This is a genomic window from Enterocloster sp. 210928-DFI.2.20 (assembly GCF_020554465.1).
GTDB classification, from domain to species: Bacteria; Bacillota; Clostridia; order Lachnospirales; family Lachnospiraceae; genus Enterocloster; species Enterocloster bolteae.
The window spans coordinates 1-57671 of record NZ_JAJCHK010000008.1; the positions used below are offsets into that span (position 1 = coordinate 1).

General features: G+C 51.4%; 47 protein-coding genes (1 of these 47 running past the window's edge). 11 read left to right on the top strand and 36 right to left on the bottom strand.

The window, feature by feature from the left end; genetic code table 11:
- Positions 1 to 84: 84 nt before the first annotated feature.
- Positions 85 to 1332, bottom strand: a complete 1248-nt coding sequence (locus tag LI015_RS09440) for an ABC transporter substrate-binding protein (protein ID WP_002569892.1) — start codon at positions 1330 to 1332, stop codon at positions 85 to 87.
- Between the two features lie 309 nt (positions 1333 to 1641).
- Here LI015_RS09440 and LI015_RS09445 point away from each other — a divergent pair, with 309 nt between their 5' ends.
- From LI015_RS09445 to LI015_RS09470, 6 genes are all read left to right on the top strand, one after another.
- On the top strand, positions 1642 to 2670 hold the full coding sequence (locus tag LI015_RS09445) for a LacI family DNA-binding transcriptional regulator (protein WP_002569893.1): 1029 nt from the start codon (positions 1642 to 1644) through the stop codon (positions 2668 to 2670).
- 193 nt (positions 2671 to 2863) lie between these two features.
- On the top strand, positions 2864 to 3994 hold the full coding sequence (locus tag LI015_RS09450; RefSeq protein WP_002569894.1) for an extracellular solute-binding protein: 1131 nt from the start codon (positions 2864 to 2866) through the stop codon (positions 3992 to 3994).
- Positions 3995 to 4173: 179 nt separating this feature from the next.
- Entirely contained in the window at positions 4174 to 5274 is a 1101-nt protein-coding gene (locus tag LI015_RS09455; RefSeq protein WP_227124693.1) for an ABC transporter ATP-binding protein, read from the top strand.
- Positions 5271 to 6935 carry an ABC transporter permease gene (locus LI015_RS09460; protein WP_117626513.1) on the top strand — a complete coding sequence of 555 codons (1665 nt, stop codon included), beginning with the start codon at positions 5271 to 5273 and terminating at the stop codon, positions 6933 to 6935. The genes LI015_RS09455 and LI015_RS09460 overlap by 4 nt, the downstream gene beginning before the upstream one ends.
- A gap of 75 nt (positions 6936 to 7010) precedes the next feature.
- Positions 7011 to 8738 carry a sensor histidine kinase gene (locus LI015_RS09465; RefSeq protein WP_002569897.1) on the top strand — a complete coding sequence of 576 codons (1728 nt, stop codon included), beginning with the start codon at positions 7011 to 7013 and terminating at the stop codon, positions 8736 to 8738.
- Positions 8731 to 9531 carry a response regulator transcription factor gene (locus LI015_RS09470; RefSeq protein WP_002569898.1) on the top strand — a complete coding sequence of 267 codons (801 nt, stop codon included), beginning with the start codon at positions 8731 to 8733 and terminating at the stop codon, positions 9529 to 9531. Before LI015_RS09465 ends, LI015_RS09470 begins: the two co-directional genes overlap by 8 nt.
- On the opposite strand, the gene LI015_RS09475 is transcribed toward LI015_RS09470, so the two are convergent.
- The 3 genes from LI015_RS09475 to LI015_RS09485 form a co-directional block, all read right to left on the bottom strand.
- Entirely contained in the window at positions 9521 to 10291 is a 771-nt protein-coding gene (locus LI015_RS09475) for a suppressor of fused domain protein (protein WP_227124695.1), read from the bottom strand. The genes LI015_RS09470 and LI015_RS09475 overlap by 11 nt on opposite strands.
- A 10-nt stretch (positions 10292 to 10301) precedes the next feature.
- Entirely contained in the window at positions 10302 to 11447 is a 1146-nt protein-coding gene (locus LI015_RS09480; protein ID WP_227124697.1) for a GGDEF domain-containing protein, read from the bottom strand.
- Between the two features lie 83 nt (positions 11448 to 11530).
- Positions 11531 to 12364, bottom strand: a complete 834-nt coding sequence (locus LI015_RS09485) for a MerR family transcriptional regulator (protein ID WP_002569901.1) — start codon at positions 12362 to 12364, stop codon at positions 11531 to 11533.
- 116 nt (positions 12365 to 12480) lie between these two features.
- Here LI015_RS09485 and LI015_RS09490 point away from each other — a divergent pair, with 116 nt between their 5' ends.
- The gene (locus LI015_RS09490; RefSeq protein ID WP_002569902.1) at positions 12481 to 13809 is read left to right on the top strand and encodes an MATE family efflux transporter; all 1329 of its coding nucleotides are present in this window, start codon (positions 12481 to 12483) and stop codon (positions 13807 to 13809) included.
- A 159-nt stretch (positions 13810 to 13968) separates the two neighbouring features.
- Here the strand turns inward: LI015_RS09490 and LI015_RS09495 are convergent, their stop codons facing one another.
- From LI015_RS09495 to LI015_RS09560, 14 genes are all read right to left on the bottom strand, one after another.
- Positions 13969 to 14748: a response regulator transcription factor gene (locus LI015_RS09495; protein ID WP_002569903.1), complete on the bottom strand. Its 780-nt coding sequence runs from the start codon at positions 14746 to 14748 to the stop codon at positions 13969 to 13971.
- The gene (locus LI015_RS09500; RefSeq protein WP_195633865.1) at positions 14733 to 16445 is read right to left on the bottom strand and encodes a sensor histidine kinase; all 1713 of its coding nucleotides are present in this window, start codon (positions 16443 to 16445) and stop codon (positions 14733 to 14735) included. Before LI015_RS09500 ends, LI015_RS09495 begins: the two co-directional genes overlap by 16 nt.
- Positions 16442 to 17605 (bottom strand): extracellular solute-binding protein, encoded by a 1164-nt coding sequence (locus LI015_RS09505; RefSeq protein ID WP_118019427.1) that lies wholly within the window; start codon positions 17603 to 17605, stop codon positions 16442 to 16444. Before LI015_RS09505 ends, LI015_RS09500 begins: the two co-directional genes overlap by 4 nt.
- Before the next feature lie 34 nt (positions 17606 to 17639).
- Complete coding sequence (locus tag LI015_RS09510) at positions 17640 to 18716, bottom strand: ABC transporter ATP-binding protein (RefSeq protein ID WP_227124699.1); 1077 nt, start codon at positions 18714 to 18716, stop codon at positions 17640 to 17642.
- Between the two features lie 123 nt (positions 18717 to 18839).
- Positions 18840 to 20549, bottom strand: a complete 1710-nt coding sequence (locus LI015_RS09515; RefSeq protein ID WP_002569907.1) for an ABC transporter permease — start codon at positions 20547 to 20549, stop codon at positions 18840 to 18842.
- Between the two features lie 195 nt (positions 20550 to 20744).
- The gene (locus LI015_RS09520) at positions 20745 to 21947 is read right to left on the bottom strand and encodes an ABC transporter substrate-binding protein (RefSeq protein ID WP_227124701.1); all 1203 of its coding nucleotides are present in this window, start codon (positions 21945 to 21947) and stop codon (positions 20745 to 20747) included.
- 139 nt (positions 21948 to 22086) lie between these two features.
- Positions 22087 to 25923 carry an ATP-binding protein gene (locus LI015_RS09525; RefSeq protein ID WP_227124703.1) on the bottom strand — a complete coding sequence of 1279 codons (3837 nt, stop codon included), beginning with the start codon at positions 25921 to 25923 and terminating at the stop codon, positions 22087 to 22089.
- Positions 25924 to 26069: 146 nt separating this feature from the next.
- Positions 26070 to 27290: a sensor histidine kinase gene (locus LI015_RS09530; RefSeq protein ID WP_002569910.1), complete on the bottom strand. Its 1221-nt coding sequence runs from the start codon at positions 27288 to 27290 to the stop codon at positions 26070 to 26072.
- The gene (locus LI015_RS09535) at positions 27290 to 27976 is read right to left on the bottom strand and encodes a response regulator transcription factor (protein WP_002569911.1); all 687 of its coding nucleotides are present in this window, start codon (positions 27974 to 27976) and stop codon (positions 27290 to 27292) included. Before LI015_RS09535 ends, LI015_RS09530 begins: the two co-directional genes overlap by 1 nt.
- 124 nt (positions 27977 to 28100) lie before the next feature.
- Positions 28101 to 29144, bottom strand: coding sequence for an ABC transporter permease (locus LI015_RS09540; protein WP_002571942.1), 1044 nt, complete (start codon positions 29142 to 29144; stop codon positions 28101 to 28103).
- Entirely contained in the window at positions 29083 to 30096 is a 1014-nt protein-coding gene (locus LI015_RS09545) for an ABC transporter ATP-binding protein (protein WP_002571941.1), read from the bottom strand. Before LI015_RS09545 ends, LI015_RS09540 begins: the two co-directional genes overlap by 62 nt.
- 36 nt (positions 30097 to 30132) lie before the next feature.
- Entirely contained in the window at positions 30133 to 31341 is a 1209-nt protein-coding gene (locus tag LI015_RS09550; protein ID WP_002569914.1) for a COG1470 family protein, read from the bottom strand.
- Between the two features lie 254 nt (positions 31342 to 31595).
- On the bottom strand, positions 31596 to 32975 hold the full coding sequence (locus LI015_RS09555; RefSeq protein WP_227124707.1) for an 8-oxoguanine deaminase: 1380 nt from the start codon (positions 32973 to 32975) through the stop codon (positions 31596 to 31598).
- 291 nt (positions 32976 to 33266) lie between these two features.
- A complete protein-coding gene (locus tag LI015_RS09560) occupies positions 33267 to 33821 on the bottom strand; it encodes a TetR/AcrR family transcriptional regulator (RefSeq protein WP_002569916.1) in 555 nt (184 codons plus the stop codon).
- Positions 33822 to 33947: 126 nt separating this feature from the next.
- Between LI015_RS09560 and LI015_RS09565 the strand changes: the two genes are divergently transcribed.
- From LI015_RS09565 to arr, 3 genes are all read left to right on the top strand, one after another.
- Positions 33948 to 34319: a hypothetical protein gene (locus LI015_RS09565; RefSeq protein ID WP_227124709.1), complete on the top strand. Its 372-nt coding sequence runs from the start codon at positions 33948 to 33950 to the stop codon at positions 34317 to 34319.
- Positions 34320 to 34422: 103 nt separating this feature from the next.
- On the top strand, positions 34423 to 34656 hold the full coding sequence (locus LI015_RS09570) for a hypothetical protein (RefSeq protein WP_227124711.1): 234 nt from the start codon (positions 34423 to 34425) through the stop codon (positions 34654 to 34656).
- 731 nt (positions 34657 to 35387) lie between these two features.
- Positions 35388 to 35801: an NAD(+)--rifampin ADP-ribosyltransferase gene (arr, locus tag LI015_RS09575; RefSeq protein WP_117626533.1), complete on the top strand. Its 414-nt coding sequence runs from the start codon at positions 35388 to 35390 to the stop codon at positions 35799 to 35801.
- Between the two features lie 117 nt (positions 35802 to 35918).
- On the opposite strand, the gene LI015_RS09580 is transcribed toward arr, so the two are convergent.
- From LI015_RS09580 to LI015_RS09590, 3 genes are read right to left on the bottom strand one after another with little or no spacing between them, the layout of a single operon-like run.
- Positions 35919 to 37208, bottom strand: a complete 1290-nt coding sequence (locus LI015_RS09580) for a TRAP transporter large permease (protein WP_002569920.1) — start codon at positions 37206 to 37208, stop codon at positions 35919 to 35921.
- Positions 37208 to 37690 (bottom strand): TRAP transporter small permease, encoded by a 483-nt coding sequence (locus LI015_RS09585; protein ID WP_002569921.1) that lies wholly within the window; start codon positions 37688 to 37690, stop codon positions 37208 to 37210. Before LI015_RS09585 ends, LI015_RS09580 begins: the two co-directional genes overlap by 1 nt.
- Before the next feature lie 40 nt (positions 37691 to 37730).
- Entirely contained in the window at positions 37731 to 38792 is a 1062-nt protein-coding gene (locus tag LI015_RS09590; protein WP_002571933.1) for a C4-dicarboxylate TRAP transporter substrate-binding protein, read from the bottom strand.
- Positions 38793 to 39069: 277 nt separating this feature from the next.
- Here LI015_RS09590 and LI015_RS09595 point away from each other — a divergent pair, with 277 nt between their 5' ends.
- Positions 39070 to 40080: a LacI family DNA-binding transcriptional regulator gene (locus tag LI015_RS09595; RefSeq protein ID WP_119205266.1), complete on the top strand. Its 1011-nt coding sequence runs from the start codon at positions 39070 to 39072 to the stop codon at positions 40078 to 40080.
- On the opposite strand, the gene LI015_RS09600 is transcribed toward LI015_RS09595, so the two are convergent.
- From LI015_RS09600 to LI015_RS09670, 15 genes are all read right to left on the bottom strand, one after another.
- Positions 40077 to 41162: a class I mannose-6-phosphate isomerase gene (locus LI015_RS09600; RefSeq protein WP_002571932.1), complete on the bottom strand. Its 1086-nt coding sequence runs from the start codon at positions 41160 to 41162 to the stop codon at positions 40077 to 40079. The genes LI015_RS09595 and LI015_RS09600 overlap by 4 nt on opposite strands.
- A 31-nt stretch (positions 41163 to 41193) precedes the next feature.
- The gene (locus LI015_RS09605) at positions 41194 to 42213 is read right to left on the bottom strand and encodes a TRAP transporter substrate-binding protein (RefSeq protein ID WP_264468439.1); all 1020 of its coding nucleotides are present in this window, start codon (positions 42211 to 42213) and stop codon (positions 41194 to 41196) included.
- A gap of 62 nt (positions 42214 to 42275) precedes the next feature.
- The gene (locus LI015_RS09610; protein ID WP_002578196.1) at positions 42276 to 43505 is read right to left on the bottom strand and encodes a response regulator; all 1230 of its coding nucleotides are present in this window, start codon (positions 43503 to 43505) and stop codon (positions 42276 to 42278) included.
- A gap of 12 nt (positions 43506 to 43517) precedes the next feature.
- Entirely contained in the window at positions 43518 to 44921 is a 1404-nt protein-coding gene (locus LI015_RS09615; RefSeq protein WP_007038374.1) for a sensor histidine kinase, read from the bottom strand.
- 141 nt (positions 44922 to 45062) lie between these two features.
- A complete protein-coding gene (locus LI015_RS09620) occupies positions 45063 to 46682 on the bottom strand; it encodes a hypothetical protein (RefSeq protein WP_227124715.1) in 1620 nt (539 codons plus the stop codon).
- A 140-nt stretch (positions 46683 to 46822) separates the two neighbouring features.
- Positions 46823 to 47236 carry a DUF3788 domain-containing protein gene (locus tag LI015_RS09625; RefSeq protein ID WP_002578194.1) on the bottom strand — a complete coding sequence of 138 codons (414 nt, stop codon included), beginning with the start codon at positions 47234 to 47236 and terminating at the stop codon, positions 46823 to 46825.
- A 289-nt stretch (positions 47237 to 47525) separates the two neighbouring features.
- Positions 47526 to 49157 (bottom strand): serine hydrolase, encoded by a 1632-nt coding sequence (locus LI015_RS09630; protein ID WP_227124718.1) that lies wholly within the window; start codon positions 49155 to 49157, stop codon positions 47526 to 47528.
- A 271-nt stretch (positions 49158 to 49428) separates the two neighbouring features.
- Complete coding sequence (locus tag LI015_RS09635) at positions 49429 to 49608, bottom strand: hypothetical protein (RefSeq protein WP_002569931.1); 180 nt, start codon at positions 49606 to 49608, stop codon at positions 49429 to 49431.
- 113 nt (positions 49609 to 49721) lie between these two features.
- The gene (locus tag LI015_RS09640; protein WP_227124720.1) at positions 49722 to 50756 is read right to left on the bottom strand and encodes an NUDIX domain-containing protein; all 1035 of its coding nucleotides are present in this window, start codon (positions 50754 to 50756) and stop codon (positions 49722 to 49724) included.
- 121 nt (positions 50757 to 50877) lie between these two features.
- Positions 50878 to 52332 (bottom strand): IMP dehydrogenase, encoded by a 1455-nt coding sequence (guaB, locus tag LI015_RS09645; protein ID WP_117626496.1) that lies wholly within the window; start codon positions 52330 to 52332, stop codon positions 50878 to 50880.
- A gap of 227 nt (positions 52333 to 52559) precedes the next feature.
- On the bottom strand, positions 52560 to 53954 hold the full coding sequence (locus LI015_RS09650; protein WP_227124722.1) for an FAD-binding oxidoreductase: 1395 nt from the start codon (positions 53952 to 53954) through the stop codon (positions 52560 to 52562).
- The gene (locus LI015_RS09655; RefSeq protein WP_195633456.1) at positions 53954 to 55144 is read right to left on the bottom strand and encodes an electron transfer flavoprotein subunit alpha; all 1191 of its coding nucleotides are present in this window, start codon (positions 55142 to 55144) and stop codon (positions 53954 to 53956) included. The genes LI015_RS09650 and LI015_RS09655 overlap by 1 nt, the downstream gene beginning before the upstream one ends.
- Before the next feature lie 27 nt (positions 55145 to 55171).
- On the bottom strand, positions 55172 to 55960 hold the full coding sequence (locus tag LI015_RS09660) for an electron transfer flavoprotein subunit beta/FixA family protein (RefSeq protein WP_002569936.1): 789 nt from the start codon (positions 55958 to 55960) through the stop codon (positions 55172 to 55174).
- Positions 55961 to 56055: 95 nt separating this feature from the next.
- The gene (locus LI015_RS09665) at positions 56056 to 56967 is read right to left on the bottom strand and encodes a dihydrodipicolinate synthase family protein (RefSeq protein WP_002569937.1); all 912 of its coding nucleotides are present in this window, start codon (positions 56965 to 56967) and stop codon (positions 56056 to 56058) included.
- A 216-nt stretch (positions 56968 to 57183) separates the two neighbouring features.
- Positions 57184 to 57671 carry the 3' portion of an ABC transporter ATP-binding protein gene (locus LI015_RS09670; RefSeq protein WP_002569938.1) on the bottom strand. It continues 223 nt past the right edge of the window, so only the last 488 of its 711 coding nucleotides appear in the window; the start codon falls outside the window, past its right edge — the gene reads right to left on this strand; it ends in the stop codon at positions 57184 to 57186.

A 57671-nucleotide genomic window follows, 5' to 3' on the forward strand; every position in this document is an offset into this window, starting at 1 on the left:
TCAATGCCAGAGTTTTGCTGGCATGATCACTCAAGATTCCGAGAGATCATAATACTCACCACGTTTTCTCTGTTCACACCGTATTTACTCAATGACTTTTTCCGAGGTGATTTCCGAAATAATTTCCGCCTTGCCTTTTACAACCTTTACAAGCAGTCCGCCTCGTCCGCAGTCACCGTTTGTCCGGCAGTCATATTTCGTAATGGCTCCCTGATAATCGCCAATGGTATTCATAGCTTCCCTGACCGCTTCTCTGTCCGTGGAACCGGCCAACGTGATGGCTTCGCAGATTACGGATATATGGTCGTATATCTGGGCTGCCGCCTTTCCGCAGTCATCGCCGTAAAGCTCCTTATACTTTTCAGCCAGCGCAGCACCCTTTGGATTCGGTGTATTCGGTACCCATGCGCTTGCGCAATATACATTGTCATTTAATTCCCCGGCCAGCTGGATGGTCACAGGGTCTGCAAATCCGTTGGAGCCCAGTATAGGAGCTTCTATTCCAAGGGAGCGGATCTGCTGAATCAAAATAGCGGCTTCCGTCTGGAACGCGGCCCCGATGATTGCATCAGCGCCTGATGCCTGTACCTGTGCGATATGGGAAGAAAAGTCCTTTGTCCCTGTCGTAAAGGGTACGGTTACCACCGGTTCTATACCGTAGGATTTAAGGGCCTCTGTGAACAGTCTTGCCTGATCCGCAGAAGAAGTCTCTGTGTCATGCATAACCGCATAACTCTTAATTCCCAGCTCTTCCACCGAATATTTAATCAGGGCAGCGCAAAGCGTATCGTCGCAGGCTCTTAACTGGAACAAATACGGATTATCATTATTACACATGTTCTTCAAAGTGGGGGAAGACCCCTGAGCCGTGGTCAGTATCTTAAATTCCAGTGCGCTGGGCGACTGTGCCATACCGTCATTGGAACTGTCCGGACCCACAATAGCCACAATACTGTCATCCGAAGCCAGCTTACGGTAAGCGTTTACAGCACCCACATCCGTTCCCAAAGCATCCTCAATCACAATTTCAATGGGACGCCCCAGAACGCCTCCCTGAGTGTTGATTTCCTCGGTTATGATTTTTGCCGCATTGGAGGCATATTCTCCTTCCAGCGAACGATCCCCCGTGAGAACTGTTGTCAGGCCAATACGGATGGGGTCACCGGAAGCGGATGGCTCCTGGCTCTCTTGGGCCTGTTCCGTATCGGAAGCTTCTGATTTTACAGCAGCCGTTTCAGTTTCTGCCGCCGCAGATGATTCTGTCTTAGTGCCGCATCCGGCCACTATCCCCGCCATTAACACGGCCAATGTTACTGCTAACATTTTCTTCATAAAAATACCTCCATATTCTGATGTTCTTCCCCTGGTTCACATCGCGCTTCGTGTAATCGTTTACACGACTAATAATAATATATTTTATCGTATATGTCAATTTATTTATATTGAAAGTTATATTTTTATGCATTTTATACATTATTTATCCTATTTTTTATGCATAATAACATTTTGTGTAATTGATTACACATTTGGCATATTTTTCATTGCGTTTCTCTGCCACATCAAGTATAATAAGAAAAGAGGATCCCCCCCGGCCCGTCCGGGTATCTTCCATTACAGCAGCATAGTTTGAAGGAGTTTCTTATGGCAAAAATTACCATCCGGGATATAGCAAAACAATCCGGAGTATCCACCGCCACTGTCTCACGGGTATTGAACAACAGCCCCAAAGTGTCGCCGGAAGTACGCAGCACCATATTAAGGGTTATCGAAGAACTGGGTTACCATCCCAGTCAGGCTGCCCGCGAATTAAAAAATAAAAGCTCAAAGACCATCGCCCTGGTGATTGCAGATGGTACAAACGAATATTACTTCCAGATTGCCCAAGCCATCATACATGCAATCCAGGAGGAGGGCTATACTCTTTTCATCTGCAACTCATTTAATAACAGTGAGATTGAACGCAATTATCTGATGATGCTCTCAGAACGCAAAATTGACGGACTTGTCCTAAACAGCTGCGGTGGCAACAATGAACTGATTGTAAGCTTAAGCCAGAAAATACCCACTGTCCTGATACACCGTCGGATTGATCATCCCGGATTTGTCGGGGATTTTGCCAATGCAGACTTCGGCATCAGCACTTACGAGATGACCATGGAGCTGATACGAAACCGTCATACAAAAATAGGCATCATATGCGGCCCCACCCAGTTCAGCTCTGCCGCTGAACGGCTTCAGCAGTTTAAGCGCGCCATGGCCTCCATACACATTACGGTGGACAGGGATTATCGTTACTTTCTGGAAGGCCCCCATGACTCTGCCTTTGGATATGAAGCCTTGGAACAATTTTTAAGGCTCCCCCACCCGCCTACTGCCTTGGTGGCTGCCCATAATGAAACCTGCATCGGTGCCCTGAGATACTGCCGCGATCACAACATCCCCATTCCTGAGACCCTGTCCATTGTGGCTCCATGTAATGTAAACCTGTGCGACCTGTTCTATGTCCAGCCGACCTATGCCCTGCCTGACACCTGGGCTTTAGGGTTCAGAATTGGCCAGATGCTTCTGGAACGGATTCAAAGTGAAAACCAACTTCTCAACAGGGAGGCCATCTATATTCCAAGAATCATACAGGGCAATAGTGTATCCTGTCCGGGAGACCCCCGGTAAATCAGCTGACAGCGAATTAATTAAAACCATATTGTAACAGACGGATTGAAATTTCTGAATTTTCACTCCGTCTGTTGTTTATTTTCCACCTTTTTGTGGGATTGTCGGATTTACTTTTCCAGCCCAAATGCTAAAATTAAGTTATGAAAAATGTGGTGCAGCAAAAAAATATGTTTAAGGGAGGAATGTTCATATGAGAAAATTTCAAAAAGCAACCGCAGTCATCATGGCAGCAGCCCTGGCAGCCACCGGCTGCAGCTCCGGCGGGGCAAAGACCAGCGACACCCAGCAGCCTTCCGGCACAGAGGCAGCCAAGACAGAGGCGGCTGGTGACGCTGCTAAGACAGAGGCAGCCAAGGACGCTGCTTCCGGTGATGAGGAGCCGGTTCTGGTAGTCTACACGGCCAGAAGCGAGGCCCTCAACAATGCCGTGATTCCTGAGTTTGAAAAGGATACGGGAATCAAGGTGGAGGTGGTAGTGGCAGGTACCGGAGAGCTGTTAAAGAGGGCCCAGTCTGAAAAGGATAACCCCCTGGGCGATATATTCTGGGTGGCTGACCAGACCATGCTCTCCGCCTCCAAGGATCTGTTTATGGAATATGTATCGCCTGAGGATGAAAACATGCTGGATGCGTTCCGCAACACCACCGGTTATTTCACTCCTGCATTTGCGGACCCGACGGTCATGATTGTCAATAAGGACTTAAAGGGCGACATGAAGATTGAAGGCTTTGAGGATTTATTAAACCCTGAGTTAAAGGGCAAGATTGCATTCGGGGATCCTGTAAACTCCAGCTCCGCGTTCCAGTCCCTGTTAGCCATGCTCTACGGCATGGGAAAGGACGGAGACCCGTTATCTGACGAGGCATGGGCCTATGTAGACCAGTTCATCGCAAACCTGGACGGCAAGATGGCCAACAGCTCCAGCCAGGTATACAAGGGCGTTGCCGAAGGCGAGTATGTGGTGGGCCTGACCTGGGAAGACCCGGCTGCCAACTATGTGAAGGAAGGCGCTGCGGTTGAGGTGGTATTCCCCAAAGAAGGGGCCATATTCCCCGGCGAGTCCGTACAGATTTTAAAGGACTGCAAGCATCCTGAAAATGCAAAGAAATTTGTGGACTATATGCTCTCCGAGAAGATTCAGAACGCAGTGGGCTCCAACCTGACTGTAAGGCCTCTCAGAAAGGATGCCAAGCTGGCTGACTACATGACGCCCCAGTCTGAAATCAAACTGTTTGATAACTACGACGAGGGCTGGGTTGCTGAGCACAAAACGGAAATTACCAACCTCTTCAGCGAGCATATGGAGACATCCATGGACTAACCCTTTGCCCGCTCATCTGACAAAACACACAGCACCGGCATAACCATGCCCCCAAAGGACTGCCCATTACGCTGACCACATGATTCCATCACCGCCCATCACCTCTTGGGGGTCTGAAACGGTCAGCTGAGGCAGTCCTTTTTATCTGAAAAACCAAAAAACAAGGAGGGTTACAAACCATGAGTGTAGCTATCAGCATAGAAAATGTAATCAAACGGTTCGGAAAGGACACCATTATTAACGGCCTGTCCTTAGACGTAAGGCCCGGTGAATTCTTCACCCTCTTAGGGCCTTCCGGATGCGGCAAAACCACCCTGCTGCGCATGATTATAGGATTCAATTCCATTGAGGGCGGCGAAATCAAGATTGACGGCAAGGTCATCAACAACATCCCCACCAACAAGAGAAATATGGGCATGGTATTCCAGAACTACGCCATTTTCCCCCACATGTCGGTCCGGGACAATGTGGCCTTCGGCCTTAAGAACCGCAAGGTACCCCAGGACCAGATTGAGTCCCAGGTGGACGAAATCCTTAAAGTAGTAAAGATTGACCACCTGAAAAAGCGGATGCCCTCCAAGCTGTCCGGCGGCCAGCAGCAGCGTGTGGCCCTGGCCAGAGCCATTGTCATCCACCCGGAGGTGCTGCTTATGGACGAACCCCTGTCCAACCTGGACGCCAAGCTGAGGGTGGAGATGAGAAACGCCATCAAGCGGATCCAGCAGCAGGTGGGCATCACCACCATATATGTGACCCATGACCAGGAGGAGGCCCTGGCTGTATCGGACCGCATCGCAGTCATGAACGGCGGCGTCATCCAGCAGATTGACACCCCCAAGAACGTGTACCAGCGGCCCTCCAATATCTTTGTTTCCACCTTCATCGGACTGTCCAACATCATGGACGGGCGCATTGAGGCAAGGGACGGGCAGACAATGCTTCACATCGGGGATTACAGCGTGCCCATGGAGAACCTTTCCCGCAGCGCGCAGGACGGCCAGGCCGTGAAGGTATCCATCCGTCCTGAAGAATTCATCATCAGCCGGGAGGACAGCGGCGGCATACCTGCGGTTGTGCGAAGCAGCGTGTTCCTCGGCATCACCACCCACTACTTTGTGGAAACAGCGGACGGCAGGGAGATGGAGGTCATACAGAACTCCGATATCTGGGATATCATCCCGGACCACACCCCCATCCGCCTGGGCGTACAGCCCCATAAAATCAACGTGTTCACTGAGGACGGCAGTCAAAGCCTTATTGTCAGGAGGGACCATTCATGAGATATGCAGGAGAGAAAAAATTAAATATATGGGTTGCAATGGCACTGGGAATCCTGGCCCTGTTCCTTCTCTTCGTGGTCTACCCCCTGGTGCTGGTGCTCTATAAAAGCGTTCTTTCTGAGGACGGAAACTTAAGCTTTGCCTATTTTACTAAATTCTTCGCAAGAAAATACTACTGGAGCACCCTGGTAAACAGCTTTAAGGTCACCATTGTATCCACCGTGGTGGCTGCCGTTCTGGGGCTGGCCATGGCCTACGTGCTGCGGAGCGTACAGATCAAAGGAAGTAAATACCTGAACATCCTGATTGTCATTTCCTACCTGTCCCCGCCTTTCATAGGGGCCTATGCATGGATTCAGCTGTTGGGGCGCAACGGTTTCTTCACCAAGATACTCAACAGCCTCTTTCACATAAAGCTGGGCGGCATCTATGGGTTTGCGGGCATTGTGCTGGTATTCTCCCTCCAGTCCTTCCCCCTGGTGTACATGTACATATCCGGCGCCCTGAAAAACCTGGACAATTCCCTGAACGAGGCAGCCGAAAGCCTTGGCTGCACCGCATTCCAGAGAGTGATGCAGATCATCGTCCCCCTGGTAATGCCCACCATGCTGGCCAGCTCCCTGCTGGTGTTCATGCGCGTGTTCTCTGACTTTGGTACTCCCATGCTCATCGGCGAGGGCTATAAGACCTTTCCGGTGCTGATTTACAGCCAGTTCATGGGTGAGGTCAGCACGGACGACCATTTTGCCGCCGCGCTCTGCGTCATTGTCATCGGCATAACCCTGGTTCTCTTCTTCCTCCAGCGCTATCTGGGCAGACGCTTCACCTACTCCATGACCGCCTTAAAGCCCATGGTGGCGGAAAAATGCACCGGCACACGCAACATCCTGTCCCATCTGTTTGTGTACGCAGTGGTGCTCATCGCCATCCTGCCCCAGATTACAGTCATCGTCACCTCCTTCCTGGCAACAGGCGGAGGAACCGTATACACAGGAGGCTTTTCCCTGGAAAACTACAGGAACACCCTGTTCTCCAAGAACAATAACACAGCTATTTTCAACACCTACCTGTTCGGAATATGCGCCATTGCCATTGTGGTGGTGTTTGGTATCCTCATATCCTACCTGACAGTCAGGAAGAGGTCCTTCCTCACCGGCATACTGGACACGGTGACCATGTTCCCCTACATCATCCCCGGTTCTGTCCTGGGCATCTCCTTCCTGTATGCCTTTAACAGCAAGCCCCTGCTGCTCAGCGGCACTGCCATTATTATCATCATATCCCTGTCCATACGGCGGATGCCCTATACCATCCGCTCCAGCACCGCAATCATCGGTCAGATCAGTCCCAGCGTGGAGGAAGCCGCCATCAGTCTGGGGTGCACCGAGACGAAATCCTTTGTGAAGGTCACGGTGCCCATGATGATGTCCGGGGTGCTCTCCGGGGCCATTATGAGCTGGATCACCTTAATCAGCGAGCTCAGTTCCTCCATCATCCTGTATACCAGCAAGACCCAGACCCTGACCGTAGCCATTTACGCCGAGGTCATCCGCAGCAACTTCGGCAATGCCGCAGCCTACTCCACCATCCTGACCCTGACAAGCATCCTGTCCCTGCTGGTATTTTTCAAGGTCACAGGCAGCAACGACATCAGCATTTAGTCTCTATCTATGATATAATAGGAGGTACAGTGTCCTGAGGGCACTGTACTTCACTACTTCCGGGAGGTACCCGCCATGGCAGGCAACCAGTACAGGGATTACATCAAGCGTTCTTTCCTTAAATATGCATGCTCCATCATCTCACTGCTCTTTGTGCTGATGGGGCTGTTCCTGTTCATCAATGTCCAGTGGATCAGCGTGGGAAGCAACCGGAAGAACAACGCCCTTCTGGCATCCGCCCTGGACAGCCAGGTGTCATCCTATAAGGAAGGTTTGGAACACTTTTCCACAGATTACCGCTTTTTGGATGCCCTGAAACCGGGAAATGCGGATGCCGCCACCCAGGTCAACCGGCTGCTCTACGGTTTTACCACATCCCAGCCCATACGAAGCACCTTTGCCCTTACAGATACAGAGGGACACATGGTAAGCTCCAGCCTATTTGAGGGAAACCGCGAAATATTCCTGAACAGCGCCGTCTATAAGAGCCTGGTGGAAAAAATGCAGGAAGCCCCTGACCTGACCCATACCATGCCCAGCCGCCTGAATTTTGCCCACGGACAGGAAGGGGACCTGCTCATGGCCCGCCCCGTCGCAGACGCAGACGGAATCTGCGGATACCTGTTTTTCGATTTGATGGATGAACAGATTTACGAGGCTGTGCGGGAATGTCCGTTAGACGACGTGGTCATCACAGACAGGTATGACAACCTGGTTTTTGCAGTGGGAAGGCAGAATGCGGACCCCATGGAAAAATATCCTGCCGGCAAATACAGGATGGACTGGCAGAAGGGCAATATTGTAAAGGTCAACAACAAGCATTACCACATACACAAGGAAGTCCTTCCTGAGAGCTCCCTGATTCTGTACACACTGGTATCCATGGAATTCCAGCGCAGCCTTGTGACCTACGGCATTCTGTTTCTGGGGCTGGCCGGAATACTTATGGTCATCATGATTCCGCCCCTGACCCTGCGCATAACCAAAAAGAACCTGCAGGCCATTGACGAGCTCCAGGCCTCGGTGGAGGAAATGGGGCGGGGAAATATGGATTACCGCCTGAAAAGCCAGGTATTTGACGAATTCCGGATGCTCAACGACGCGTTCCGCAACATGGTGATTCAGCGCGAGGAGCTGATGCTTCACAACAGCGAGCTGGCGGAGCGCAAACGCACCATGGAAATCAAGCAGCTGGAGGAACAGTTTAACCCCCATTTTATCTTCAATGTATTGGAGACTCTCCGGTATGAGATTGCCATTGACTCCCAGAAGGCTTCGGAGATGGTCATGGCCTTTGCCAACCTGATGCGCTACAGCGTATATTACGGGAGCACCATTGTGCCCCTGCAGACCGACATCGAATACATCAACGACTATCTCCTGCTTCAGAAAATGCGCTATAACCGCAGGCTCAATTACCATATCGACATCCCGGAGGAACTGATGGACTTAATGATTCCAAAGCTGCTCCTGCAGCCTGTGGTGGAGAATTCCCTGGTCCACGGAATGAAGGATAAACACTGTGTATCCGTCACCATCACGGCCCGTAAAAAGGACAGCACACTGGTGCTGAGCGTGGAGGACAACGGCAGCGGCATCAGCCCGGAAAAGCTGAAGGAGCTGCGGGAGGCCCTGGATCAGGAGGATATTTACAGAGAACATATCGGATTATATAATTCCCACCGGGTGGTGCGGCTTCTCTACGGCCCTTCCTACGGCCTGACCATTGAGAGTTCCCCCGGAAACGGAACGCGGGTAAGCGTCACCCTTCCCGCGGATATGGAGGAGGATACATATGTATAAGGTCCTGATTGTGGAGGACGAAGACATCATACGCAAAGGCCTGCTGTTCATGGTAAACTGGCAGGAGGCGGACTGCGTGGTGGTGGGAGAGGCAGTGGACGGACTGGAGGGACTGGAAAAAATCAGGGAAACAAACCCGGATATTGTGGTGGTGGACATCAACATGCCTGTAAAGGACGGTCTTTCCATGCTGGAGGACAGCATAGAGGAGTACGGCTATGACGCCGTCATTGTGTCCGGCTACAGCGATTTTGAATACGCCAGGAAGGCTATCCGCCTGGGAGTCACGGAATATCTTTTAAAGCCAGTGAATTTTAACGAACTCTATGACGCTCTCAGAAAGATTAAAGACAAGCAGCAGGCAGCGGCCAGGCTCAGGCATGAGCTGAAGCAGCTGGACATGGAAAAGCGTAAGTTAGGCATACTGGATGAACCGGAAACAGGGGACAGTCCCGAAGGGAACCGCCATGTGGAGTACATGATGGACTGCATCCGAAACCACTACAGTTCCCACCTTTCTCTTACGGATATCAGCGAGCAGTGCGGCATGTCCTGCACCTACTTAAACTCCAAGTTTAAAAGCTTTACAGGTTATACCTTCAACGACTATCTGAACCGCTACCGGATGCAGAAGGCCGTGGACCTGCTGAAGGAAAATAAATACAAGGTCTACGAAATCGCAGACCTTGTGGGCTTCTCGGACTATAAATATTTCATCAAAGTATTTAAAAAATATGTAGGATGCTCTCCGGTCAAGTTCATGGAAAGCGGAGGAGCCGGGCCTACTCCTTAAAATCCGCGCAGAGATTGGGCCGGTGGATATCCAGCACCATGGGCAGGTTCCCTTCGGAAAACCGCTTGTCCAGCGCCTCCATGCCATACTCCAGCTTATACTCAATCTCTTCCCTGTATGCAGGTATAACCATGTAGAAGTTTACCTTCCTGCCGTCCTTTGCCTCCATGCTGCCCATATCGCCGCCGATCTGTACCAGGACCACGCCGCCCATTCCGGTATCCGGCGCCAGAGGCTCATAATCAGGACCATTGGGAATGGTGTGCCCCCATCCCAGCCAGGTGCTGTACTCATGGGGGAAACGGGCCAGATACTTAATCAGTCCGATGGGCCAGTATTCCTCCTGCGCAATGTCGCTGTTGATCTGGCCTGCCTCACCCGGATTCCACTCCTTTGGAAGGAACATATACAGTTCCCCGTACCTGAGGTCCTCCCTGTCCTGGATTTCCTCCGGCAGAGTCATGGGCATATCGCTCATGCCCGTGGTATACATTACATAGTAGGGATGGGTTTCATCGGGCCGCATAATGTTCACATCAATGTGGACCAAATCCGATAAAAGCTCATGGAACACAAATTCCTCCCGGTTGGGAAACAGTCCCTGAAAATGGGCATTTATCTCCTCTGCGTATACGCCATAAGCCTCCGGCGGCCTCCAGCCCTCATTCTCCTTATCCTCATAGCGGTAAATAGGCGAACCGCCCTTTGACACCTCATCTGCTTTTGGTCCCTTCTTAAACAGCTTGTCCAACAGTCCCATCTGTATCCTCCTATGCGTTTTTATTCTTATAGTACTGCTGCTTTCTCATGTACATGTTCTTGTCCGCCCTGCGGCACGTGCTGTAGAGATCCGCGTCCGCCTTGGGGTCATAGATGGAATATCCCCAGGAAAAGGTAAATTCCGGCATGGATGCCTCCCTGTTAAACATGTCCCCGAACCGTCTCATGAAATCCTGTATCTTATCCCGGTCCGCATCCGGCATCACCACCACAAACTCGTCGCCCCCAATGCGGTACATCACTGCCTCCCTGGTCCGCATATTGAGATATGCCTTTGAAACGCAGGTAATGTAGACATCTCCGGCATCATGCCCCAGGGTATCGTTTACATGCTTAAGGCCATTTAAATCCAGAAGGATGAATCCTGTTCCCTCCTGGGCCTTCCCGGCAATGCGGTTTCCTATATCCAGCTGATATGCGTTCCGGTTTTTAAGCTGGGTCAGGTAATCCGTATTTGACATATCCCGGTAAAAGGGATTGGATATGCGCCTGAACAACAGTCTGGAGGCGAGACAGGCCCCAAGGCTGAACAGCAGGATAAACAGCGGAAGCAGGAGACGCAGGCTCCGGTAGGTATCATACTGATGGCCTGCCTCGAACTCGATTCCCACCACTCCCAGCACCTGTTCCCCATCATATATGGGCATGTAGGTGATAAATATTTTTCCCCATTCCGTGTCCTTAATCCGGTCCGGAAGCACCTTCTGTCCGTCCAGTGCCCGTTGCATGTCCGGGTAAATCTCATGCTCAATCAGGTCCCCCGGATAGCGGAAGTCCGGCTCCGATTGATCCAGGCAGTCGATAAGATACACGAACTCGCCGTCCTCATTCATCTTTGCGGTATAGAGATACCGGACACCGGAAATCTCCCTGATCCTCTGGAAAGCTTCATGGGCCTGCTTATAGACATCTCCCTCCATATCTTCCCTGGTCCGTACCTGATCAAAGGTGCTCTTATCCAGACGTTTCTCCACATATCCGTATATGGCCTCTGCCTGGTCCCTCAGACTGATCAGGGTATCATTGTATGTAATTCTGTACTGAAACCAAAAAATGGAGAATGTCAACAGGGCCACTACAATTGCAGTGAATAGGGATACCTGTATGTCCACTCTCCTCCATATGCTGGGCTTCATTTTGATTTTCTCCTTGGTCATGGCTGCATTCCATCCATCTGGTATTATTTTACATTATACTATCTGGTGCATCCTTTGTCTATTTAAGGATTTATTACTTTACTCTCCACCGGCACCATAACCTTTACTATATACTGTTCGTACTCCTTCACCGTCAGCTCATCCAGCATCAAATCCTCATACCACATCTGGCCCAGCCGGATCCCCCGCTCCCCCGCAAAGGCGCTGATGAGGCGGTAGGGCTTTTCCATGTCCCACAAATGCCCCCTGCTGTACAGCTCCACATAGACTCCCTCCGGCCGGCTCTGAACCCGGCGGGAGGCAGTTTTCTTATCCAGCCTGGTATACACCTTCACATAGCGGTCATATATGCCCCGGTCCATGTCCTCTCCCAGGTAAATGGATCCCACCGCGCCCACTGTGTCATGGTACTTTTCCTGCATTCTCACATGCTCCGCAATCTCCACCGCAGCCTTCCGCTCCGACCCCGCGCTGATGTCCGACACAAGCAGGTATTCCCTGTCCCTCTCCACCAGCCTTGGCTCATCCAGAGCAGCCTTCATGGCCAGCTGCACCGACTCCTCCTCATGAAGGATGAAGCGCTTCATATTCTTAAGACGCCGTATCTCCTCGTCAATCTGGCGCTTCTTCCCGTCCATCATGGACATGAAACGCTCCGGGGAACGGTTTTCCATATACTCCTTGATTTCCCCCAGGGACATCCCCAACTTCTGCAGGGCACGAATCACCTCGAACATGTCCATCTGCCATACAAAATAATACCTGTATCCGTTCTCCTCCTTTAGGGCCGGTGAAAACAGGCCTATTTCGTCGTAGTGGAACAGCGTATGTTTCCTGACCCCCAGTATCCTGGCAAATTCTCCGGTGGTAAAGTATAGTTCCGACTGTTTTTCCATTTTCGCAAATCTCCTCTTGACTATCGGGTTACCCTATAGCATATGATAATACCTGCGGCTGAAATAATCAATATCCAACAGTACTTATTTTATTGAATCAAAACAGGAGTGTTAATATGAGTCATTCATTATCAAAAAAATTTACCTTCGGGTCCCTGCTGCTGTTTGCGCTGCCCACCACTATCATGATGGTGGTAATGTCCCTGTACACCATTGTAGACGGGGTTTTCGTATCCCGGTTCGTCAGCACCAACGCCCTTTCATCGGTCAATATCGTCTACCCCGTGATCAACATCGTACTTGGCATCTCCGTCATGCTGTCCACGGGAAGCAATGCCATTGTGGCAAAAAAAATGGGGGAAGGCCGGCCTGACAGCGCCAGGGAAACCTTCACCACCATTATCCTGCTGAATATCATAATCGGGCTGGTCTTTGCCGTCCTTGGGAACCTGGCGGCCGTACCCCTTTCCCGTATGCTGGGAGCCAGCGACCTGCTTCTTAAGGACTGCGTCACCTACCTGCGCTGGCAGCTGGCGTTTGCTCCCTCCCTCATGCTTCAGATTCAGTTTCAGATGTTTTTTGTGACAGAGGGAAAGCCCGGCATCGGATTGTTCCTCACCCTGCTGGCAGGCATTGCCAACGCAGTGCTGGACTATGTGCTGATTGTACCCATGGGAATGGGTATTGCCGGTGCAGCCATCGCCACGGTAACCGGGTACTCCATCCCGGCCCTTATCGGCCTCATTTACTTTGCCGCTGCCAGAAAGAGCCTATGGTTCGTACGGCCCCGCATTGTAAAAAAGGAGCTGGGAGAAACCTGTCTCAACGGTTCTTCCGAGATGGTGACCAACCTTTCCTCCGGCGTCATCACCTTCCTGTTCAATCTGCTGATGATGCACTTTGCAGGCGAGGACGGGGTGGCCGCCATCACCATCATCCAGTATTCCCAGTTTCTGCTAAATGCACTGTTCATGGGATTTTCCCAGGGCGTGTCCCCTGTTATCAGCTTTAACTACGGAAGCCAGAACCATCAGCAGCTCAGACAGGTATTTAAAACCTCTCTCATTTTCACGGCAGCTTCCTCCCTGGCCGTTTTCCTCATGGCCCAGCTGGGCGGCAGCCTGGTGGTAGAGATTTTCGCACGCAGGGGCACGCCTGTCTATGAACTGGCAAGGCACGGATTCATGATATTTGCATGCAGCTTTCTTTTTTCCGGCTTCACCATCTTTGCCTCCGCCCTGTTCACAGCCCTGTCCGACGGACGTATATCCGCCATCATCTCCTTCGTGCGCACCTTTGGCCTGATTATCACCAGCCTGCTGGTGCTGCCCTTTATCATCGGGATGGACGGTGTGTGGCTGGCCATTCCCATTGCAGAGTTCGGCGGAATCCTGCTGTGTCTTTATTTTTTACGCAAGTACAGGACCAAATATCACTATGCCTGATTGTTTAACTGCCCCTTAAAAAGGGGGATGGCCCGGCGCTTTGATACAAAGCAGTCCGGGCCGGCGTCATTTCTGACATATCCAGCATAAACCATGGAGCCGCTCTAAGGTCAAGGCAATTTCATCCATGGAGATAATTGTAAGGTTTCTTACGAATTCTCACGACACCCCTTTGATAAACTTGGTGGGAGATTTGGAGGTATACTTTTTGAACACGGAGCAGAAATGCTTGTAGTCCGTAAATCCGGTGGCCTCTGATATCTCACTGATTCTGTACTGTCTGGTGCCCAGCATCACAATGGCCTGCTGTACCCTGTATTTATTGAGAAAGTCCAGGAAGGTCTGTCCCGTGACCTCCTTGAATTTCCTGCTCAGATAGCTGGCGCTGACTCCCAGGTCATCGGAGATGGATTCTATGCTCAGCTTCCTGGCAAAATCCTCCCGTATGGCTGTTATGGCCCTGGATACATACTGGTTCTCCGACAAATCCAGCTGCATGTAGTACTCCAGGTTTAAGTTGCCCCCCTCTATCTCCGCCTGCTCCATCACATGCTCCACCTGGCGGCTGCTCACGATTTCCTCCCCCAGCCGTTCCATGATGCCTGCCAGGGCCTCCTCGTCCACAGGCTTTAACAGGTACTCGCAGACCCTGGCCTCGATGGCACGCCTGGCATACTCAAAATCCGCGTAGCTGGTCAGGAGAATGCTCTTAAACCTTACCTGCTCCGAGGCTTTCTTTATCATCTCTATGCCGTCCATAAAGGGCATGCAGATATCCGTTATGACCACATCCGGCCTGTGCTCCAAAATCTTCTCATATCCGTCCTGGCCGTCGGCAGCCTCCGCCACTACCACGCAGTCCATGGACAGCCAGTCCGTGGTATAGACCAGCCCCTTTCGTATCATCTCTTCATCTTCCGCAATCAACACACGCAACATCCGTCTGATTCCTCTCTTTTCACCGGCAGGGTCACCACCAGGGTGGTGCCGTGTCCCTCCGCGCTTCTGATCTCCACCCCGTAGGGGCGACCGTACAGGATGTCAATTCTTCTGTGAATGTTATACAGTCCCGAATGCCTTCTGGGATTTTCCTTCTGCTCCAGCAGGGCTGTCAGCTCGCTTAGGGTTCCCTGAGGGATTCCCACCCCGTCGTCACGGCATATCATGATCAGCTTTCCCTCATGGATATAGGCTTTCAGCTCCACAGTCAGGTTGAGCTGCTTTCCAAACCCGTATTTCACCGCATTCTCTATCATGGGCTGGAGCACCAGCTTGGGAATCCGCAGGTCCATGGCTTCCGGCTCCACGTCAATCCTGCATCGGAACCGTTCCCCGAACCTGCGTTTTAATATGGTCAGATAGGATTCCAGGTGCTCCAGGTCCTCCTTTAGCGTCACCTCTGCCTTGCTGCCGTCCAGACTGTAGCGCAGAAGGTTTGACAGGCTGAAGACCATCCGCTCCGCTGTTGCCGGCTCCAGCTTGCACATGTACCGGATGTTCTCCAGGGTATTGTACAGGAAATGGGGATTGAACTGGGATTCCAGCTGCTTGTTCTGGGCCATGGACACCAGCTCCGCCATCTTTTTGTTGTTCTCCATCTGGATTCTCAGGCTCTGTATGGTCTCGTTATAGGCGTCGGCAATGATTTTGAACTCATTGTCGCTCTGTATCCGTATGACGCCTTCCAGATCCCCGTCCCTGGCATTCTCCATCACATCCAGGATTTTATAGAAATCCTCTGTCTTTTTCTCCGTCACCTTCCTGGAGTTGAGAAGCATCCACAGGGTCATGAGCACCAGGGCCGTGATGACCAGGCCGCTGCCCAGGCCCAGGGAAATGACGATGTTCTGGATATCGGAGATGGAATACACGGTAAACCCGCCCCTGGGAACCTGCTGCCTGGATACCAGGTACATCTGTTTCTCATGGTTTAAATACCGGCCCGACTCCCTGAGGACCTTCATGACCTGGTTGCTGCTGTTTAAGAAGCTGTAATTACTGCTGACATAAGCCCAGCCAAAGGGATCGGCGATAATGGTCTGTATATCCGGCTTGTCCACAAGGGCCTTAAACTGGCTGCTGGGAATGGAACACAGGATATATCCCAGTTTCCGGTTCCCGTCCATCACGCTCCGGCCTATGGCAATCGTACTGTCGCCGCTCTTCCATCCTTCTGCCAGCCTGAGAGCCGTCTTATGAGGCTCCCGGTCCATATCGTCAAATATCCCCCAGGACACATCCTCCGGCACATCCAGGAACTGGGGGAGGTCACTCCGGCTGGACAGAAGAATGTTCCTGCTGCTGTCCATGACAAACAAATCCCCCTCCAGTCCCAGACTGTTAGTGATGCCGTAAAATATCCCAAACAGCTCAGCCTTCCCGTCCGGCTCGCGGATGTTGTCAAAGCAGCCGGGCTGCGAAGCCATTTCCTCCACGCCCTCCTCATAGCGGGCCAGCACATTGTCCAGCAATCCTGCCACATACCGGTTGTGCTCAATATTGCCGCTCCTTTTCCCGTGGAGCAGCACGGTCATGAAAAGCATGCCGCATACCATGGTAAATATGACCGCAGGGACAATGGCGTAGGCGATAAACATGCGCTCCAGCTCGTGGCGGAAATACCGTTCCTTCTTCACTGGCTTCCCACCTCCCCGGACATGCCCCCATCCTCCTCAAGCACTCTGCTGTAAATAGAGGCAAAATGCTCCAGCCACATCCCTTTTCTGGAATTCACCTCGTCCTCCCTGCTGTATATGATGTGGATGTCCTCCTTATCCGGCAGATAGGAAGGTTCCTCCACATCCATTCTCACAGAACGGCGGTCCAGCCTCATGGAGATAACGGTCTGTGCGTCCCTGCCCGTGACAAAGTCCACAAACTCCCTGGCCTCCTTCATATGGCGGCTGCCCTTTACGATGCAGACGCTGTCCGGCGTGGAGATAACCCCTTCCTTCATATACACCAGCTTTACCGGTCCCCTGTCCGCCACATAGTGGGCGGCCGCCTCCTCAAAGGTCAGGCCCACGGCGTATTTTCCCTGGGCCACTCCCTGATACACCTCCCCGGAACCGCCTAACAGAATGCCGTCCAGGTTCCGGCAGAAGTCCTCCACGTAATCCCAGCCCTGCTCCGGCTCCCCGTCCCCCATCGCATAGAGCATATTGATAAGATGCTCATAGGCCGAGGACGACGTGGCAGGATCGCACATGGCGATTCTGCCTTTCAGCTCCGGCTGTAACAAATCCTCATAGCCCTCCACCTTCACATCCCCAATCAGGTTTGTATTTACCATGATTACACTGGGAATATCCGTGAACCGGCTCATATTGCCTTCCCTGTTCTTAAACTCATCCCGCACCATATCCTCATTGCAGCTTATGTACGCCTCAAACAGCTCCCTCTTGGGACTGGTGGTGGACAGGGAACCTCCCCAGAATATATCGCAGGGAGGATCGCTCCCCTCCTCCGCCATCTTAAGCAGCTCCCCTGTGCCTCCGGTCTGGACATAGACCCGTATTCCGGTCCGCCCCTCAAATTCCGCCACAATGGGGTTGATGAACTCAAGGGGATGGGGGCAGTAAATCACCAGCTCCTCATCCCCTGCATGGTCCCTGCCAGCCCCATGCTCCGTGCCTGCCCCAGAGTCCGTGCCAGCCCCATGCTCCGTGCTTGCTGCACGATCCGCACCTGCCCTATGGCCCGCAGCCGCAGAAGTCCCGCTGCCTGCGCAGCCGGCCAGGCAGAGGGACATTCCTATCACTGCAATATATATGCTCCAACTCTTTTTCATACGCATCCGATTCCTCATACTGCCTATTGTACCAATGCGTCTACAGGATGTAAACCCCCTTGGGATCGAAATCCAGGTATGCCTTCTCCCCTACCTCGTATATCCTGCGGTTTACAGGATTGTAATCCGTAATCTGAATCTCCATGTTCCCCACCATGACCTGATAATACTGATAGGATCCCATAAAGGTGGACAGGGTGACAGTGCCTTCCAAAAGCCCCTGCTCCGCCAGGGTGGCTCCCTCAGGCCGGATAACCAGCACCGCGTCATCCCCCGGCCCTGCCTTTGCGAAATTGTTCACCGTAAGCTCCTGACCCACCACGTCGATGACCGCTTTTTCACCGCTTGCGGACCTGACCCTGGCCTCCAGGAAATTAGCTTCCCCGATAAAGTCCGCCACGAACCTGGAGTTGGGATGGTAGTAAATCTCCCTGGGGGGCCCAATCTGCTCCACCTTTCCCTTGCTCATGATAATGATTTTATCGGAAATACTCATGGCCTCGGACTGGTCATGGGTCACGTAGATGGCCGTAATGCCTACCTTCTGCTGGATTTTGCGGATTTCCGTCCTCATGGTGACCCTCAGCTTGGCGTCCAGATTGCTTAATGGTTCGTCAAAGAGCAGTACGCTGGGCTCAATGACAAGGGCCCTGGCCAGGGCCACACGCTGCTGCTGGCCGCCGGAAAGCTGGTTGGTCATACGTGACTCCATGCCCTCCATCTCCACCAGCTTAAGGATGTTCATGACTCTCTCATGAATCTCCTCCTTGGGGAGCTTGCGTATCTTAAGGCCATAGGCCACATTGTCAAATACATTGTAATGGGGCAGAAGGGCATAGCTCTGGAACACCATGGCCGTATCCCTCTTATTGGGTGTCAGGGCATTGATAGCCTCATCCCCCAGGTAGATATCCCCCTCATCCGGGCTCTCAAATCCCGCAATCATGCGCAGGGTAGTGGTCTTGCCGCACCCGGAAGGCCCCAGGAGTGTCACGAAGCTTCCGGGCTCGATATCCAGGGTGGTATCCTGCACCGCATAGAATTCCTTTCCTGTCTTTGGATCTGTATATATTTTGGAAATGTGTTCCAGACGAACACCCTTTTTCTGTTTCTCCATATCAACTTTCCTCCTTGCTATGAGCACTTGGCGTCTGTCTTTTAGACGCTTACGTGCGATGCATGCCACTGGCGCTTTGCGGGCGTCCTTTGGCCGCTTAGCGCAGCGTCCCGCTATGAGCGCTTAATTCTCCTGCTTTATCTTCCTGCTGACTCCAAAGAACTTCATCAGTGTATTCATGATAAGCACCGCGCCGTAGGTTATGATAATCAGAACGGTTGCATAGGCGCATGCCACGCCGTAATTTCCCTTCTCGGCCTGCTCATTGATCTGGCAGGTGATGAGCAGGAAATCAGGCGTTACCAGAAGAATGATGGCGGAAATTGCCGTGATGCTCCGCACAAAGGCAGTCACCAGTCCGCTGAAAAAGGAATCCTTAATCAGGGGAAGGGTTACGGTCATAAACACCTTGGCAGAGTTAGCGCCCATATCGTAGGCTGATTCCTCGATGGACTTGTCTATCTGGCGCAGGGCTGAGATACCGCTCCTGGTGCCGGTGGGAAGGCTTCGCACAATGAATACGATAATCAGGATCAGGCCGGTGCCGTAAAGGCCGCTCATGACGCCGGTCCTGAACAGACCGTTGGCATAACCCCTGATATATCCGATACCCAGCACGGTGCCGGGAACCGCCATGGCCAGCATGGATACAAATTCGATGAACCCTTTGGCCTTAAACCGTTTCTTTACCACCAGGTAAGAGATGACCATGGACAGGAAAGCTGTCAGGGGAGCCGCAATCAGGGACAGGACAAAGGAGTCCTTAAAGGCCTTAAGTCCGCTGGTCTTAAACATATATTGGAACCATTTAAGGCTCAGGCTGTAATCCCTGCCCCAGAGGGTGAACAGCGCGCCAAAGGGCACCATAATGTACATCAGCATGACAAAGGCTGACACGGCGCCGCAGAAAAAGGTCAGGGGAACCGTAACGCTCTTATCCTCTATGAGCATCCTCATACGGGAAGCTTTTCCCGTAAGGGTGGCTGCGGTTTTCTTCTCAAGGTAATACTTCTGGATCAGGAACAGGACCACGGTCAGGGATAAAAGCACCACGGACATGGCAGCGGCTCCGGTGGAGTCATAGGCCCCTGTTACCTGCAGGTAAATGGTGGTAGCCAATGTGTCGTAGGAACCTCCAATCAGCATGGGGTTGGCAAAATCCGCCACAGACTCGATAAAGGTTACCAGGAATGCATTGCCCAGTCCGGGAAGGAGAAGGGGGAATGTGACGCTGGTAAACACCTTCCACCGGGAGGCTCCCATGTCCCTGGTTGCCTCCTCCAGGGAGGGGTCGATATTCTTAAGGAGTCCCTTAAGCATCAGATAGCATACAGGGAAAAAGGTCAGTGTCTGCACAATGGCGATTCCCTTAAGCCCATATACATTGGAATCATAGATTCCCAAAAGGGAGCGGGTGATGATGCCGCTTCGTCCGAACAGCATAATCATGGACAGAGACAGCACAAAAGGAGGAGAAACAACGGGAAGCATGGAAACCATGGCAAACAGCTTCTCAAGCACCTTTGTCTTAAGCTTTACATACACCTCCACATAGGCAAACAGCAGGCCGATGGCAGTGGATGCGATTCCCGTAATCATGCCTAACACCAGGGTGTTTTTGAAAGCCTTCTGGAACCGCTCCAGGCTCAGCACCCTCCCGAATACCTCCAGGGTAATCTTACCTTCCGAATAAAAGCTGTCTACCAGCAGCATCAGAAGGGGGTACAGGATAAACAATGCCAGGAATACCAGCAGTACCACAATCATACTCACCAGTATGGGGTCTGAAAAAAATTTCTTGCGCTCCAGCTCAGCGCTCTGTTTTCTGGCCACAATGAGGCCCCCTTTCCCGAGGAATTCTTTCCTCTTGATTTCTTTCCTCTCTGTTTCTTATGATCCCTTTTGCCGAACCAGGACCATAATGTAACAAATGCTGCGTAATGAATGATGTCAACCATTACGCAGCACCCGTTTGCAGACTTACACTACATTACGTTTCCAAGTGCCGGACACCGGCAGAAGCTCTGCCTATTCTGTCAAGAAACGGCTGGAGTCCGCGCTGTCGGAGGAGCTTCCAAGAGCTGCGAAGAAGTCCTCTACATACTTGGCACTGTTTTCCTTTGCATCCTCAAAATCATAGTCAATGGTATTGTTCATATCCAGACCAAATTTCGTAGCTTCCTCAGGCTGGGTGGCATTGCTTAATACCAGGAACTGATAGGATCCATTCTCCTTGGCGTGGTCCACACAGTCAGGAGACAGGGCGTATTCAATCCACAGCTTGGCTGCGTTTGGATGTGCGCATCCGTTGAAGATGGCGGTAGCGCCCACCTCAAAGGAGGTGCCGTCCTCAGGAACGATTAACTGGATATTGTCATAGCCCTGAAGAATCTGGTAAATGCCGTCATGAAGGAAACCGATTCCGATTACGCACTCGCCCGGGCCTACCATCTTGGATGGGCCGGAACCGGACTTGGTATACTGGGAAATGTTCTTGTCCAGGGCCTTGAAATATTCCATGGCCTCATCGTGTCCCTTCATCTGAACCATGGTGTTGATGAGCAGTTTTGCCGTGCCGGCCGTGTTGGGGTTGGACAGCATGATAAGTCCCTTGTACTCTTCCTTGGTAAGGTCATCCCATGTCTTGGGAGCTTCCAGGCCCAGACGGTCCAGTTCTTCCGTATTGACCATGAAGCCCAGGATTCCCTTATAGATACCATACCAGCAGTTGGTCGGATCCTTGTACTGGTCACCGATCAGGTTCTTGGCATTGATGGCATTGTACTCCATCAGAAGACCGTCAGCCACTGCCTCGTTATAGGGGTCTGTGGTTCCGCCGAACCATACGTCGGCAGACGGCTTGCCTGCTTCCTCGGATATCTTGGTATAAACCTCTGATGTGGAAAGTCTCTGGTATTTTGTCTTGATTCCGTACAGCTTCTCAAAATTCTGGCAGGCAGCAGACAGATATTCCTCCTCGCAGGAGCCGTATACCGTCAGTTCGCCTTCCGCCTTGGCTGCCTCGATGAGGGCGTCCATGTCCCCGCCCGCAGCCTCAGCTGCTGTGGTTTCTGCCGCTTCCTCCTTGCTCTCTTCCTTTGCAGCCTCCGAAGCTGCTGCCGTGGTGGTCTCAGGCGCGGCCGTGGTTTCCGCCGGCTTGCTGCCGCCTCCGCAGGCAGTAAGGCTTAAAGCCATGGAGCATGCCAACAAAAGTGCCAGTTTTTTCTTCATAATAATACCCTCCTTCTCATTTCTGATGATTTCATCATAGCAGAAAAGAAGGAGGGTAAAAACCGCTTTTTAAGTAATTTTGTCGTAATTTCTGAACATGCCTTCTGTTTTTTTATCTAATATCCACAACCTTATCCGTTTACAGACATGCATCCAGCATTCTCAGCAGTTCCTCCACACGAATGGGCTTGGACAGGTGGCCGTTCATGCCGCTGTCCAGGGACTTCCTGCTGTCCTGATCAAAGGCATTGGCTGTCATGGCGATAATGGGAATGGTTCTGGAATCCGGCCGCTCCATGGTGCGGATACGTCTGGTAGCCTCGATTCCGTCCATCACAGGCATGCGTATATCCATGAGCACCGCGTTATAATATCCCGGTTCATGATTTCCGAAGGCATCCAGGGCAGCCTGCCCATTTTCCGCTGTCTCCACCAGAAAGCCCTCCATCTCCAGAAGCGACTGTGCAATCTCCTGGTTTAACAGGTTATCCTCCACAACCAGCAAACGCTTGCCATGGAAATCATGGTGCTCCGGCTCTCTGCTGCGGGGCGTCTGCCCGTCCAGCTTTCCAATGGGCAGAGTCAGGGTAAAATAGAACTCCGATCCCTCTCCCAGGACGCTTCGTACTCCCAGCGTGCCTCCCATCATCTGGACCAGGCGGCTGGAAATAGCAAGCCCCAGCCCGGTTCCCCCGTATTTGACAGAAGTGTTTTTCTCCGCCTGCTCAAAGGCATTGAAAATGCTGTCCATAGCTTCTGAAGCAATGCCGATTCCCGTGTCCTTTACGGAAAATGTGAGACGCTGGCCGCCGGAGCTTCCTTCCTCCGGTGTGATGGAAAATATCACGTCCCCTCCCTCTCCTGTAAACTTGACGGCATTTCCGATAATATTAATCAGCACCTGTTCCAGCCGCAGGCGGTCCGTCACAAGAGCCAGTCCCTGACAGCATCTGTTTTCCACAATAAACCGCAGGCCCTTCTGCTCTGCCTGGGGCCGCATCATGCCCTCCAGGGATCTGACGAAATCCTCCATGTCCATGGACTGCACATTCAACTCCATCTTTCCGCTCTCAATGCGGGACATGTCCAGGATATCATTGATAAGGCTGATGAGATACTGGTTGGATGTCTCTAATTTATCCAGGCATTCCAGCACCCGGTCCCTGTCATCCACCACATTTCTGGCTATGGAGGTCATGCCCACTATGGCGTTAAGCGGCGTGCGTATCTCATGGCTCATCCGCGACAGGAAATCCGTCTTGGCCTGGCTTACGGCATCCGCCCTGGCTTTCATCACAAAGGACGGAATGATTTTGCTCAGCTCCTCCAAAAGCTTCCTCTGCTCGTCGTTCCAGCTGTATCCGTCCGTCTTCACCTCAAAGCTCAGAATGCCGGCAAACATGCCCTGGTTCCATATGGCTGCCTGGAGACAGCTCATGGACGACTCATCATAGACAGCGTGTCTGTTCAGGCCTGACGGGTCAAATTGACCGGGCCACTGCTCATACTGCTCCCTTGTAATGTAAAAGGTCTTATGCATCATCAGGTCTGTCTTATCCCTGGCCCACTGGTAGCTGAAGCGGCAGGTCAGATAATCACGGTCCACATCCAGAAGTGACACCCGGTCCAGGCCGAACGTCTTGCCCAGCCTGGCAAAGAGCAGCTGCACCGCGTCGTTTAAATTTCTTGCCTTTCCCAGAAGGTCCAGGGCAAAGGAGACCAGGTCCTCCCTCTGCTCGGTCAGGCCCTGCTCTATGGTATTGAGCTGGTGTTTCTCCGTATAAAGGTCCGTCAGCATCTCCCCCAGCTCGTTGGAGGTGTCCAGATAACAGGCCGCATTGCCCTGACAGTTTTCCTTCACATATTTAAGAGTGCTCTCCGCACACCGGTACAGGCCGCTGTACTCGTCCACCACCTCGGTGGCGCACATGCCGATGCTGACCGATATGCTGATGTCCTTGTCCGACTGAAGCAACAGCTCCCGGACCCTGGCCGCGACGCGGGGACCTGTCACCGTTGCCCCGGCCTTTCCCCTACCCTTTAACACCAGCATGAACTCGTCGCCGCCCATACGCACCCTTATATCATCCGGCTCCGTCTCAGCCCGCAGGATATCGGCCACCTCCTGGAGAACGGCATTGGCAAAGGCAACGCCTTCCTCCTGGTTGATGCGGGTAAAGTTATCCATGTCCAGAAGCATGAGGGCGCAGCGCTCTCCCAGGGGTTTTTGGGCCATATACTCCTGGGCTATCCTGGTCCCGGCCTCCCTGTTCCACAGTCCGGTCAGTAAATCCTTGGATTTGGCCTCCTCCAAAGCCATAGCCATGGTCTGTTCCTTTGTAATGTCCTCTATGATTCCCAGAACGGTTCCGTTCTGTCCGTTTTCTCCGTATTCCACCGCGGACATGGTCACCCTGCACCAGGAATCCTTGACAGTCAGAAACTGGGCGGAGGCAGTTCGTTTTCCGCTGTGGATGTCCTCGTACATCCGGATAAAATCCCTGCGGCCTCCAGGGACCACCATCTCCTGTGCAAAGCTGTCCGGCATATTCACATACCGGCTGCCGCACTGGTACCGGGCGCTGGTCCTGTCCGGAATGACGCAGGTCCGCCGGTCCGGGTAATAGTAAAACTCGCACAGGGATGTGTGCTCCAGAGCCATATTCAGTATGGCGCTGTTTGCCTCGGCCAGCTCCTTAAGCTGCTGGTTCTGGTGTTCGGTGCGCTTGCGGATGTCAATGTCCAGAAATACGCTCTGGGCAATCAGCTCCCCGTCCCCGTCCTCTACCATTTCCAGTTTTCCCAGTATCCAACAGGACGTTCCGTCTTTCTGGCGGACACGGTACTGGAAATTCATGCTGTCGCCTGCCTTTTCCAGATTGTCCAGCTGGTCCAGCTTCATCTGGTAATCCGCTTCGGCAATAAGCTCCTTCCATTGCCAGACTCCGTGGGACCAGAACTCCTCCGGCTCATATCCCAGAATCCGTATGCTCTCCCGGTTGGCATTCTTAAACACCACACGTTCCCGGTCCAGCGGCTTCCACTGCATGATGCCGCACAGAACCGACTGGAACAGCTGGTCGTACCGGCCGGCCTGGCGTTCCTTTTCCCGGTTCTCCTGTTTCAGCCGCTCCTCGGCCTCCGCCTCGGCGGAAATATCCCGGACCACGCTCAGGCAGATATCTCTTCCATCCTCTGCCTGGGCAAAATTCCCGGTCTCATATACATGGATATACCGGCCGTTCTTTTTCCGGATGCGGTAGCGCACCCCATAATCCCGGACTTTGCCAAAGGCGTCCCGGACCACCCCGTACACCCTTTCCCGGTCCTGGGGATGGATGCAGTTACCCACCATGCCCTGACTGTCCTGGCTGAACTCTTCATATGTATATCCCAGACAGTCCAGCATCCTGTCATTGACATAGTACAGCGGAAAGCCCGGTTCAAAGTAGGTGCCCAGCATACCTCCTGGGATAGTCTTCCCCAGCAGCTCCAGGGCGCTTCTGCCCATGCGGCGGGCATACTCCTCACTTACGGATTCCGCAAAGGAAAGGGGAAAGAATTCACCCTCCTCCTGAAAATCAGCGGGTACGGACGCGTGGATGGAAGACACTTTAAAACCTTCCGCTGTGCGGACACAGGTGGATGTAACGCGCACGCCCATGGCAAAGTTCTCGCCGTCGGGAAGTATGCGCACCACAGTAAGCCTGCCCTGCATGACGGCGCAGTCAGGGGTGAGGCTGTTCTCCCTTATATCCTCCCATATAAGCCGGTAGGCGTCCGGGTCCAGTGAAAACTCCTGTTCCAGTGCTTCAAGTACCTGTTCCTTTCCGCAGGAATACTCACCCTTGCCAGTGCCAATCCACTGTACATCATCCATCAGCCAGTCAAGCGTGGCTTCCACATTCCGGTTTACCATGTATTCCTTAAAAAAGGCCCTGGTGGTATTCTCCGCATCCCGCGGTTGTTTCCCCATCTTCCTAGTCCTCCCCTTAGACTGCAGCAGGCAGCCGTTTGCGTGTATTGTTTCAATATATAAAAACATTCTAACACATTCCTGTTAAAATAAAAAGGAGAATACCATTCCCCTTTTTAATACTGTCTTTTTAATACCACCCGCTTTTACCCCCTCTTCCTTTTCACTGTCACGTAAAAGCAGTTCATTCCGTCCTTATACTCCACTCCAATCCTGGCCCTGTGGCTTCTGGCTGTCTCTGCCGCTATGGCCAGTCCCAGGCCATAACCACTTGTGCTGCTTCTGGCGCTGTCGTCCCTGTAAAACCTCCTGAAAATCAATGTGCGCTTATCCTCAGGTATGGGTTCTCCCTGGCTGCACACCCACAGCCTGGCCCTGCTGCGGCCTGTCTTCTCCAGCCTTATCTGCGCCCGTCCCCTGGGTACGCAGTATTTAACCGCGTTGTCCATCAGGGCCTTAATCAGCTGCCCCATCCGGCAGGGGTTTCCCATCATCAGCACATCATCTTCTATGTCATACTCCAGAACCTTTTCCTCCTGGTAAAACACAGGTTCAAAGGTCAGTATCTTCTCCATAACCAGCTCGCTTAAGCTGAACCGGGTAAATTCTCCCTTCCCCGGTACATAGGAATCGTTCCTGGCCAGAAGCAGGAGACTTTCCACCAGGGCGCGCATTTCCCTGCACTCCTGGTTTACATGCTCCATCCACTTGTCCGCCTCTGCCGATATGCCTGCATACCGCTCCTGTAAAAGCTCTGCATTGGCCGTAATCACGGTCAGCGGCGTTTTTAGCTCATGGGAAGCATCCGCCACGAACTGCTTCTGCATGCGGACAGACTCCTCCACCGGCTTTACGGCCCACCGGGAAAAGAAATAGGACAGCGCGAAGAACCCAAGCCACACAGCCACACAGGCCATTCCGCCGTATTTCATGATCCCGTTTCTCAGTGAATCCTCATAGGTGGTATCTGCAAATGCGATCATATAACCGGCCGGCTGGCTGATTCTTAAATACCTCAGATGGTATGCGTCCAGTATTCCCATGTCCTCCTCCCCGTTCATGCCCAGGACAGCCATCTGCTCCAGGAATTCCGGTTCCCAGTAAGCACCATATCCTTCCTTCAGCGACACCACACCGTCCTCCCCCACCAGAACAGTGAAATACGGCATTCGTACCGGCGGCATGGCAGCAAATATCAGGGACTGTTCCTCCCCTGATACCACCCTGGACAGCGCCAGGCTCCCCTGGTCATTTACCCTGTGCTTCACCACAGAGGTCACTGCGCAGAAGGTTATTCCTATGACCGCTGTCACCACCAGCATATTGTAAATGATAAACTTAAGCCGAAGCCTGCCTATTTCCCTCATCACAGCACCTCCCTGCCGTCCTTTTCCACTATCCTGTATCCCAGCTTGCGTATGGTGACAATCATCACATCCGCCTTGAGGAAATCCAGCTTCTTTCTCAAAAAAGATATGTAAATCTCCACATTGTTCTCCACTGCCTCCGCGTCATTTCCCCATACTTTGGACAAAAGGGTGTCCTTGGAAACCACCATATCCCGGTTCACCATCAGAATACGCATGATGTCATATTCCTTTTTGCCCAGCTGTATGCTTTTGTGCGGCCCTCTTAAGGTGTAGTCTGCCTGGCTTAAGGATACATTTCCCAGGTTCAGGTTTTCGGGTATCATCTCCCCCCTGCGCCTTAAAATGGTCTTCATGACAGCCAGAAGCTCCTGCATGTCAAAGGGCTTGGTCAAATAATAATCAGCTCCGCTTTCCAGCCCCGTCACCCTGTCCTCCAGCTCGCTTTTCGCTGTCAGTATCAGTACCGGAACCTGGCATCCCATTTTTCTGGCCTCCCGCAACAGGGTGATTCCATCCATTCCGGGCAGCATCAGGTCCAGGACAGCTGCGTCATAGCCGCCGTCCTTTAACAGCCAGCAGCCGGTATTGCCGTCTCCGCAGATATCGCAGTCATACCAATGCTTTAATATGTCACGGATGGACTCAGCCAGCCGTCTGTTATCCTCCACAATCAAAACTCTCATCTATATCCACTCCCTGTGTTGCGCCATGTCTGAAAAATCCACCTGTATTCTCTCGCAATTCTGTATGAACTGCAAGAGAACAGAGGTGGATTTCACAGATAATTCACAAACCTGTACTGCTCTTTTACCTGCTGCGTATCTCCCTTCTCATAAAGCTGATGTAGGAAGCGGCGAACACCACGGCCGTCAGCGCCAGCAGGCCTGTCAGATGGGGCCATACCAGCAGGCAGCTCTGTCCCAGTGACAGATATCCGCTGATGGCGCCCGACAGCTGCTGGGGCAGGATGATATTGGTGGACCGCACCATGGGATTCATGATGGTGGAAACCGCCTCACTGTAAAGGTAATAAGGCGACAAGCGGTTCAGGCTCATCTGGCAGCTGTAATTATCCAGAATCTGCCCTGCCGATGCAGTCTGCCCCATGGGATACAGGGCATTGGCAACAATGCTCACCACCAGGGTCATAAACAGCGCGAAGAAGATCCACAGCGCAATCACAATCATAGCTGATGTGGCTGCATGGCGGCACAGCACGGAACAGAGGATAGACAGCGCCAGCCAGAAGCAGATATACACAGAGGTGAAAAACAGCAGCACCAGCACCCTTCCCGCTTCCTCGGCAGAAGGCGGCACCCCGGTGGCCAAAAGTCCCACAGAACCTGCGATGAGTCCCATGGAAAAGACCATGAGGAAGATGATTGTGGCGCCTGCCAGGAATTTCCCGTTTATAACTGCATCGCGGTAAATAGGCTGCGCCACCAGACGGTTAAGCGTCCCCTCGGATCGTTCGCTGTTGATGGCGTCAAATCCCAGGCTCAGCCCCACAAAAGGTCCCAGCAAAGCAATGAAAGAGGTAAAGGACGGGATGGAGCTTCCGCTTAAGGTGAACAGCTTCAGGAAAATGTAGCTGGAATCAGACGCAACCGCATCCGAAAGGCCGGTCAGCGCCCCGTATATGCTGGCGCAGCTGGTCAGCAGAATCAGTCCCAGCACAATCAGGAACCGTTTGCTGCGTATGTGGTCCGACATCTCCTTTCGGTATAAGGCCGCCATGCCGCCCATGCCATTACACGGTCTTATCTGTGCACCTTTGTCTGGCATATTATTACCGCTGTTCCCTGCCGAAAGAAAGGAATCCTTTATTTTTCTTTTGATTGAGACCACCATTTTTCTGCTCTCCTTTCTCAAAATATCTGCGGTAAATTTCATCCAGGTCATTTCCTCGCTGTCTTAAGTGGCGCAGGGTATAGCCTTTTTCCAGGGCCCTGCGGTTTAACTCCCTGCACAGGTCTGACCTGGAATGGACTACATAGAAATCGCCGGTCCGCTCCACCTGCTCCACATTGCCAAGGCTCCTTAGCAGTTCCTCGAATCCGCTGTCATCGGGAAAAGCAGCTGCCTCCAGGGCATAATGCCCTTCACGGCGCATCTGCCCTGCCAGCTCGTCAATCCTTCCGCAGGCAATGAGCCTGCCGTCCACAAACAGCCCCACCCGGTCGCAAATCTGCTGAATCTGATAAAGCTGGTGGGATGATATGAGAATGGTCCTTTTATCATCCTCCGCCAGGCTGCGTATCAGGGTCATCAGCTCCCGCATTCCTTCCGGGTCGATTCCCAGGGTGGGCTCATCCATGATAACCACCTTCGGGTCCTTCATCAGGACATCGGCAATTCCCAGACGCTGTCTCATTCCCCGTGAATAGGTTCCCGCCTTCTGGTCGGCTGCCTCCGTCATGCCCACCTTTTCCAGAAGCTCCTCCATCCGGCGGTCTGTCACATCACTGGGCAGTCCGTTTAGCTGCCCTGTAAACCGCAGGTTCTCCCGTCCTGTCATGTCGGAGTAAAACCCCACATTATCCGGCAGATACCCCACCATCCGCTTGACGTCGATGGCCTGTCTGGCGCAGTCCTTCCCGTCTATGTACGCACTGCCGCCCGTGGGCTCGGTCAGCCCTAACAGCATAAGGGTGGTGGTGGTTTTTCCGGCTCCGTTTGGTCCCAGCAGCCCGAATATTTCCCCCCGCCGGATTTCCAGTGTCAAATCACAGACCGCTTCCTTCTCCCCGTAGGATTTGGACAGGTGTTCGGTCCGTATCATCATTTCTTCCTCATAATCCATAACAATGACCCCTTTCCAGCCAACTATCCATACAAGCTACCTTCTGCCGTATTTGCGGAACACATAGCCCAGGCCTCCGGCCGTACACAGGATGATGACAACTGCCACCACACCCCAGATTGTCGTGGTCTTAACCGATACCCTGAAATCAGCGTTTGACTGGGTCTGCTCGCAGGATGCCGTAAACGTGTTCACATAGTCCCCTGTGATTGCTTCCGAAGAAGGCTTTACATGGGCAATAACTTCTGTGGTGCTTCCTGCGGGAATGGACGGGATCATGTTGTTCTCCGTATTGTAGGTCACGGTCCAGCCGGTGGGCAGGGATGAGTTAAGCGTCACATTCTCCAGATCCACGTTGCCTGTATTGGTAATGTTAAGCGTCACATCCGAGGACCGGCCCGCATAGGCGTCAAAGCTCAGGCGGCCGTCCGGGGTGGATACCTTAAGGCCGTAGCTGCCTGTAATAACCACCTTCAGGCTGGTGTCAAGGGTCTCCTCCGCCGATACAGCGCTGCAGGATATGTCATATTCCCCTGCCGCAACCCCCTCAGGCGGCGTCACCGACACTGTCATACCCTTGCTGGCGCCGGACTCCACCTCCAGGGCAGCCACCTTGGCTGTCTCACCGGTGGGGGTAAAGCTTACACCCCAGCCGGAGGGTGCATTGGATGATAAGCTGTAGGACTGCGTCTTAAGTCCATTGTTAATCAGTGTGGTGCTGAAAGAGAAACTGGTCCCCGTGGTTCCCTCCTGCTGGGGGTATTCCGAGGTAAAGCTTCCCTTTCCCGCATTCATCTCATTTACCATAAACGAGACGGGCAGACTGGCTGTGAGACCCCCGCCCGCAGACGCCTTTACCTCCACCGTGTAAGTCCCCTCTGTCAGCTCCTTTGGAACCGTCACATGCAGGGTCACCTGGGCTCCCTCTTCTCCGTTCTTTACATGGACGCGGCTCACCTGATAGCTGCCGCCCTGGAGATATCCCTCCCATCCCTCAGGCATGGCAGTGATCTCCAAATCCGCATTCAGACTGGCCCCTGTGTAGTTCTCCAGTGTGACAGGAATATTCAGGCTGTCTCCCGGCTTTACCGATATTCCCGGATAGTCCGTATTCAGGTCCAGACCGCCGGCTCCGTAAACCGTATGCGTACCCATGAATACCAGGAATACGGCCGCCATAAGGACGGCCAGAACCCCAAACCGCTTACCTGTTCCATCCCTTCTGATTACCATTGCTTCCTCCATAATTTCCTCCTTTTGCCCAATGGGGCATCTGTATTTTCTACCAGTTATCATAACGTTGAAACCTTTAGCCAACCTTTAATAAGTTTGAAAATACTGTGAAAAAACAGGAGAAGCAGAATCCTTGCCGGTACGCAAAAAAAGGAGCCGCGCGGTTTAATAAACGCAGCTCCTTATGTACAGCCTGTCAATCCGTCTCCATTGCCGTCTCTCTGTTTCATTCAGACGGCTTCACTAAACGCCTGCCTCCCTGCCGCCTACAGCAGTACAGAACATGACGAACGCCCCATATATTCTTTTACCGCCAGGTTGGCTTTTTCCACGGTCCGCTCCTCGTCCACGCGGACCAGCCTTCCCTCCTTTACAACGATTTCCCCGTTCACCACCGTGTAATCCACACTGCCCTTAAGCCCTACGGTACACAGCATGGATTTGGGGTCAAACTGGGCGCCGGTCAGTTCCATCCGGTTCATGTCCACCAGGAAAAAGTCTGCCGCCATTCCCACTGCTATCTGTCCCAGGTCATCCCTTCCCAGCACGCGGGCGCTTCCCCTGGTCGCTATCTTCAGGATGTCATAAGCAGACGGCGCCTGCCGGCTCCACCAGAGCCGGTGAAGCAGATAGGCCACCCGCATCTCCTCCAGAAGGTTGGAGCCGTCATTGCTGGCAGAACCGTCCACAGCCAGCCCCAGGGGCACTCCAAGCTCCAGCATCTTAGGCACCAGCGCAACGCCGGAAGATAACTTCATGTTGGATATAGGGCAATGTGCTACCCCGGTCCCGGTCTCAGCCAGCCGTTTCAGTTCATCCTCAGTGAAATGGATTCCATGGGCAAACCACACATCCTCCCCCATCCATCCCAGGCTCTCCATATACTCCAGGGGCCGCATCCCGAAACGCTCCGTTGTGAACCGCTCCTCGTCCTTTGTCTCAGCCAGATGGGTGTGGAGCCTGACTCCCAGCTCTCTGGCCAGCTGTGCCGATTCCTTTAAAAGCGTCCCAGTCACACTGAAAGGGGAGCAGGGCGCCAACGCCACCTGGTGCATGGAATACCTGCTTTTGTCGTGAAATTTCTTCACGGCCCGTTCTGAATCCTTCAGAATCTGGTCCACGGTCTGCACCACGCTGTCCGGAGGCAGCCCGCCGTCCTTCACGCTCAAATCCATACTCCCTCTGGTGGCATGGAAACGGATTCCCAGGGCATCCGCTGCCCCGAACTGGGCGTCCAGCAGCCCGTCCCCGGCTGACCCGGGAAACACATAGTGGTGGTCCAGACAGGTGGTGCAGCCTGTTTTCAACAGCTCTCCCATGCCTGTAAGCGCACTGTAACAGACCACGTCCTCATCCACGTGCTTCCATATCTCATATAATGTTTTCAGCCATGGAAATAACTCCATGTTCTGTACCTGCGGTAAATTGCGGCTGAACGTCTGATATAAATGATGGTGTGTATTGATAAGTCCGGGATACATCACCATATTAGATGCGTCAATCACATCCTCCGCTGTTCCTGCTTCCTGTCCGATTCCGGCAATGACTCCGTCCCGGATGAACACATCCACACCGTCAAGCAGTCTGTCATCCCCGTCACATGTAACAAGATGCTTAACGTTCTTTACGAGTAAGGTTCCTTTCATGATTACCTCCTGATGTAAATTCATAAACAATCTTTGCTTCATAGACTATATGACTGGTATACTGCCGGCGGCACGGGTGTCCACGATGCATCCATACGGATTCAGTATCCGTGATACTAAACGTATGCCCGTGGTCCCAGCTATGTTTTAAACAGCGATATAGATATGATTTTTTCAAAGAACAATTGATACTCTAACAATATAACAGTCATTTAAAAGGAAATCAATATCTAATGCGGCCAATCTTCCTGCAGATATTTTATGCACATCCAACAATGCAGGCGGATGATGTCAGAGTGTGTCTGAACATTCTTTCCCGCTATCCGCACGCCCCTGATATTCGCTTTTTATGATTTCATACATATCTTCCGGGCTTTCTTTGCAGCCGTTTTGAAGCCATAATTTGATAATTTTTGTGATTCCGCTTTTAAAAAATTCCATGTGATATTCAATAAAACGATTCTCAAAATGCTGCCGTGCAAGGTTAATATCGTAAGTAATAATCTTATAGCTGTCGTCATACCCCAGTTTGAAATAGGTCTTATAGAATATCTGGTTATCCTTTATGTGGCGGAACAATTTAAGATAATCGTTACTGTTGAATCCCCGGGTGATTTCATTTTGGTACAAGTCAGATAAGTTATGTTCCAGCTTGTCCCGTATAGAGTCAGCCAATCCGTAAATATCCGTATAATTTGCATAAAAAGTCGTGCGGTTTAATCCGGCCAGCTTACAAATATCCGATACACTGATTTCATTTAGCTCGTTAGTCTGAAGCAAACTGATAAAAACCTTTTCAATCCGTTCAATGGACTCTTTCTTCCGTTTGTTATTGGGTGTATTCATAAAATCCCCTTTATCTCAACACTTGTCCCGTTATTGGTGATTGTTTTTTGTTTTATAAATGCATTATACTATATCCAGATTAAACCAACAAGCGTTGATTTAATAAAAATAAAGGAGGTACTTTACATGAAAAAAAGTAGTTTTGCCGCAATGATATCAGGAACCGTAAGCGGGGTGCTTTTCGCTCTCGGCATGTGTATGGCTCTTATCCCGGAGTGGGGGGCTTTCAAACCAGGGCTTGCCTTAGGAAGTGCTGGTCTGGCGCTGGCTTTGATTACAGTGCTTATATGGAGAAGAATGGAGCATAAAGAGCCTGTCCGATTTTCAGGAAAGGTGATCTTGTCAATTGTGATAGGAATTGCCGGTACAATGGCGTTTGGAGTTGGGATGTGCTTTAGCATGATATGGGGTAAAATGACTGCCGGGATTGTAATTGGCCTTGCCGGGATTGTAATTCTGCTTTGCTTAATTCCACTGGCTATAGGCATAAAAGAATGAAATCAGGCCGGATAATTCCCCCGCTATTGCTCTTAATCATTTGTACTCTTAATTACTGCAGATTTGTATGGCCGAGAAATATGAAAAGAAAGGATAATAATTTATGGCAACATCAAAACTTGTAAAAACAAATGAAAAAATCGCTGAAGCACTTACGGAAGTTTTTTTCAACATTGAGCACAGTGTAGTAGACAGATACACCAAAATTGAAGATACCTTTGTAGAAACCTATCTTGCAAAAGAAGGCGAAACAACAGCCGAAGCCAAAGAACGGCTGCTGCAGGAACGGGCACAGCGGGAACGGGCACAGCGGGAACGGGCACAGCGGGAAGGCTGATGAACAGTGTGTTTAACGGCGTTTTCCAGTTTATGCTGTAAAATATTTACAGGTCATGTTCTGACCAAAATCCTGCCTGACTCCCATCCTGATTTCATAAAAACCTGTGGCACAATATAAGATTAGATGAAACAACTTGACAGATTCCTCATTAAAATTTAGAGTATAAAGAACAGGAATATACCCATCAGGGAATGATTGTTATTCTTAAAAAGAACAGCGGCAGCCAGGGCAACGTAATATACGCTTTGCGGTGTTCCACATTTATGACCACTTATTACATTTTTGTATGTATATTTCTTTCGTTATCTGAGTCTTATTAGCTCTAATTATTTATTCAAACAAGCCATCTAACCTTGGGGCACAATATGAGAATAGATAAAGGCACCAGACAGAACCCACATTAAAATTCAGAACATAAGAAACACGAATATCCGCCTTTGGCGGATAAGGCGGAGGACATACCAAACCTGGAGAAAGACTTAAACTGTTCTTATCCGGCAGAGCCAATGGAGGGGCTTTTTCTCAAAATCGTAATAGGACAATTAGAAAAAACAGAAAAGAATCCTAACGATTACTTATGGCATAGCTTTTGATTCCTAATCCGCAATCGTGACCGGGCTGTGGCTGGCTCTGCCGATTTTAAGGATATTCCGAATAGTAAACGCATTTTGCAGCGCTGCGGTTTTGTTGAACGCTTGAAAATAATTTATATTTTGAGGAGGTTTTGCATGAGCAATTCAGTTATATTTAGTCCCGGCACGTTTTTTCATGGAACCAAAGCGGATTTAAGCGTGGGGGATCTGTTGGTGCCTGGGTATTTATCTAATTATGATGAAAACAGGGCTGCCAACTATGTTTATTTTACAGGGACCTTGGACGCTGCCATCTGGGGAGCAGAGCTGGCTTCGGGAGATGGAAAGCAGCGGATTTTTGTTGTGGAGCCAACGGGAGAATTTGAAGACGACCCAAATGTAACGGATAAGAAATTTCCCGGGAACCCGACAAAGTCATACCGAACAACCCAGCCGTTAAAAATTGTTGCTGAAGCTATGGGATGGAAAGGACATTCACCGGAAGTATTGCAGGGTATGCGCGATCATTTGAAACAGTTAGATGAGATGGGAATTAAAGCTGTCGAATAAAATATTATCCTTGGACCGGTTTATGGGTCTGTCCCAGATTTAAAAAATAATCATCCTAAAAGCCCGGCAAGGCCTGCCCCTTAGAGGCAGCCCTTGCCGGGCTTTATAAAAATCAGATTACATACTTGTACCATAAATCATATTTGGCAGGAACAGCACCAGATCCGGGAAGAATACGCAGATAGCCAGCGTGGCCATAATAGCTATGAACAACGGCAGCGAATACTTCGTGGTCTCCTGCACCGAGCAGTCCATGATATTGGAACAGGTGTATAACGCAACTCCAACAGGAGGCGTGGAACAGCCCATGGTAACAATGGTCATCATGATGATGCCGAAGTGAACCGGGTCAATTCCGTACTGTGTGATAATCGGAATCAGTATGGGGGTAACGATCAGGGTGATGACCGTTGTCTCCATGAACATACCAAACACAGTCAGCATAATTAAAATCAGCAGCAGAAGCACATATTTATTGCTGGTCAGACCTACCAGCAAAGTGGTCAGGGTCTTTGGCAGCTGGTCAAATACAACGCCGTAGCTGAATATGCCGGAGAAGGCCAGAATCATGGTAATCACGGATAAATCCTTAACACTGTCCACGATACACTTCTTAAACTTCTCAAGGTTCAGTTCCTTATAAATGAAGATACCTACGAACAGTGCGTAGAATACGGCAAAGGCACCGGATTCCGACGGGGTCATGACACCGAAACGAATCAGCACAATCAGCAGGATTGGGAACATAAGCGCCCATATACTCTCAAAACAGGACTTGATGATAACCCCTGGAGGTGACGGCTTGTCATGGTCAGGCTGATATCCGTAGTGGCGCGCGGACCAGGATGTGGCAATCATCATGAAGATACACATAATGATGCCTGGAAGGAATCCGGCTACGAACAGGCGGCCAATGGAAACCTCACCCACAGTGCCGTACAGAATCAGGCCCATGGAAGGCGGAATCGTGGCTACAATCAGTCCTGACAGACAGTTGATTGCAGCGGCCCAGCCCGGCGCGTAGCCTCTCTTTGTCATCTCGGGCCCAAGGATACGGCATTCCATGGCTGCATCTGCAACTGCGGAACCGGATACGCCGCCCATCAGGGTTGAGAGAACCACGGAAACCTGTCCAATGGAACCGTACATATGGCCGGTCAGCACGTTTGCCAGCTTTACCAGACGTGATGTGATACCTGTGTTGTTCATCAGGTTGCCGGCAAAAATAAACAGCGGAATCGCGAGCATGGTAAAGGACTGGGTGGTGGACAGGGATTTCTGCACCAGAATCGTCCACGGAATCTCAGGCCTCATCAGGAAGAAGGAAAATCCGGACACTGCAATGGCAAAGGCCACCGGCATTCCGAGGAACAGGAGTATTAAGAAAAATCCAACAGCACTTAACATTAATTAACCCCCCATTCTTTCATTGGTTTCCTGATATCACCGAGCATCTTGCCAATCATGCTGAAAAACATCAGCAGGGAGCCCACCGGTACTGCCAGAGTACACCAGGCATAGCTCATCTTCAGGGTATTAAAGGTACGGTTCCAGCTCTGGGATACCAGCAGGAATCCGTAAACAATCAGTATCAATAAAAACAGCAGCATGAAAACGTCAAACACCAGCATCAGAGTCTTCTGGACCGCCTTGGGGAACCGGTTGGACAGCATGTCGATTCGAATCAGGCCGCCGCTCTTGATGATGATATCAGAGCCGATAAAGGTCAGCCATCCAAATGCCAGCAGCGAAACATCCTGAGCCCAGTTCACCGGCATTCCGATGGTTCTGGCCACTGCGGACCAGAACACCAGAACGGCAATCATGCATAACATTGCACCGGCCAGAAGCTCCTCTGTCTTTAAAATAACAGCAGAAATTTTTTTCATTTAAAAGCTTCCTTTCTGTATTGCGGAATGTACCTTGGAATTAGTTGGTCTTACCAATCTCCTTGTACAGTTTATCTCTCAGTTCAGCATAGCCAAGTTTCTCATATACAGGATCAACGGCTGCCTTAAATGGAGCAAGGTCAGGCTCTACGATGGTCATTCCTGCTTCAACCATTGCCTTCTCAGCCTCGTCAGCCTCTGTCATTACGTCAGCAGCTGTTTCCTGGCCAACCTCGATGGAGGTCTCAACCAGCAGTGTCTGCAAATCTTCCGGCAGGCTCTCAAACCAGCTCTGGCCGCAGATTAATCCCTGCATCAGCTGGAAGTGTCCTGTCTTGGACTGATATTTGCACACTTCATACAGTCTGGATGGATATGTAGATGTGTTCTGTGCCTCGCAGCCCTCCAGTGCCTTGGACTGGATTCCGTTGTAAACCTCGCCCCATGACATGGAAATAGGAGTAGCGCCCATGGCCTGGATGGTCTCGGTACATACTTCCTGTCCGATGGTACGGATTCTCATGCCCTTTAAGTCCTCTGGCGTGTTGATTGGCTTGTTTGTCATAAAATGACGCGGGCCGTCGTAGAATGTAAAGGACAGGATTTTAATTCCATGGTCCTTGGACAGGGAATCTGTCCAGCCCTTAAATGTATCGGTCTGTGTTATCTTATAGCACTCCTCGTAGTTATCTGCAAAGTAACCCATCATCAGAATGGAGAAATCCTTCACATACTGTCCCATACGGGAAGCATCTGTGTTAACTGCAACATTAGCGCCCTGGATGGCCTGCTCCAGTACATCCTCGTCACTGCCAAGCTGGCCGGACGGGAACACACTTACCTTCAGCCTGCCGCCTGATTTCTCATTTAACACATCAGCCAGCTTCTGGTAGTTCCTGGTAATCAGGGCCTGCTCTGTCTGGGAAGTTGAAATCTTTAACTCATATACCTTGTCATCGCCTGCAGCAGTCTCACTGCTGTCCCCTTCCTTTGCCTGGGTTGCAGCTGGCTGGGCATTTCCCATACCCGGCATGCCGTTACATGCCGTAACTGCCATCATTGCTGCGGTAAGAACACCTGCTAATAATACTCTCTTTTTCATTGTTATCCCCTTTCCTTACGTTGTCCAGCGTAACAGCTTTCGCTAAACGTTTACATATTTTCCTCATTTAGTATAAACGTTTACATATTTTCCATCAAGTAGTTTCTGCAAAAAAGTTTAACAGAATTTTAACGTTATTTTTATGCAATCTTCACAATTCGACTTATTTTTTAAAAGTTCCTGTTTTTTTTCTGCTTTCATTTTGACATTATTTCAAGAAACCTTTACAATAACTGTGTATACATTTTCAGTGAATCACAGGGAGGTGGACCGGAATATGGTAACAATCAAAGACGTGGCAAAAAGATGCGGCTATTCCGTCTGCACGGTTTCCCGCGCCCTTTCCGGCAAAGGATACTTAAAAGAAGAGACAAAACAGAAAATACTGGAAACAGTTGCGGAACTGGGATACCGGCCCAACACCCTGGCTGTCAACCTGAAGACCGGACGCCGCCAGGCTCTGGCTCTGGTCCTGCCTTCCCTGACTAATATCTACTACACCAAGCTGGAACAGTACCTGGAAGCCTGTGCAGCAGAAAAGGGCTATATCATTTACCTGAACAACACGGAATACAGCCTGGAAAAAGAAAAACAGATTTTAGAAAATTTAATCGGCATGGATATAGCCGGGGTCATCATTACCCCGGTCACCAGCCAGCATGACCATATCATGAACCTGGCAAAGTACGACATCCCTTATGTGTATTTAAACCGCTCCTTCGAGGATGATATGGAGCACTGCCTCCGTCTGGACAACAAAAAAGCCGCCTACGAAGCGGTTTCCTACATGATTAAGCTGGGGCATAAAAATATCGGCGGCATCTTCCAGAGCTTTGACAACCTCACCTACCGGGACCGCTATGACGGCATGGCCCAGGCCCTTAAGGAGCACGGGCTGGACTGCCGCCCCAGCCACATGCTCTTTGACATCAACCCGGAGGATATGGGGACCACTCCCGGCCGGATCCTGCAGCTGCTTCAAAAGCCCGACCGCCCTGAGGCGATCTTTGCCTGCAACGACATGACCGCCTTCAATATCTACCGGGCCTGTTACATCCTTGGGCTGCGGATTCCGGACCATTTGTCCGTATTTGGCTACGATGACTGTATCATGGCTAATTTTGTGACTCCGCCCCTGTCAACGGTCAGCATCCCTGTCCGCAAACTGGCAGGAACCGCCATTGACTTTATTCACGGTTATCTGGAATCCGGGGTCCGGGCAGAGCTTCCCATATTAAAAGCCTCCCTGATTATCCGCAATTCCGTACGCAACCTGAATCTGGATTAGAGCTTGTCCATATCCTTTCCCGGATACACCATCACTATCTGGACGCTGCCCTCAGGCCGTATTTGGTATGCTTTTACCCCGGCTGCAATCAGGAAGCTGTCTCCTGCCTTAAGGCGGATCACCTGTCCACTCTCTTCCATGGTGCAGCTTCCGGCACACACCACGCCCAGATTGAATTTCCGGTTATGCCCCACCAGTGCCGGCCCGTTCACCTCCAGTTTTTCCACAAAGAAGCAGGAGGTCAGCGTCCCGTCCACCAGCCGCACCCGCCGGAAGGCGTCTGTTTCCTCCAATACACGGGGCTCTATCCTGCATTTTTCCATGATTTCTTCTTTGGAATACTCTGTATAATCAAAAATATCCAGGCAAAAGTCCAGCCCCCGTCCCATAAACCGGCCGTCCTCCGGCACAACGATTCCCTCCCGCTCGAACTCACACCGCACCACCAAATCAGACGGCTCCATAATTTCCAGCATAGTGATTCCCTCGCCAATGGCATGAGGCATTCCGCCCGGAATATACCAGACCTCCCCCACCTGCACCGGGATCTTCTCAAAGCAGCCGTCCATCCGGGCCTTGTCCTGTTTCTCCACAATTTCCCTCCACCCATCTCTTCCGGGCGTATGCTGGAATCCCAGACGTATGTATGGGCTTATACCGTCCCTCACATGGAGAATATAGTAGCATTCAAGCTTTCCATAAGGCATTCCCATCACTTCATTGGCAAACTGGGTGGAAGGGTGGGCCTGTACATGAAGCCGCATGGCTGAATCCAGAATCTTAAGCAGGAAGCTGAGGCGCCAGCCCCCCTCCCTGCCGGCGGCGCCCAGGTAAAACTCCCGATCATCGTCTATTATGTCCCGCAGAAACCTGGGGCCGTCCTCGGTCTCCACCACAGCCATCCCTTCGTGTGCAATGGGTTCCATTCCCGGATTGGAGGCTTCCACCATGGAGCCCACCCATTCCTCCGGCATATTGTTGTCCTCCTGCCGGGCCTTTCCATGGAGCCGGTCAATTCCCGCACCCCCTGTGTAATTTCTCCGTACCCTGTTTTCGGGCAGTTTCATAAGTCCTGTTGCCATCGCGGCCTTCCTCCTGTCATTGTGTATGTGTCTATCGTATCTGCCGGATTTTTTCAATCAGGTCCAGATATTCCCCGCCGTATTTCCGGTATACCGGCTCCATTGCCTGGCTCCAGGCCTGCGGATCCTCCGGCTCAAGAATAGTGACCCCCTCCTTCTCCAGCGCCTCATAAGCCTTCTGATCCGCTTCTTCAATGGCCGTTCTGTTATACTCCTGGGTCTCCTTTGCCGCCTGAACCAGCGCATCCTGATATTCCTTCTTCAGATTTTTCCAGGTTATTTTGCTCACCAGAATCACTCCGGGGGTATAGGTATGCCTGTCCTTCACATAATAAGGGGCAACCTTATAAAACTTATTATAATAATAGCTCACCGGCGGGTTCTCCGCCCCGTCGATGGTCCCTGACTCCAGAGCCGTATAAAGCTCCGCATAGGCAATGGGCACAGCCTCCGCCCCCAGAGCTTCCACGGTATCGCCCATCATGGACGCCACCTGAACCCGGATTTTAAGCCCCTTCATATCCTCCAGTCTGCGGACCGGCCTGTCGGCGGTAAAGAAGTTCCTGGCTCCTTCATCCAGATAGGCCAGGCCAATCATTCCGGTGCAGTCCTGGATATTATCCAGTATTTCCCTGCCCAAATCACTGCTGCAAACCTTCCAAAAGTGCTCCCTGTCCCGGAAAACATAGGGCAGCACCAGGGCAGACATCATGGGATTCCCGCTGTCCACCAGGGACATGCTGTTGCCCCGGTACAAGTCAAGCGCCCCCATCTCCATGGACTGGTAACAGCGCGCATCGTCCCCCAGCTGTCCGGAAGGATAGATCTCCACCATGACCTTGCCGCCAGTGAGTTCACTGACCCGGTCGGCAAAATACTGGGCCGAATCCGTGAGCACATGGCCTTCCGGATTCACCTCGCCGTAGCAGAGCACAATCTCCGGTTCATTGTCCGCTCCCGCGGCCCCCTTATTTTCTAAAATCCCGTAGCCGCCCGCCAGGCCTGCAATCAGCGCTGCGGCCGCGGCCCCTATCAACCACTGTTTTTTCAACACGTTCCTCCTGACCAGGACCGGTCATTTTCCAAATTTGCACAAACATTACCGCCTGAACATCATTCCCTCTGAATCTTCATTTCCGAAAAATACTCTACATGATACTTTAAATTATCCCCGTTAAAATTGAGCTGTCCCAGCTTCTCAAAACGCCTGGCTGCCTCCGAGGTCTTGACCCGTATCCCCGGTATCTGGTTGATTCCCCGGATAATTGTCATCAGGCTGCGGCCGAAATTCAGTTTTACCGAAACATCCTGATACCCTAAAAGGGTCTCCAGCTCCTCAATCATCTCCGTAAGAAGCACGCAGCTCAGGTCCTGGTCCTCCAGGGACAGGGATTTGATGATCTGTTCCTCCAGGCCGCAGATCCGTTTCATGCCCTCCGTCATGCTGTCAAAGGCAAGGCGCGCCTCCTGCGCGGAATACTCCCTGATAAAGGAAGCCGCCTCCCCATAGGCTTCCGTCAGCCGTTCCATGCCTTCATAAGCGCCGCTGACACCGCAGGCCACCGGGATTTTCCTCTCCTCAGCCAGGTAATCCCTTGCGCGGGTAATGCAGCCGGTCAGTTCCGTAAACCCATCCTGCTGCTGAGAATAAAGGCAGATCACCATCTGGTCCATCCAGATGCTGTTAAGCACCGTCACCCCTGTCATGTGAAAATAATTTTTCAGCACCTCCTGGGAAAATCCTCCCATGCTAATCAGGGCCGGACTGGAAATAAGCACTACCTTAAACCACCCCGGTCCCACTCCCCACATGGCAAACTCTTTTTCCAGTTTATCCCTGTCCCTGCGGCCAAAGAACACATCCCACAGCAAATCCTTTTCCAGATCCCGGTAAAAATCAAAGGCTGACTTTCCATCCTCCACCAGGTAATTGGAATAGGACAGCATGGACAAGGTATCCTCCCGTTCCCTTACCCTGGCAATGACCTTATCCAGTGTCTCCCGAAGCTCCGAGTCCAAATAGGGTTTCAGCAGATAATCCGTCACCCCCAGCTTGATTGCCTGTTTGGCAAAGGAGAAATCACTGTAAGCGGATATCAGCACAATCTGGATATCCGGATGCCTTTTGCGCACCTCCTCTGCTGTCTTAAGCCCGTTCATCCGGGGCATCTTGATGTCTAAAAGCACAATCTGGGGCTTGCATTCCTCCAGCTTCTCCATCAAATCCATACCGTCCACTGCCTTGTAGACAATCTCCAGCAAGCCGGGATAACTCTCCTTTATAACCTTCTCCAGATAATTCCGCTCATACTGCTCGTCATCTGCCAAAATTACACGCAACATAACCCTTTCCTCCTAATGCCTGTCTGATTTATAAAGCTTCAGCGTAATCTTTGTAATTCCCTCCGTCCGCTGGATATGCAGCACATCCTCTTTCCGGTAAAACAGCCTTAACCGTTCCTCCACATTTTTCAGGCCAATGGAAGTTTTGGGGATAGGCGTATCCCTGCGGGCCGGCTGGCTCGGATCCTCCGGAAAACCCACACCGTTGTCCGCCACCACAGCCTCAATATAATCCGGCTTCTCGGTAATCAGTATATCCACCTTCCCCCCGTTCACCCGGTCCTTCAGCCCGTGCTGGATACTGTTCTCCACCAGAGGCTGGATTGTCAGCGGAGGAATCATCACATCCTCGTCCATAAATGACTTGCGTACATCCAGACAGAAGGTCACCCTTCCCTTTAAATGCAGCTTCTGTATATACAGATATGACTGAAGCAGCTCAATCTCAGCATCCAGCGGAATGGATACCGTGTTGATTTCAATGCTGCTCCGCAGAATTTTGGAGATGGCCTTGACCAGCTGAATGGAGGTATCCCGCTCTCCCAGCTGGATACTGCGGATTACCAGGCTCAGGGTGTTAAACAGGAAATGGGGATTCATCTGCATCTGCAGCTCCCGGATCTTCGCCTCAGCCAGCCGTTCCTTCATCTGGTGTGTCTCATGCAATTCCGTGATCATGGTTCTGATTTGCCGCTTCATCTGGTCAAATGTGGCGGATACCTGGTTCAGCTCCGCATAAGGCGTCTCCTCGATATCCGCTGCCTCCAGGTTATTGTTCATAATTTCCCTGGCAGCGTCCGTCAGCCGTTTGATGGAATTCAGGATACTGGTGCTCATCTGATGGTTCAGCACCATGCCAAAAAGGCTGGCTGCCATGAAAAACACGATCAGGATGCTGTTTGTAAGTCCCAGGGTTCTGCTGTGGCTGGCAAAAGCAGTGTTCAGGTACTCCAGGTACTGGCTCATCAACTGGTTCAGGCACCGCTCAATCTCCAAATCCACCTCGTCCAAATCAGCCATCAGGCTGGGATAGTAGTCCCCGTCAGGCCGGATGTAGGACTCTGCCATCTCCCGCCTGTGCTCAGCAACCTGCCCCACAATCCGGTACATCATCTTGCACTTCCGGTCATTTCGCATCTTCTCATCCAGTCCCCGCAGCTGGCTGTCAAACAGCTCGCACTCGTCGTAGTACTGCTTAAGCATCCCCTCGTCGTGGCTCTTGCTGTACAGCTTAAAGTAGGTCTGTCTCCTGTTATTGATAGCCAGCAGCCCGTTTACCTGCTGGTAATCCTGTAAAAGCCCGTTGTAGCGGCGGGAGGACCCCACATTCACAAGGGCGTTGGATGCTATGAAGATAAAGGCCACCAGCAGCAGAATCACATGGTTCCTTGTCATTTCTTTTCGTATGGATTTCATGAATCGTTTCTCACTTTTCTGCGGGGGATTTTTCCCGGATGATTTTTCTTCTGAGGTTATTCTACAACGGCAGGGGAAGAAAAACAAGTCAGACTGAGTCTGACTTGCTGGGGCCTGTGTGGGGGCAGGTATAAACCTGCCTTATGCTATTTTGTCTGCCCCTATCTCCATCACATACGGCTGGATCCAGTAAAACGCAGCTCCCTGGAATTTCAGTGTTACTTCCGTATCGCCTTCCTCATAAAAAATCCGGAAACCGCTCAGAACGCCCTTCTCATTAAAATCATACCGTTCATGTTCCCATCTTCCCCATCTTAACTTTCTCTGGCAGAGCAGTCCCTTTAACGCCAGCTCCCTCTCTTCATGCACTGCCTCCACGTCGATGTACACAGCGGGTCTCTCCGTCACTTTGGCATTTCCCTGTCCGTCCTCTGATTCTATTGTCTGGGGCTTCATCCTGGTAATACCGAGAATACGCACAGAACCGTCTTTCCACGGAATGGTTTCCTCTAATTCTTTATAGTCCTCCGGGACAGGCAGGGTGACTGGCTCGGATTCCTCACTGTTCAAAAACGTGATTCCCGGAATATGAATCCGGAAAGACCCATTCTGTTCCTCCTGGGGAACATCGAACAGGCATCTGAGGCGCCGTCCGTATTGCTTTATATCCGACAGCCGGTAATGTCCCATATTGTCCCAATAAGGATTGGCAGACAACTCCTTTATTTCATACTGTCTGCCGCTGCCGGATATGGTTGGCATATCCAGGGGCGGTGTGTCCGTATCCAGGGACGGCGTTTTGTAACCAATAACTATGGACGGCCTTCCCTCATCACTGTACACATACCAGGATATCAGGATTCCCTCCTTTACCTTTTCCCCCATACTTATAATGGATATACCGTCATGGGTATCTATGCTTCCATTCTCCTCTTTTGCCAGTTCCTCCAGCGTCCCATATTCAGGCACACTTTTCAGGGCAAATTCCACAGGCTTTTCAAAATCAAAAAGCCGGATTGCATAGCCTGACAAAAGCTCTTCGGAGACAGGAGCTGATGGGAGCTCAAATCTTGCCTCTATGATATAACGGATGTTCCCATATTCCTCAAAATAAGCCGAATAGTCAGCATACACCGATTCCACAGGCTTAATTCCGCCTTCCGGAATGCCGGGACCTGTGAGGAACAGGCCTTCGCCTGATTTCCAAAGTTCGTCCTGATATTTTTCCGAAACAATCATGGTCCCGTCACTTATCGTAAAATACCGGCTGTCTGCGGGAGGTTCCCCGCCTGCCGGGATTTTCTGTACTTCCCCATAGTCATCCAAAACCATACTCACAAGCAGCTCCTGCTTCTGGTGGAGGGCAGATGTCAGGGATATGGTCTTTTCCTTTTGGGGCAGCTTGCATTCAACTACAGCATCCAATTCGTATACCGGATATTCCGATTGAATGATTCCATATTTTGAGGCAAACTGATACGGCAGGCCAGAGACCTGCCCCTGGGATTTGGGCACCTGGTTCACTCCCGGTTCCTGCTGCCCTTGCGTTTCCTGCTTCCCTTGCGCGTCCTCCTCCGTTTCCTGATTCACCTTTGATTCCGGCACCGGTTCCTGGGCCGTACCGGCCGCTGGCCTGGAAACATTCTCTTTCGTTCCTGAGCCCGCTGCCTCTCCCTCCGTTCCTCCTCCCAACCGGCAGCCAGACAGCAAAACAGCCAGCAGACCTGCTGTCATAAGAATAGATATTGTGCTTCTCTTCATGGCGAGTCCTCCTCTCTCCAATAAAATCCACATATATTTATCTGTTTTTATCATAACAGGGCTGCTGCCTGTATTTATTTCTTATTTCTTACATCTTACGAATATAAAGATTAACTTTAGCAGCTGGAAGCTCTCATGGTTCATGATAAACATTTCATTTCCAGCAATTTTTGTATATCACAGAAATGAGCTTCACCGGCAACGCGGTAGTGGATCCATCCGCCATCACCACAAGGGTATTTGTTGTCGATACATTCCTGAGTTTCCTTCTCAACCTGGTCATATACCAAATGAAATTGTGCGTTTGACAACCGAATCATAACGGTAAAGGCGCCATTCTCCGCAAACACATTGCAAATCAGCTTTTTCTTCTTTCTATGGGCAACAGCCCAGCCATATTTATTCCCATAGGGAAAAGTAATCTCCTGCACAGTGCCGCATGTATCTGACAACCACTCATTGATTCGGATAAACAACTCCATACCTTTGCCGCAGTACGCGGCCATATCATCAAATGCCGGTTTATTCTGCTTGTCAAGCATTCTTTCATACATGGTAAACCTCCCTCTATCCCCTTTTCTGAAGCCATGATTATCAGCCCGGTTCTTTTGTTCCAAAGGCGATAAACATATGTTTCTTTGATTGTAATATCAGGGTGCGCTTCTGTCAAATGCAACAGCTTTTTTTCAATTGGCCGGCAAAAACGTAAGCACCAGCCGTTAGCCCGGGGTATCTATTCCAAAACCAAGCTCTCCAAAAAGCAAAAAGAATCTCCCAAAAGCCGCAGCTTTTAGGAGATTCGCTTTATAATACAATACACGCAGCATCTTTTCTATACTGATATTACTGCACCCACGCCCCGCTCTCATCCACCCGCGAGCCATCCGGCGTGGTTGTGTTGGTCAGCATGGCGCCGTCCGCGCCCAGATAGAACCACTGGCCGTTTTCTTCCACCTTTTCCCACTGGTTCCTGGCCATGGCTCCGTTGGAGCGCAGGAAATACCATTTGCCGTTTACCTGGCGCCATCCCTTGGCCATATATGTATTGGAATCAATCCAGTAGGAAACACCGTCTGCCGTAACCCACTCATTGGCAGCCTTGGCCCCGTTATCCTTCACATAGTACCATCCATTGCTGTCCTGTACCCAGCCCTTGGCTGAGGTTGTTCCCGGACCGGCATTTCCCGTGCCGGAAGAACTGCCTGTCGTGCCTGCGTTATCTGAACTGCCTGTACTGCCTGCGCTGCCGCTTAAAGCGCCTGCCTTCACCAGTTCATATCCGTAATCGAACAATGCCTTCGTATCCGTATAATGAGTCGATTTGCTCTTCATGATAACGGCAATCAATCTGACTCCGTCCTTCTCCACTGCTGTCACCAGGGTATTTCCCGCTTTGGACGTATAACCGGTCTTTCCTCCGATAACGCCCGGATAATACCTGGCATCGTTGGGGTTCAGCATCTTGTGTCCAATGGTCACGGTAAGGCCGGAAGGATTCTTTATGGTAGCAGGCAGCGTATACGTGCGCGTGGACGCCACCGTCTTCACCACATCATTCTGAAACGCCGCCCTTGCAATCAGAGCCATATCATGGGGTGTGGTGTAATGATTGGAGTCATTGAGGCCGTGAGGATTTGTAAAATGTGTATTGGTACACCCCAGGGCCGCTGCCTTGGCGTTCATCATCTCCGCAAATTTGGCATTGCTGCCAGCCACATGTTCCGCAAGGGCATTTCCCACTTCATTGGCTGATTTGAGAAGCAGGGCATAAAGACACTGGCGCACAGTCATCACATCCCCTGCCGTCATATTGATGGATACAGCGCCCGCTTCCAGGTTCGTGGTAGCTGTTGCTGAAAATGTGACCTTGTCATCCAGACTGCAGTTCTCCGCCACCAGCAGGGCTGTCATCAGCTTGGTGATACTTGCCGGATAGAACTGCTTGTCCCCGTTCTTGGAAAACAGGACGGTTCCCGTGGCAGCATCCATGAGCACGGCTCCCTCCGAAGCTATCTCCGGCTTCTGCACGGAAGCTGCGGCCGTCTGGTCAAAAGTCCCGGCAGCCTGACCGGCTGGCGGATTCTGCGACGGACTTCCGGATAAAGAGGGGCTTTCTGACGGGGAGGGAGTTCCTGACGTGGAAGGACTCCCTGAGGTGGACGGGCTTCCTGACGGGGACGGGCTCCCTGAGGTGGACGGGCTTCCTGACGAGGACGGGCTTCCTGACGGGGACGGACTTCCTGATGAGGATGGCCCGTCAGATGAAATGACCGCTCCGTCACTTCCGGATTCCGAACCCGGTCCCTGGGACGATACCATCCCCTGGTCAGAGGTCTGGTTCCCGGACTGGAAGGAAGATACCTGGCTTTCTTCCAAAGGCGTGATGGCAGCCGGATTAGCTGAAGCTGCCGTACTCATCAACAGGGTACAGCTGGTGCATATACATAAAAATGATTTCCATTTCTTAAGTCTCATAATATCTCTCCCATACAGCAGGTCATTCTGAACAAAACTAGAGATATTATACCATACTTCATGGTTACAAAAAACATCTATTTCTGACGATAAACTTACGATATATATATTTTTTCTTTAATTGCACAGGCAGATTTTTTTCTTTCCATCCCCCCGCATTCCATTATACAGTGGTTCCCCATGCCTTCATTCCATTGTTTTACTATGCCTTATCCTGCCTTCCTGCCGGAATGTGTTTCATATCCGTTCCGGAACATGGTGCAGGAACACCTTAATTCACGGATGTCAGATCTCTATAAAATTCTATGTATCCGCATTCCGTGCATACATAAGCGATTGTTGGCCCCAGCTGGTTTTTAGAATCGGGAATACGGTCCAGTTCATCCACCCATACAAGGTGTGTTCTGATTCGGTTTATCTCCATCTGGCCTGAACATTTTGGACACCGCATATGCACTTACCTCCTTTGTCGTTTTTTTCATTATACGATGGTTTAGGTGAAAATAAAAGCCCCCTGGGCTGTATGCCCGATGTCCATCCACACTCCCTGTATCCAGTTATCTGCTATTTCTCCTGGCTCCGGCACAAATACCCCTCAATCATCTCCAGCTCATCCAGATATATACAATTTGGAATCCCGTTGTTTCTCACCGCCTCCACACACTGGCCAAGCCCCATCCACATGACGCTCTCCACCTCTTCTTTCTGAAGGGTAAGACGGTCTGCATCCACTGGTTTGCTGTACACATACACAGCACTGACTTCACTGTCCCTGAACATCCTCCCGTAAAACACTTCTTCCATATATCCCTTGTGATACCCGGCAAATTCCAGGTCCTCCTCCCCGGCCTCAATTCCCAGCTCCTCCTTCAGTTCACGGATGGCGGACGGCAGGAATTCATCACCGGCCTGCACATGGCCTGCCGAGGAAATGTCATAACAGCCAGGATAGGAATCCTTTCCCCTGCTCCGCTTCTGCAGCAGAAGATCGTATGTTTTATCCTTATTTTTCCTCACAACCCATATATGGGCAGTCCTGTGGGGAACCCCGTCCATGTGGACCAGGCTCCGCTCCCGGACCACTCCAGTCTTCTTTCCGTCCGCATCCAGTACATCGAACAATTCCAACTGTTTTCCGTTCAGAACAGCCTCACTCAGCCGGTCTCCCTGGTAAGCCAGTTTCAGTGAAAAGAAGGGGGCATCCTCATTTAACAGCTTAAAAAAGATTTTATCCCCTTCCCACAGATTCAGGGACAGCACGTCCTCCTTCTTTACCCACTCCAGCGTACCCTCGTTGCAGGGAATCATTTCCCCCTCATATTTGTCCGCAGTATACAGACACATGTACTCTGTATCCCAGCCCTCCGCGATGAATGTGACCAGCCCCCTGAACCGCCAGGATGTGAGAGTAAGTCCTGTTTCCTCTCTCACTTCCCTGAGCAGGCAGTCCTCCGGGCTCTCGTCCCCTTCAAAATGCCCGCCCACTCCAATCCACTTATCCTTATTCACGTCATTCTTTTTGCTGATTCTGTGGAGCATCAGATATGCCCCCTCATTTTCTATATAGCACAGCGTTGTCAGCCTGCTTTTTTGTTCCATATGCCTGTCCTCCCGTTAAAACCCGCCCATGGCGGGCGATCTGAAATACCCGTCGGAGCAGCTCCGACGGGTATCATTATAAACCAATTCTTCTTATGCTTCAATCATTATGCCCGCATCCCTATTCTTCAATTGAATAGTTGGGAGCCTCCTTGGTAATATGGATATCATGAGGATGGCTCTCCTTTAAGGACGCAGCGGAAATCTTTACAAACTGGGCTGTCTCCTGAAGAGTTGTGATGTCCTGGGCGCCGCAGTATCCCATACCGGAGCGCAGGCCGCCTAAGAGCTGGAACACAGTATCCTCCACCATTCCCTTATAAGCCACGCGACCTTCCACGCCTTCGGGCACCAGCTTCTTTGCATCTGTCTGGAAATAGCGGTCCTTGCTTCCGTTTTCCATGGCAGCAATGGATCCCATGCCGCGGTATACCTTATACTTACGTCCCTGGTACAGCTCAAAGGTGCCCGGGCTTTCGTCACATCCCGCGAAGATGCTTCCCATCATACACACGCTGCCGCCTGCCGCAATGGCCTTTGTCACATCGCCGGAATACTTGATTCCTCCGTCCGCGATAATGGGTACGCCGTACTCCTTGGCAATGCTGTAGCAGTTCATCACCGCCGTAACCTGGGGCACGCCAATGCCTGCCACCACGCGGGTGGTACAGATGGAACCAGGTCCTATGCCTACCTTGACGGAATCGGCCCCAGCCTCAATCAGCGCTCTGGTGGCCTCTGCCGTGGCAACATTTCCAGCCACCACCTGAAGGTCCGGATATGCTTCCTTAATCATCTTCACGCAGCGGATTACATTGGCTGAATGGCCATGGGCGGAGTCCAGAACCACCACGTCCACCTTTGCGTCCACCAATGCTCCTACACGTTCCAGCACATTGGCAGTGATGCCAACGGCAGCGCCGCACAGCAGACGTCCCTGTGCGTCCTTTGCGGACAACGGATACTTAATCTGCTTCTCAATGTCCTTGATGGTGATAAGGCCTTTCAAATTGAAATCATCGTCCACAATCGGCAGCTTCTCCACTCTTGCCTTTGCTAAAATGGCCTTTGCTTCCTTTAAGGTTACGCCCTCCCTGGCTGTAACCAGGTTCTTTGTGGTCATGCACTCCTTGATGGGACGGTCAAAATCCTCCTCAAACTTTAAATCACGGTTGGTAATAATGCCCACCAGCTTCCTGCCCTCTGTGATGGGAACGCCGGATATGCGGAATTTTGCCATCAGATCGTTGGCATCCTTAAGAGTGTGCTCCGGTGAAAGGAAAAATGGGTCTGTGATAACACCGTTTTCAGAACGCTTAACCCGGTCCACTTCCTCGGCCTGGGCTTCAATGGACATATTCTTATGAATGATACCGATACCTCCCTGCCTGGCCATGGCGATGGCCATGCGGTGCTCTGTTACCGTATCCATGCCGGCGCTCATAAGCGGGATGTTCAGTTTAATCTTCTTTGTCAAATGTGTGGTCAGGTCTACCTGGTTGGGAATCACTTCTGAAAATGCCGGTACCAGAAGTACATCATCAAAGGTTATGCCTTCGCCGATAATTGTACCCATTATAAATTTCCTCTCTTTCTGCGTGTATGATTTGATATGTTTTGTCAGAATATTGATAGTCCGTGAACTGTCCGTTTCTTATTAGTATCTTATACTAGCAAATTTTATCTGGCTTGTCAAACCAAAACAGAGAGAAATATTCATTGATTTTACTAATAGGGTTCCATCAGCCATTCTAATATCCCCCTGCGGCTGTCTGCCAGCAGGTTAGTACTGCCAGCTCCATATCAGACAACCTTATCCGGGTTCAGGATCAGATTGGGATCAAAGGCCTTTTTAATCCGCCTCATCAGGCCAATCTGCGTGTCCCCCAGCTGTTCTTTCAGATATTCCTTCTTGGCATACCCTATGCCGTGTTCCCCTGATACTGCCCCTCCATATTCCCGCGCCCTTGCGTACATCATCTCAAAGCCCAGACTCAGTTTTTCTTTCCACTCATCCTCTGCCAGGTCATCCCGGCAAAGATACACATGAAGGTTTCCGTCGCCTGCGTGGCCAAAGCTGGGAATCCGCAGATTCAGTATCCCGGCCACCTCATGGGTGTATTTGATAAAATCCGCCACCCGGTCCCTGGGCACCACCACATCACACTCATCCATCTGGGTGGTGGACGCCTTGATTGCTTCTAAAAATGCCCCTCTGGCGTTCCACACGCTCTGTTTCCTCTCCTGTGTATCCACGATGAACACGTCCAAAGCCCCGTGTTCCAGGCACAGGTCCGCCACCTCCTGGTACTCCGCCCGCACCTGCTCTGCATTTCTTCCGTCAAATGTGAGCAGGATATAGGCATCATTCCTGGTATCCGGGAACCGTTTGCCCAGATATTCCTCCGCAAACAGGATGGTCTCCCGCTCCATAAACTCAATGGCCGTGGCCTGTATCTGCGCCTCCACAATCACTGGCACCATCTCTATGGCCTGCTCCATATCTGCAAATGGAACCAGAAGGCTCACTGTCTTACCCGGAAGGGGAACCAATTTAAGCACGGCCCGGGTGATGACCCCAAGTGTTCCCTCAGATCCAATCATCAGATTTAACAGACTGTATCCGGAACTGTTCTTAACCGTCTTACCGCCAAATTCCACCACCTCGCCTGTGGGCAGCACCACTGTCAGCGCCCTCACGTAATCCCTTGTGACGCCATATTTTACGGCCCGCATTCCGCCTGCATTGGTGCTGATATTTCCGCCTATGGTTGCTGATTTCTCACCTGGATCCGGAGGATAAAAAAGCCCGTTTTCCTCCACGTACTGCGCCAGTTCCATTAAAAGCACCCCCGGTTCCACTGTCACAGTAAGGTTCCTGCGGTCCAGCTCCAGAATATGGTTCATCTGTGTGGTCTCCAGCATAATGCCTCCGTGGATAGCGACAGCCGCCCCCACCAGCCCTGTGCCGGAGCCTCTGGTAACCACGGGAATTCCCTCCCGACTGGCATAGGCCATGATGTCCGAAACCTCTCCGGTGGACAATACCCTTACAAGGGCTTCGGGAGCGCGCTCCACTCCCCCCAGCTCATCGTGGCTGTAATCCTGGCTTATATCGGATCCGGTCAGGACCCGTCCGTCCTCTGTCACCTTTTTCAAATAAGCGATATCCTTCTCATCCAGTTTCCTGTACCCCATCACGTACCCTCCTTAACCGTCTTAAGCAGCCGTGGAAGTATCTCATACCAGTCCCCCACCAGACCGATGTTGGCAATGTCAAAAACAGGAGCCTTCCTGTCCGTGTTAATGGCAATGATGCACTCAGCACCCCTCATGCCCGCCGCAAACTGTACGGAACCGGAGATACCTATGGTAATGATGAGCTTTGGCTTCACCGTTCTGCCGCTGAGTCCAATCTGGCGCCTGGCGTCAAACCAGCCGCACTCAATCAAAGGCCTGGTGCATGCCAGCTGTGCGTCCAGCGCAACGGCCAGTTCCCTTATTAACTCCAAATCCGCCTGACTTTTTACACCCCTTCCAACAGCCACAATCACCTCTGCCTCCGATATGTCAATCTCCTTTGGCTTATGTATGATTTCCTCTACCCTGATTCTCCGGTCAATCATGCCGTCCGTCACCTCCATGGTACGGATGGTGCCTGAGGGATCCTTTGTCACCGGAGGCGCGGAAAATATCTTATACCGGACCGTGCAGAACTGCGGCCGGTTCTTCGGCGTCACAATCTGAGCCATAATATTTCCCCCAAAGGCAGGACGGATCTGCACCAGATCCGTATTCTCCTTCATTTCCAGGACCGTACAGTCTGCTGTCAGCCCTGTCCTAAACCGCGCCGCTACCCTGGGAGCCAGGGAGCGCCCTGCGTTGGTGGCCCCCACCAGGATGGACGACGGCCTGATTCTGGTTATGAAATCCGCAAATACATTGGCGTATGTGAGGACGGAGAAATGTTCCAGCTCCTTCCTGTCATACACAAAGACCTGGTCCACCCCGTATGCCAGCAGTTCCTCTGCCTTTTCTCCCACCCGATACCCCATAAACAGCGCATACACAGGATGGCCTGTGACGGCTGCCAGTTCCCTGGCCTTGCCGATCAGCTCAAATGTCACGGGATGTACGGCCTTTCCATTGTATTCCACGTACACAGCCACTGCGCGCCATTCATCCTTATTAATCCCCGGTTCCTGTGTTTCCATATATTCCACGGCCCCGCCAGGACCTTTCTTCACACACAGCCTGCACATTCTGCAGCCAGAGTCAATTTCCACCTTTCCATCCCTGCAGCTGATGGCACCAAAGGGACATATGTCAATGAGCTGGCGGATGCCGTCTTCATCCAGCTGTTCCTGGTGAATCCTCAGTTCAGCCATAATCCTCTCTCCTTTCTGTCCATACAACTATATAAACTTTGTTTCTCTCAGCACATGATACATCTTATCAGCAAGCACATCAGGGCTTCCATCGAACATTTCCCTGCATTCACTCTTCTCCGGCGGGAATATACGCTCCACCTGGGTGGGCGATCCGGACAAACCATAGTGGCTCTCATCCTGGTCCTCCAGGTCCGTAAGGGAAAACTCCCTCAGATATCCCTCCCGCAGTTCCTTTTCCCGTTTATAGGAAGGGAGCCTCGGCGTATTCACATCCTTGTCCATGGTAATCAGGCATGGCAAATCCATGGCCTGTATCTGTTCATATCCGTCCATATTCATACGCACCCGTATCCGTCCCTCCCCTGTCTCCCTGATTTCCAGAACATTGGAGGCATGGGGTATTCCCAACCACTGGGCCACCTCCGGCCCTACCTGTGCCGTGTCCCCGTCCGTGGTCTGTTTGCCGCAGAGAATGAGATCATACTCCCCCATCCTGCGTATGCCCTGGGATAAGGTATAGCTGGTAGCCACCACATCTGCACCTGCAAATTTCCTGTCGCTGATCAGTCCCGCACGGTCAGCCCCCATGCACATACACTCCTTTAACGCCTCCCTGGCCTGTCCCGGCCCCATGGTGATGACATCCACGGTACCCCCCAGCTGCTCTTTCAACCCAAGGGCGGACTCCATGGCATAGAGATCATACGGATTCAGCTTGGACTGGGTCCCGTCCCGCTTCAGCACTCCGGTTACCGGGTCCACCTCCACATTGGCGGTATCCGGCACCTGCTTCACGCACACAATACATTTCATAAATCCCTCTCCTTAAAAAAATCGGTGCATGTATCACCTGTTTCCAATACATGCACCGATATCATAAATGACCGTACCTATTACATTTTCGTCAATTACTCCATGTCTGCAAGTAATTTCTCGATCTTTTTCTTATTGGCGTCATCCAGCTCGCCCAACGGCTTGCGGGGCAGACCTACATCCAGGCCCTGTGCCTGTAAGGTGTACTTGCAGATTTCCTGCCAGTGGGGAACCCCGTTGACCTTATCATAGAAGAAATAATCAATATATGGCTGGATATTGTTCTGGGCTGCAATGGCTGCATCCACATCTTTTGCGAAGCAGGCATCCTGAAGTCTGCGGCACTGCTTTGGAAGTACGGCCGGGAAACCTGACAGCCAGCCGTCCGCTCCGGCCAGGAGGCCTTCCATGGCAGCATAGTCATGTCCGTAGAATACAGTCAGGTCATCCTTGCAGTGGTACTTCAGTTCGTGGACCCTGTTGGGGTCGCCGTGGGCTGCCTTGATGCACTGTATGGTACCGTCATCCACCAGCTCCTTGACCTCCTGTACGCTCAGCTCATAGCCGGCAAACCAGGGATTGTTGTAAACCATGATTTCGATATCCAGCGCTTCCCTTAAATCCCTGAAATGCTGCATAACTGCCTTCTTATGAGGATTCAGGTAGAATGGAAGGATCACCATGACACAGTCAGCACCGTGGTCCTGTGCGAACTTGCTCATCTTGATGGTATTCAGGGTATCGTATCTGCCTGTACCGCATACCAGAGGAACCTGACCGCCTAAGAAACCAGATACATGTTCAATGATTTCCCTCTGCTCTTCCATGTTCATGGCAATGTTCTCGCCAGTGCTTCCGCAGATGGAAATAGACTGTGCGCCATTATCCAGCAGCCAGGTCAGGTACTTCTCCATACCCTTCTTGTTGTAAGTCTGGTCTGCATTCCAGATGGTCATGGATGCCGGGCAGATACCGTAAGGTTTCTTGATTGTGTCTTTCACTTTCATAGCTTTCTCCCTTTCCCCCAAGTTACACTTGGAATAAAAAATTTTGTTGGTGTGAATATGTAATTTTAAATTAAAAATAAAAAATTAAATATTTTAAATTATTATTTTGCCTGATTTAAAACTAACACATCTTTCGTGTAATGTCAACAAAAAATTAAATATTTTTTATTTTCTTGTTCACCTTCCACAACGGCAGGATAAAGGCAGAAACGCCCTTTATCCGCCCAGATAGGATTTTTTGATGGTATCACTTTTAGCCAGCTCCTCACTGGAGGCAGTAATTACCATACGCCCATTTTCCAGCACGTAACAGCGGCTGGATACTTCCAGGGCCATGAAGGCGTTCTGCTCCACAATCAGGATCGGCAGATGCTTTTCCTTGTTGATTCTCAAAAATATATCAAACATATCGTCCACAATCACGGGAGCCAGGCCCAGGGATGGTTCATCGCACATCAGGAGCTTGGGATCTCCCATCAGCCCTCTGGCTATGGCTAACATCTGCTGCTCACCGCCGCTTAAGGATCCCGCTTTCTGGCCCATTCTCTCCTTCAGGCGCGGAAACAAGTCATACATCTCCTCAATTTTGGCATTCATTTCCTTCTTGGACCGCTTTATGCTGTAGCTCCCCATCTCAAGGTTCTCCAGGACTGTCATGTTGGAGAATATTTCCCTTCCCTCCGGAATCTGCACCACTCCGGTCC

Bases quoted from the DNA above. Each gene is read 5' to 3' on its own strand.
- LI015_RS09440 (WP_002569892.1), bottom strand. From the start codon at position 1,332: ATGAAGAAAATGTTAGCAGTAACATTGGCCGTGTTAATGGCGGGGATA.
- LI015_RS09445 (WP_002569893.1), top strand. From the start codon at position 1,642: ATGGCAAAAATTACCATCCGGGATATAGCAAAACAATCCGGAGTATCC.
- LI015_RS09450 (WP_002569894.1), top strand. From the start codon at position 2,864: ATGAGAAAATTTCAAAAAGCAACCGCAGTCATCATGGCAGCAGCCCTG.
- LI015_RS09455 (WP_227124693.1), top strand. From the start codon at position 4,174: ATGAGTGTAGCTATCAGCATAGAAAATGTAATCAAACGGTTCGGAAAG.
- LI015_RS09460 (WP_117626513.1), top strand. From the start codon at position 5,271: ATGAGATATGCAGGAGAGAAAAAATTAAATATATGGGTTGCAATGGCA.
- LI015_RS09465 (WP_002569897.1), top strand. From the start codon at position 7,011: ATGGCAGGCAACCAGTACAGGGATTACATCAAGCGTTCTTTCCTTAAA.
- LI015_RS09470 (WP_002569898.1), top strand. From the start codon at position 8,731: ATGTATAAGGTCCTGATTGTGGAGGACGAAGACATCATACGCAAAGGC.
- LI015_RS09475 (WP_227124695.1), bottom strand. From the start codon at position 10,291: ATGGGACTGTTGGACAAGCTGTTTAAGAAGGGACCAAAAGCAGATGAG.
- LI015_RS09480 (WP_227124697.1), bottom strand. From the start codon at position 11,447: ATGAAGCCCAGCATATGGAGGAGAGTGGACATACAGGTATCCCTATTC.
- LI015_RS09485 (WP_002569901.1), bottom strand. From the start codon at position 12,364: ATGGAAAAACAGTCGGAACTATACTTTACCACCGGAGAATTTGCCAGG.
- LI015_RS09490 (WP_002569902.1), top strand. From the start codon at position 12,481: ATGAGTCATTCATTATCAAAAAAATTTACCTTCGGGTCCCTGCTGCTG.
- LI015_RS09495 (WP_002569903.1), bottom strand. From the start codon at position 14,748: ATGTTGCGTGTGTTGATTGCGGAAGATGAAGAGATGATACGAAAGGGG.
- LI015_RS09505 (WP_118019427.1), bottom strand. From the start codon at position 17,605: ATGCGTATGAAAAAGAGTTGGAGCATATATATTGCAGTGATAGGAATG.
- LI015_RS09510 (WP_227124699.1), bottom strand. From the start codon at position 18,716: ATGGAGAAACAGAAAAAGGGTGTTCGTCTGGAACACATTTCCAAAATA.
- LI015_RS09520 (WP_227124701.1), bottom strand. From the start codon at position 21,947: ATGAAGAAAAAACTGGCACTTTTGTTGGCATGCTCCATGGCTTTAAGC.
- LI015_RS09525 (WP_227124703.1), bottom strand. From the start codon at position 25,923: ATGGGGAAACAACCGCGGGATGCGGAGAATACCACCAGGGCCTTTTTT.
- LI015_RS09530 (WP_002569910.1), bottom strand. From the start codon at position 27,290: ATGAGGGAAATAGGCAGGCTTCGGCTTAAGTTTATCATTTACAATATG.
- LI015_RS09535 (WP_002569911.1), bottom strand. From the start codon at position 27,976: ATGAGAGTTTTGATTGTGGAGGATAACAGACGGCTGGCTGAGTCCATC.
- LI015_RS09540 (WP_002571942.1), bottom strand. From the start codon at position 29,144: ATGGTGGTCTCAATCAAAAGAAAAATAAAGGATTCCTTTCTTTCGGCA.
- LI015_RS09545 (WP_002571941.1), bottom strand. From the start codon at position 30,096: ATGGATTATGAGGAAGAAATGATGATACGGACCGAACACCTGTCCAAA.
- LI015_RS09550 (WP_002569914.1), bottom strand. From the start codon at position 31,341: ATGGAGGAAGCAATGGTAATCAGAAGGGATGGAACAGGTAAGCGGTTT.
- LI015_RS09555 (WP_227124707.1), bottom strand. From the start codon at position 32,975: ATGAAAGGAACCTTACTCGTAAAGAACGTTAAGCATCTTGTTACATGT.
- LI015_RS09560 (WP_002569916.1), bottom strand. From the start codon at position 33,821: ATGAATACACCCAATAACAAACGGAAGAAAGAGTCCATTGAACGGATT.
- LI015_RS09565 (WP_227124709.1), top strand. From the start codon at position 33,948: ATGAAAAAAAGTAGTTTTGCCGCAATGATATCAGGAACCGTAAGCGGG.
- LI015_RS09570 (WP_227124711.1), top strand. From the start codon at position 34,423: ATGGCAACATCAAAACTTGTAAAAACAAATGAAAAAATCGCTGAAGCA.
- arr (WP_117626533.1), top strand. From the start codon at position 35,388: ATGAGCAATTCAGTTATATTTAGTCCCGGCACGTTTTTTCATGGAACC.
- LI015_RS09580 (WP_002569920.1), bottom strand. From the start codon at position 37,208: ATGTTAAGTGCTGTTGGATTTTTCTTAATACTCCTGTTCCTCGGAATG.
- LI015_RS09585 (WP_002569921.1), bottom strand. From the start codon at position 37,690: ATGAAAAAAATTTCTGCTGTTATTTTAAAGACAGAGGAGCTTCTGGCC.
- LI015_RS09590 (WP_002571933.1), bottom strand. From the start codon at position 38,792: ATGAAAAAGAGAGTATTATTAGCAGGTGTTCTTACCGCAGCAATGATG.
- LI015_RS09595 (WP_119205266.1), top strand. From the start codon at position 39,070: ATGGTAACAATCAAAGACGTGGCAAAAAGATGCGGCTATTCCGTCTGC.
- LI015_RS09600 (WP_002571932.1), bottom strand. From the start codon at position 41,162: ATGGCAACAGGACTTATGAAACTGCCCGAAAACAGGGTACGGAGAAAT.
- LI015_RS09610 (WP_002578196.1), bottom strand. From the start codon at position 43,505: ATGTTGCGTGTAATTTTGGCAGATGACGAGCAGTATGAGCGGAATTAT.
- LI015_RS09615 (WP_007038374.1), bottom strand. From the start codon at position 44,921: ATGAAATCCATACGAAAAGAAATGACAAGGAACCATGTGATTCTGCTG.
- LI015_RS09620 (WP_227124715.1), bottom strand. From the start codon at position 46,682: ATGAAGAGAAGCACAATATCTATTCTTATGACAGCAGGTCTGCTGGCT.
- LI015_RS09625 (WP_002578194.1), bottom strand. From the start codon at position 47,236: ATGTATGAAAGAATGCTTGACAAGCAGAATAAACCGGCATTTGATGAT.
- LI015_RS09630 (WP_227124718.1), bottom strand. From the start codon at position 49,157: ATGAGACTTAAGAAATGGAAATCATTTTTATGTATATGCACCAGCTGT.
- LI015_RS09635 (WP_002569931.1), bottom strand. From the start codon at position 49,608: ATGCGGTGTCCAAAATGTTCAGGCCAGATGGAGATAAACCGAATCAGA.
- LI015_RS09640 (WP_227124720.1), bottom strand. From the start codon at position 50,756: ATGGAACAAAAAAGCAGGCTGACAACGCTGTGCTATATAGAAAATGAG.
- guaB (WP_117626496.1), bottom strand. From the start codon at position 52,332: ATGGGTACAATTATCGGCGAAGGCATAACCTTTGATGATGTACTTCTG.
- LI015_RS09650 (WP_227124722.1), bottom strand. From the start codon at position 53,954: ATGGGGTACAGGAAACTGGATGAGAAGGATATCGCTTATTTGAAAAAG.
- LI015_RS09655 (WP_195633456.1), bottom strand. From the start codon at position 55,144: ATGGCTGAACTGAGGATTCACCAGGAACAGCTGGATGAAGACGGCATC.
- LI015_RS09660 (WP_002569936.1), bottom strand. From the start codon at position 55,960: ATGAAATGTATTGTGTGCGTGAAGCAGGTGCCGGATACCGCCAATGTG.
- LI015_RS09665 (WP_002569937.1), bottom strand. From the start codon at position 56,967: ATGAAAGTGAAAGACACAATCAAGAAACCTTACGGTATCTGCCCGGCA.